Origin of the sequence: Wenxinia marina DSM 24838, assembly GCF_000379485.1 — a bacterium.
GTDB lineage: Bacteria > Pseudomonadota > Alphaproteobacteria > Rhodobacterales > Rhodobacteraceae > Wenxinia > Wenxinia marina.
In genome coordinates this window covers 1-57,671 of the sequence record NZ_KB902286.1, presented here as the reverse complement: position 1 = coordinate 57,671, position 57,671 = coordinate 1, and the positions used below count along the sequence as shown (strand labels likewise).

At 70.1% G+C, this 57,671-nt stretch carries 36 protein-coding genes and 1 pseudogene (1 of these 37 running past the window's edge); 11 read left to right on the top strand and 26 right to left on the bottom strand.

Features of this window, described 5'->3' with window-relative positions:
• Positions 1-762: the final stretch of a glycosyltransferase gene (locus A37W_RS22770; RefSeq protein WP_018302609.1), read on the top strand. It extends 3,030 nt beyond the left edge of the window; only the last 762 of its 3,792 coding nucleotides appear in the window; its start codon lies off the left edge, out of view; the stop codon is at positions 760-762.
• Between the two features lie 200 nt (positions 763-962).
• Here A37W_RS22770 and A37W_RS0108510 read toward each other — a convergent pair whose 3' ends face one another.
• Positions 963-1,352 carry a hypothetical protein gene (locus tag A37W_RS0108510; protein WP_018302608.1) on the bottom strand — a complete coding sequence of 130 codons (390 nt, stop codon included), beginning with the start codon at positions 1,350-1,352 and terminating at the stop codon, positions 963-965.
• Positions 1,353-1,652: 300 nt separating this feature from the next.
• On the opposite strand from A37W_RS0108510, the gene A37W_RS24025 reads away from it, so the two are divergent.
• The 4 genes from A37W_RS24025 to A37W_RS0108490 all read left to right on the top strand — a co-directional run bounded on the left by A37W_RS24025 (position 1,653) and on the right by A37W_RS0108490 (position 6,222).
• On the top strand, positions 1,653-3,587 hold the full coding sequence (locus A37W_RS24025) for a tetratricopeptide repeat protein (RefSeq protein ID WP_018302607.1): 1,935 nt from the start codon (positions 1,653-1,655) through the stop codon (positions 3,585-3,587).
• Between the two features lies 1 nt (position 3,588).
• Positions 3,589-5,052, top strand: coding sequence for a glycosyltransferase (locus tag A37W_RS0108500; RefSeq protein ID WP_018302606.1), 1,464 nt, complete (start codon positions 3,589-3,591; stop codon positions 5,050-5,052).
• Positions 5,049-5,438, top strand: a complete 390-nt coding sequence (locus A37W_RS0108495; protein WP_018302605.1) for a DUF6165 family protein — start codon at positions 5,049-5,051, stop codon at positions 5,436-5,438. Before A37W_RS0108500 ends, A37W_RS0108495 begins: the two co-directional genes overlap by 4 nt.
• A gap of 121 nt (positions 5,439-5,559) precedes the next feature.
• Positions 5,560-6,222 carry a glycosyltransferase family 25 protein gene (locus A37W_RS0108490; protein ID WP_018302604.1) on the top strand — a complete coding sequence of 221 codons (663 nt, stop codon included), beginning with the start codon at positions 5,560-5,562 and terminating at the stop codon, positions 6,220-6,222.
• Between the two features lie 26 nt (positions 6,223-6,248).
• Here the strand turns inward: A37W_RS0108490 and A37W_RS0108485 are convergent, their stop codons facing one another.
• Positions 6,249-7,088 (bottom strand): hypothetical protein, encoded by an 840-nt coding sequence (locus A37W_RS0108485; RefSeq protein ID WP_018302603.1) that lies wholly within the window; start codon positions 7,086-7,088, stop codon positions 6,249-6,251.
• Between the two features lie 323 nt (positions 7,089-7,411).
• On the bottom strand, positions 7,412-8,788 hold the full coding sequence (locus tag A37W_RS21320) for a calcium-binding protein (protein WP_018302602.1): 1,377 nt from the start codon (positions 8,786-8,788) through the stop codon (positions 7,412-7,414).
• Positions 8,789-9,047: 259 nt separating this feature from the next.
• Between A37W_RS21320 and A37W_RS0108475 the strand changes: the two genes are divergently transcribed.
• Entirely contained in the window at positions 9,048-10,652 is a 1,605-nt protein-coding gene (locus tag A37W_RS0108475) for a tetratricopeptide repeat protein (RefSeq protein ID WP_026198376.1), read from the top strand.
• 238 nt (positions 10,653-10,890) lie between these two features.
• Here A37W_RS0108475 and A37W_RS0108470 read toward each other — a convergent pair whose 3' ends face one another.
• From A37W_RS0108470 to A37W_RS0108460, 3 genes are read right to left on the bottom strand one after another with little or no spacing between them, the layout of a single operon-like run.
• Positions 10,891-11,577: an FkbM family methyltransferase gene (locus tag A37W_RS0108470; RefSeq protein WP_018302601.1), complete on the bottom strand. Its 687-nt coding sequence runs from the start codon at positions 11,575-11,577 to the stop codon at positions 10,891-10,893.
• Positions 11,578-11,611: 34 nt separating this feature from the next.
• Positions 11,612-12,478, bottom strand: a complete 867-nt coding sequence (locus A37W_RS0108465; protein ID WP_018302600.1) for an ABC transporter permease — start codon at positions 12,476-12,478, stop codon at positions 11,612-11,614.
• A gap of 1 nt (position 12,479) precedes the next feature.
• Entirely contained in the window at positions 12,480-13,646 is a 1,167-nt protein-coding gene (locus A37W_RS0108460; protein ID WP_018302599.1) for a nucleotide sugar dehydrogenase, read from the bottom strand.
• 308 nt (positions 13,647-13,954) lie between these two features.
• Here A37W_RS0108460 and A37W_RS22765 point away from each other — a divergent pair, with 308 nt between their 5' ends.
• Positions 13,955-17,209: a calcium-binding protein gene (locus A37W_RS22765; protein WP_018302598.1), complete on the top strand. Its 3,255-nt coding sequence runs from the start codon at positions 13,955-13,957 to the stop codon at positions 17,207-17,209.
• A gap of 119 nt (positions 17,210-17,328) precedes the next feature.
• On the opposite strand, the gene A37W_RS0108450 is transcribed toward A37W_RS22765, so the two are convergent.
• Positions 17,329-19,041: a nidogen-like domain-containing protein gene (locus tag A37W_RS0108450; RefSeq protein WP_018302597.1), complete on the bottom strand. Its 1,713-nt coding sequence runs from the start codon at positions 19,039-19,041 to the stop codon at positions 17,329-17,331.
• Between the two features lie 187 nt (positions 19,042-19,228).
• Between A37W_RS0108450 and A37W_RS21310 the strand changes: the two genes are divergently transcribed.
• A complete protein-coding gene (locus tag A37W_RS21310; RefSeq protein ID WP_018302596.1) occupies positions 19,229-20,587 on the top strand; it encodes a BNR repeat-containing protein in 1,359 nt (452 codons plus the stop codon).
• Between the two features lie 161 nt (positions 20,588-20,748).
• Here the strand turns inward: A37W_RS21310 and A37W_RS24690 are convergent, their stop codons facing one another.
• Complete coding sequence (locus A37W_RS24690) at positions 20,749-22,368, bottom strand: ABC transporter ATP-binding protein (protein WP_018302595.1); 1,620 nt, start codon at positions 22,366-22,368, stop codon at positions 20,749-20,751.
• 13 nt (positions 22,369-22,381) lie between these two features.
• On the bottom strand, positions 22,382-23,575 hold the full coding sequence (locus A37W_RS0108435) for a KpsE/RkpR family capsule polysaccharide export protein (protein ID WP_018302594.1): 1,194 nt from the start codon (positions 23,573-23,575) through the stop codon (positions 22,382-22,384).
• Between the two features lie 214 nt (positions 23,576-23,789).
• Between A37W_RS0108435 and A37W_RS21300 the strand changes: the two genes are divergently transcribed.
• Positions 23,790-24,767 (top strand): glycosyltransferase, encoded by a 978-nt coding sequence (locus A37W_RS21300; protein WP_018302593.1) that lies wholly within the window; start codon positions 23,790-23,792, stop codon positions 24,765-24,767.
• Here A37W_RS21300 and A37W_RS0108425 read toward each other — a convergent pair.
• From A37W_RS0108425 to A37W_RS0108385, 9 genes are all read right to left on the bottom strand, one after another.
• A complete protein-coding gene (locus A37W_RS0108425; protein WP_018302592.1) occupies positions 24,704-25,657 on the bottom strand; it encodes a Stf0 family sulfotransferase in 954 nt (317 codons plus the stop codon). The two genes, A37W_RS21300 and A37W_RS0108425, sit on opposite strands and share 64 nt — an antisense overlap.
• Positions 25,647-28,124, bottom strand: a complete 2,478-nt coding sequence (locus A37W_RS21295; protein WP_018302591.1) for a glycosyltransferase — start codon at positions 28,122-28,124, stop codon at positions 25,647-25,649. Before A37W_RS21295 ends, A37W_RS0108425 begins: the two co-directional genes overlap by 11 nt.
• Positions 28,125-28,231: 107 nt before the next feature.
• Positions 28,232-29,275 (bottom strand): hypothetical protein, encoded by a 1,044-nt coding sequence (locus tag A37W_RS0108415; protein ID WP_018302590.1) that lies wholly within the window; start codon positions 29,273-29,275, stop codon positions 28,232-28,234.
• 121 nt (positions 29,276-29,396) lie between these two features.
• The gene (locus A37W_RS0108410) at positions 29,397-30,599 is read right to left on the bottom strand and encodes a sulfotransferase family protein (RefSeq protein ID WP_026198373.1); all 1,203 of its coding nucleotides are present in this window, start codon (positions 30,597-30,599) and stop codon (positions 29,397-29,399) included.
• Positions 30,596-31,741, bottom strand: coding sequence for a hypothetical protein (locus tag A37W_RS0108405; RefSeq protein ID WP_018302589.1), 1,146 nt, complete (start codon positions 31,739-31,741; stop codon positions 30,596-30,598). The genes A37W_RS0108410 and A37W_RS0108405 overlap by 4 nt, the downstream gene beginning before the upstream one ends.
• Positions 31,742-31,744: 3 nt before the next feature.
• Positions 31,745-33,787: a glycosyltransferase family A protein gene (locus A37W_RS22760; RefSeq protein ID WP_018302588.1), complete on the bottom strand. Its 2,043-nt coding sequence runs from the start codon at positions 33,785-33,787 to the stop codon at positions 31,745-31,747.
• Complete coding sequence (locus A37W_RS0108395) at positions 33,784-34,608, bottom strand: glycosyltransferase family protein (protein ID WP_018302587.1); 825 nt, start codon at positions 34,606-34,608, stop codon at positions 33,784-33,786. The genes A37W_RS22760 and A37W_RS0108395 overlap by 4 nt, the downstream gene beginning before the upstream one ends.
• Positions 34,605-38,654, bottom strand: a complete 4,050-nt coding sequence (locus A37W_RS0108390; protein ID WP_156169089.1) for a glycosyltransferase — start codon at positions 38,652-38,654, stop codon at positions 34,605-34,607. Before A37W_RS0108390 ends, A37W_RS0108395 begins: the two co-directional genes overlap by 4 nt.
• A gap of 126 nt (positions 38,655-38,780) precedes the next feature.
• The gene (locus tag A37W_RS0108385) at positions 38,781-39,002 is read right to left on the bottom strand and encodes a hypothetical protein (protein ID WP_018302586.1); all 222 of its coding nucleotides are present in this window, start codon (positions 39,000-39,002) and stop codon (positions 38,781-38,783) included.
• A 139-nt stretch (positions 39,003-39,141) separates the two neighbouring features.
• Between A37W_RS0108385 and A37W_RS21285 the strand changes: the two genes are divergently transcribed.
• On the top strand, positions 39,142-45,504 hold the full coding sequence (locus A37W_RS21285; protein ID WP_018302585.1) for a hypothetical protein: 6,363 nt from the start codon (positions 39,142-39,144) through the stop codon (positions 45,502-45,504).
• 33 nt (positions 45,505-45,537) lie between these two features.
• Here the strand turns inward: A37W_RS21285 and A37W_RS24260 are convergent, their stop codons facing one another.
• From A37W_RS24260 to A37W_RS21275, 3 genes are read right to left on the bottom strand one after another with little or no spacing between them, the layout of a single operon-like run.
• Positions 45,538-47,331 (bottom strand): hypothetical protein, encoded by a 1,794-nt coding sequence (locus A37W_RS24260; RefSeq protein WP_018302584.1) that lies wholly within the window; start codon positions 47,329-47,331, stop codon positions 45,538-45,540.
• Complete coding sequence (locus tag A37W_RS0108370) at positions 47,328-48,275, bottom strand: DUF6492 family protein (protein ID WP_018302583.1); 948 nt, start codon at positions 48,273-48,275, stop codon at positions 47,328-47,330. Before A37W_RS0108370 ends, A37W_RS24260 begins: the two co-directional genes overlap by 4 nt.
• A 28-nt stretch (positions 48,276-48,303) precedes the next feature.
• Complete coding sequence (locus tag A37W_RS21275; protein ID WP_081617053.1) at positions 48,304-50,256, bottom strand: glycosyltransferase family 2 protein; 1,953 nt, start codon at positions 50,254-50,256, stop codon at positions 48,304-48,306.
• 132 nt (positions 50,257-50,388) lie between these two features.
• Here A37W_RS21275 and A37W_RS0108360 point away from each other — a divergent pair, with 132 nt between their 5' ends.
• The gene (locus tag A37W_RS0108360; protein WP_156169087.1) at positions 50,389-50,973 is read left to right on the top strand and encodes a hypothetical protein; all 585 of its coding nucleotides are present in this window, start codon (positions 50,389-50,391) and stop codon (positions 50,971-50,973) included.
• Positions 50,974-51,115: 142 nt separating this feature from the next.
• Here A37W_RS0108360 and A37W_RS24255 read toward each other — a convergent pair whose 3' ends face one another.
• The 5 genes and pseudogenes from A37W_RS24255 to A37W_RS21265 all read right to left on the bottom strand — a co-directional run.
• On the bottom strand, positions 51,116-51,403 hold the full coding sequence (locus A37W_RS24255; RefSeq protein WP_229666059.1) for an IS1096 element passenger TnpR family protein: 288 nt from the start codon (positions 51,401-51,403) through the stop codon (positions 51,116-51,118).
• Between the two features lie 229 nt (positions 51,404-51,632).
• Complete coding sequence (locus A37W_RS0108350) at positions 51,633-53,054, bottom strand: mannose-1-phosphate guanylyltransferase/mannose-6-phosphate isomerase (RefSeq protein ID WP_018302579.1); 1,422 nt, start codon at positions 53,052-53,054, stop codon at positions 51,633-51,635.
• A 335-nt stretch (positions 53,055-53,389) separates the two neighbouring features.
• Positions 53,390-55,498, bottom strand: a complete 2,109-nt coding sequence (locus tag A37W_RS0108345; protein ID WP_018302578.1) for a Calx-beta domain-containing protein — start codon at positions 55,496-55,498, stop codon at positions 53,390-53,392.
• A 120-nt stretch (positions 55,499-55,618) separates the two neighbouring features.
• The gene (locus tag A37W_RS22755; protein WP_018302577.1) at positions 55,619-57,142 is read right to left on the bottom strand and encodes a calcium-binding protein; all 1,524 of its coding nucleotides are present in this window, start codon (positions 57,140-57,142) and stop codon (positions 55,619-55,621) included.
• 197 nt (positions 57,143-57,339) lie between these two features.
• A pseudogene (locus A37W_RS21265) lies at positions 57,340-57,671 on the bottom strand (hypothetical protein); the annotation flags it as partial.

The following is a 57,671-nucleotide window of genomic DNA, read 5'->3' as shown; positions in this document are numbered from 1 at the left end:
GGGCCGGACGCGCTCGGGGACGAGCCCGCGATCTACGCCGCCACGCACGAGGGCTGGCGCTACGACCTGCTGTTCTCGCCCAAGGCCGGGGCCGACCGGCTCTTCGTGTTCTTCTCGGGCAACGCGATGCGCAAGAAATACAATCCACCGGTCTTCCAGCGCTGGAAATGGGCCCCCGCGATGCCGGGGCACTGTCTCTACATCTCCGATCCCACGATCCTGCTCGACGACGCGCTGGGGCTCGCCTGGTATTGCGGCACGCCCGATCACGACCCGCAGGACCGGATCGCCGCGCTGATCCGGGAAATCGCCATGGCGCAGGGGGTGGCGCCGGAAGGGATCACCACCTACGGCTCTTCGGGGGGCGGCTTCGCGGCGCTCAGGATCCTGCCCGCCCTGCCGGGCGCCTCGGCGATCGCGATCAATCCCCAGATCGACGTCACCCGCTACCAGACGAAGAACGTCGAGCAGTATACCGGCATCGCGATCGGCACGCGCGACCGCGCCGAGGCGCTGGCACGGATGCCGCGGCTGTCGCTCCTGAACCGGACCGAGGCGCTGGCGGGGCGGCGGATCGCCTATCTGCAGAATACGCTCGACCTGCACCACATGAGTGCCCATTACCGCCTCTTCCGGGAGGAGATGCAGCGCCTCGGCAGCCGGACCTTTCATCCGGTACTGTTCACCGCCGAGGGCGGACACGGCGCGGCCGAGACGCCCGAGGCGATGGTGAAGGCCTTCGATGCCCTATTCGGGTCCTAGGCGACGGTCGGCAGCGCATGTCGGGGCGACCCGGTTCCGCAACGATGCGGCGAGAGCGTGCCGCGGCCGGCGCGCTTCGGCCCGCACGCCGCGCGGGGATCGCGAGTGCGTTCCGGCCGGAAGAGGCCGTCCGCCATCTCGCCGGACCGGAAAGCGTCTGACCGCGGCCCCCTCCGAAGGAAGGGCGGGGGCGGCCCGGCTTAGCGCCCCGAACGCTCGCAGATCCGGGGATGCGACCATTCCCAGCGGTCGTTGTAATCGCCCCCGCGCGAGAGGTTCGTGCCGCGGCGGCCGATCTCCCACAGCCAGCCGACGGTGCCGAGGGAGACCCAGCCCGACGGACAGGGGGAGCCGTCGGTGAAGGTGTAGCGGACCGCCGCCCGTTCCTGCTCCAGATCGTATTCGAGATCGCGCACCCGCGCCTCGAGCCGGGCAAGGCGGTTGTCCTGCCGCGGCAGCACGTCGAGGACCGCGCGCAGCGCATCGGTGGCCTCGGAGATACAGGAATCGAGGCCGCCGCACCCGGTCTGGGCCGAGGCCGTGGCAGGAAGTGTCGCGGACAGGGCGAGGGCGGTAAGGGCGGCGCGCATAGGTAGGGTCTCCGGTTGGCAAGCTTTCCAAGGAACGCCTCCCGCCCGATCAGGGGTTCCCTGCGGGGGCAAGGCCACAGGCCGGACAGGGGGGCGGCCAGCTTGTCACTCCGGGACGTCTCTTTTAGGAAGGCACCGACTGATTTGTTCTGATGCCGGACCCCTTCGCTCCTGTACACGCCTCCTCCGTGCCCGGACAAACCATTGGATACCGACATGACCCTTGATGCCACTCCGGATCCGAAATCCGGGACCAGCGGCCTGCGGAAGGCTCGTGAGACGTCGGATTTCGTTGGCTGGTTGGGACCGTGGAAGACCAATCACGTCACCGGCTGGATCGTCGACAAGCGGGACGAGGACGCACCCGTCCTGGTGACGGTCGAGGCGGGGGGCGTGCCGATCGCCACTCTGGCCGCCGAGGAGCCGCGGACGCATCTGAGTCAGCGCGGGTTCTCGAACACGCATCACGGGTTCAAGGTCCGCATCCCCGACCAGGTCCTCGAGATGGCACGGGGTCAGCCGCTCCGGATGTGGCCGACCCGGAATCCCGCGCATGTCATCGTCTCGAAGGACCGGCTGAAGAAGGAGGCCCCGACACCGGCTGCGTCCGAGCCGCGGACAGTGTCGGACAGGGTTACAGAGGCGCTGAAGGAACGCAGTCGCGGCAAGGAGATCAACTGGGCGAGGCTCGCCGATCTGGGAATCGAGATCTTCGAGGACAGACGGATCCTGAAGGTACTGCTCGGGGCGGGGCGCGGATGTCTCTATGACAAGAGGTTCAAGGAAGCGGAGCGCCTGCTCACCGCCTGCTACGTGCTGTTTCCCGGCGATCACGAGACGCTGTTGTACTTCGCCGCGCTGCTGGTGGAGACGGGCAAGTTCGGGCGGGCCATCGACATGTTCGAGACGCTGCGCGGCACCGGCTGGAATTCCCAGAAGACGCTGCTCGAATATGCAAAGGCACTCACCCGTGCACTCGACAAGGAGGGCCACCAGGCGAACCGCGCGCGCGCCGATACCCTGTGCGAGGTGCTGCGCGAGCTGGCCGATATCGACAATGGCAAGGTGGTCTATTCGCCCAGCATGTGCCTCAGGCTGGCTCATGGTGGCGAGATCGATCTGGCGCTCGAGCTGTGCGACCGGCTGGCGGCGCGCCGTCCCGAGCAGCCGCATGCGCTGATCGCCAAGGCCCGGATCCTCATCGAGCAGGGACGTTACGAGGAGGCGCTCGACAATTCGCGCGAAGTGCTTCGCCGCTGGCCCGGCAACGAGGTGGCGAGCTATCATCTGCAGGTCTATTCCGATTTCACCGATACCGGGCAGGGGGAGCTGTCCTTCGGTATGGTGCTCGAGAAGACGGGCGGCCCGGCGGTGCGGCCGCTGGATCCCGGAGACGGATCCGGGGCCGGACCGGGGGCCCCCATTCCCCTGTCCGAGGCGATCTGCCATGCGGATGCCGGCCCCGACGTGCTCTTTGTCGGAAACGATCGGACCGGGGATGTGCCCGGGGATGCCCCCGGGGCCTGGATCGGGCTGCTCCGGGCCCAGCCGCAGGCAGGCTGCATCGACCTTCCGGAAGGGGGCGCGCTGTGGCGGTCCGCCGCCCTGGCCAATCTCGTCGAGAGCGGGCTGGTCGATCCCGGCCGCCCCCTCGCCGAGCAGCTCGTCCCCTGGCGGGCGCGCTATCTCGACCGCTCCGTGGCCGATGCCGCAAGGCTCGAACAGGTGTTGCTGGTCTCGCGCTACGGGCTGTCGAAATTCGGCGGCGCCGAGCACACGATGTCCTCGCTCGCGGGCTATTACCGGGAGATGGGCGCGGTCACGACGCTGGCGGGAACCGACGAGAGCAGCCCGCAGGATCTCCGACTGTCGGACACGATCCGGGGCGACCGCCTGCCGGCCACCGCCGAGGGGCTGCGCGCCTACATCCTGCGGGGCGGCTTCGACCTCGTCCACGCGATCTCGGGCATGGGCTACCAGGTCGCGCAGGCGCTGGCCTTCACCAACGTGCGGATGGTCTACGGCATCTACTACTGGCGCGACGTGATGGGCCGGGACGGGCTGGAGACCTATTTCGACGATACCGATGCCCCGATCCCGAGGGCCGAGTTCCGCTACATCCTGCGCCGGGCCAGCGCCGTCTTCGTCAATTCGAAGTACACCCAGGAGATCGTGGAGCAGGCGCATCAGGTGCGGCTGCCGATCATCTTCTCGATTCCGGGCGAGGAGGTCTGAGATGCCGCGCAGCGAGAACTTCGTCCTCCTCGTCAACACCCGGCACGAGAAGGGCTTCGACCTGATCCTGAAGGTCGCCGCGCTCCGCCCGGACATCCCCTTCGTCGCGATCGCGAACCAGTCCTCGCTCGATCTCGCCGAGGCGGATGTCCGCCAGCGCGGCCTGCAGAACATCGAAATCGTCGGCAAGGTCGAGGACATGGCGCCCCTCTACCGGGCCGCCAGGGTCGTGGCGGTGCCGAGCTACCGCTTCAAGGAGACCTTCAGCCGGGTCTGCATCGAGGCGCATCGCTTCGGCAAGCCGGTGCTGGGCGCGGATTCGGGCAATATTCCCAACCTGCTGAAGGAGGCGGGCATCGTCCTGCCCGAGGATCCGAAGGTCTGGGCCGCGGAGCTGGGCCGGCTCTACGGCGAGGAAGCGTATTACGACGGACGCGTGGCGCTCGCCCACGAGAATTCCGAGCGCTACTCGCAGGAGCGGCAACGCCACGCCTTCACCGACCTGATCGGCAGCACCGAGACGCCGATCCTGGTTGGGGTGGGGTCGGGCCTCGGCAACATCCTGCATTGCGGCCCGATGATCCGCCGGATCGCAGAGCATTTCGGCACCCGCGTCGATGTCGTGATCACGATCGCCCCTCCGGGCAGCTTGGGACTGCTGCAGAACAGCCGCCATGTCGGCGCGGTCTACATGCTCAAGGACTTCGTGCTCGAGAAGTACTACGATACTGTCCTTCTGACCCACTCGTTCGGCGGCACGAAACCCAACTTCAACGCCCGCGCCGTCCATTACAGCCGGGACTGGAACATGTTCCGGCCCGGCAGGTCCGAGCACGAGACGATCCACAACCTCCGGACCGCCGAGCATTTCCTGGGCGTGCCGTTCGAGGAGGAGGACGCCCGCGCGCATTTCGTCGGCGAGTTCGGCCATGACTGGCACGACAGCCGGATCGTGGGGATCCATGGCGGCTCCAAGCCCGGCTACTGGGATTCCAAACGGTGGAACGGGTTTCCCGCCCTCGCCGAGCGGCTCACCGGCGAGGGGTTCGACGTGCGCTCCTATGGGATGCCGGACGAATACATTCCGGGGACGCGCGACTGCACCGGCGGCTCGATCGAGGAGATGGTCGCGGCGATCGGCGAATGTTCCTATTTCATGGCCAACGACAATGGCGGGATGAACATCGCCAACGCGCTGGGGATCCCGGTCCTGTCGGTCTTCGCCCCGACCGAGGTTGCGACGCGGGCCCCGCTCGGGCGCTGGAACCGCGTGGTCAGCGTCGACAAGGACTGCGCGCCCTGCGAGGTGAAGGACATCGAGAAGTTCCGTTCGGGAACCTGCGCCTGCATCGAGGAGATCACGGTGGACGAGGTCCACCGGGCCTTTCACGAGATGCGCTATGCCCGGCGCGGCACGGCCGCCGTGGAGGGTACGGACATCGTTACAGGAGACGCTGCGGAATGATCATCCACGCCCCCATCTCGGTCGGCGAGCTGTTCGACAAGATCACGATCCTGCGGGTCAAGAACGAGAGGCTCCGCGATCCGGAGCGCCGAGCCCATGTCGCCCACGAACTCGCCCTGCTCGAGGAACTGGCAGCCGGCAAGGTCGAGGTGACGGATGAAATCCGGGGACTGGTCGATGAATTGCAGCAGGTAAATGCCGGCCTGTGGGACATTGAGGACGGCAAACGTGCGGCGGAGCGGACGAAGACCTTCGATGCGGCCTTTATCGACCTGGCACGTCAGGTCTATCTCCAGAACGACCGGAGGGCTGCTGTCAAGAAACGGATCAACCTCCTGACCGGATCGGAAGTGGTCGAGGAAAAGAGTTACGACGAGACGTCGTGACCCTGCGTGAATATTCGTCCGACCCACGGCCAAATTGGCTTACCGTAAGGGCGCCGTATGCCGCCCTTTCAGGTTGCGCTACTTTTTCGGGCACTGTCGGCAAGCTGCTTTCGGAAAGAACATGGCTCAAAATCTGATCGCCGACCTGGGGGTCTTCATTAATCTCGATGAGCGTCCCGATCGGCGGGCGCATATCGAACGGCTCCTGGCGCCCGCTCCATGGCGGATGGTCCGCCTTTCGGCCACGCGCCTGTCGGGCAAGCTTAGCGATCACGACTTGACGGTCGAGCCGGGAACGTCGGCGGCCCTGGCGGTCTGTTCGATATGGCAATCCCATCGTCGGGCGCTCCAGACCTTCCTCGACGCCGGATCGGACGGTCCTTTCGCCCTGATCGAGGACGATCTGCAGCTGCAGCCGTTCTTCTGGACCGACGGCCTCGAGTATCTGCAACGGACGCAATTGCCGGAAGATGCAGATATGGTGTTGCTGAATCCGCGTTACAGGGAACGCAAGCCGACCGATCCGACCGTCGGGAAGCGGTTCGTCGCGCCGCCCCTCGGCCGCGGTTTGACGCGCCTGTCGGAGGTGCTGGAGACGCATCACTGCACTGGCGCCCATTTCTGCATCTTTCCCGACCGGGCAGCCGTCGCGCGTGTTGCCGCGCTCATGGATGCCAAGGAGATGCTCCTGGACGTGGACGTCTTCTATGTTCGAGACACGGTCTGCTACGGGCTGGCCATGAAATCAGTCTCGGCGGGGAAATTCGGCTCCGATCACATCTGATATCCGTCCTGGTCGGCGGGCCGGACCTAGCGGGGGGCTATCCGCCCCTTGGCCAGATCCTCGAACCACTCGTGCCGCGCGAGAAGGATGCGGGCGATCGCACGCAGTTCCGCGCCGCCCGTCCTGGTGCGGTTGAACTCGATCATCAGCTCCAGCGCCAGGGGGTGCAGGCTTTCGTTGAGGTTGAGCCCGTCCACCTCGAGAGCCGCGATCCAGGCATCATCCAGCCCCGCCTTCCGTAGCAGCGCTGTTCCCAGACCGGTCGGGCTTTGCAGGTCGTCCTCGAACCGGACGACATCGACGTTTTCGCCACCTACGGCCGCACGCAGCCGCGCCAGAACGCCATCGAGATCTACCGGTTCGGCGAGCCAGTCCCGGAACTGATCCAGCGGCAGCCGGAGGCGATGCTGCTTGACCGCCTGGTTGTGCACACTCGACAGCCAGCGCTCGGTCTGGCGCTGATACAGGACGAACCGAACAGGATGCGGCGCGAACCCCTCGACGAGTGCCGCGCCGATCTGCCCGATACTGGCATAGATGCGCCGTGTGCCCTGCCGTCCGGGCATGACGCCCGCGATCTCCTCGTCCGAGATCAGCAGGGTGCGCAGCCCGGTGCCGGCGGCGTTCACCAGCGCCCGGCAGGCCGCCAGCACGGCCTCCCGCGCTGTGGCCGCTGCGGCCTCGTCCTCACCGGCGCGCAGCGCTCGGTCGTAGTTCAGGCAGGCGGCATGGAGCGGCTGGCTGGAGGCGTCGGCCTGATGGACCGCGGCGACGGATGGGGGCAGTCGGTCGCGGTTATGGGCCAGAAGGTTCTGAATGAACGTCGAACCGGTTTTGTGAAATCCGGCATGGATCAGTATCTGCAATGTCTTTCCGCCCGGACGGTCAGGTTCCCGAAGGTTTTCTGCCAGCATGGCGGCGGGGCCGCTACCCGAATACGGGCGCGGCGGACGATTTGCCCTTTCTGTGGAGGGGCCGGATCCTCCCGGGGAGCGTCCCCCGAGGGCGCCATGGCGATGACCCTGCCGATCCTGCGCCCGGTCAGGTCAGGAAGAAAAGGGAGGAATACGAACGGGGTGGGGGGCGAAGACCCCGCGCACCAGAAGGAAGAGGACGGGCGGGCCCCGAAAGGCTCCGCCCGCCAGAGGGGAGAATGGGCGGAGTCTAGGAGACCCTGCCCGGTCTCGTATCAGTAGACGTCGAAGTCCGACGCCGTCATCATGTCGCCGAAGTTCTGCAGCACCGCGATCAGCTCGCGGCCCTCGGTGGTCGACCAGTCGTCGTCGTAGGCGATGGCCGTGCGGATGCCGTCGGTGCCGACGACATAGGCTTCCGCCGCCGCGCCGGTGCCGTTGCGCATGTCCGAGAACTCGGAGTCGGTGTAGACCACCTTCTGGTCCTCCGAGGCCGAGATCATCGCGATCGTGTCGACCATGGCGAAGTCGTCCGCCGACAGGTCGCTGTCGCCGCGCGCGCTCGCGTCCTCGTTCGAATTGGCGAAGGAGATCGCACCGTCGTCGAGGAACGAGATCACGTCCTCGCCCTGCGTGAAGTCGGTGATCCGGTCGGCGCCCGTTCCGGCGTCGAAGTGGAACTCGTCGCGGCCCGATCCGCCGGTGAGCCGGTCGTCGCCGAGCAGCCCGCCGAAGATGTCGTCGCCCGAGCCGCCGAACAGCGCGTCGTCGCCGTCGCCGCCGACCAGCAGGTCGTTGCCGGACCGGCCGTAGAGCGCGTCGCGCTCGGAGCCGCCGAACAACATGTCGTTGTTCGAGCCGCCGTCGATGCGGTCGTTGTCGGCCCCGCCGTAGAGCGTGTCGGCGCCGCCGCGGCCCGAGATCGTGTCGTCGCCGTAGCCGCCGTCGAAGAAGTTGCCGGCGTCATCGAGCCGGATCTCGTCGCTGGCATCGGCCCGGAAGCCGTTGATCGCGGCGAGCGCGTCGCTGCCCGAGATCATGTCGAACTCGCCGGCCGCCGCGGGCAGGATCGGCACGAGGCCGTTCTGGGTGCCGTCGACCTCGCCGCCGGTGCCGGCGCCGATCTCCGGCGGCACGACCACGCCGTGGATGACGTATTCGCGCAGGGCGAGATCCATCACGTCCGAGAAGGTGTACTGCGCGCCGGTGACGGGGCTGAAGAAGTTCGCCGCGTCCTGGATGTCGAAGCTCTGAACGTAGAACAGGTTGCCGCTGGCATCGGCGGTCGGCTGGCTGCCGTCAGGGCCCTGCACCGGCATCAGCACGTCGCCGTAGGCTGGCACGCCCTCGAGCACCTCGACGACCCCGTCGCGGTCGGCGTCGTTGCCAAGCGTGGGCGTCTGCGCGTCTGTCGGATTGCCGTCCTCGTCGAACGTGCCGTGGATGTGCTGGACATGCGCGCCGGGCGCCAGGCCTTGCGCCGAGAGAGCCACGTTGATGTAGCCCGAGCCGTCCTCCTCGACGTAATAGCTGGCGAGCACGGAACCGCTCGCTCCCGAACTGTTCAGCGCGACAAGGTCGGTGGCGTAAAAATCCGTCGCCAGGCCGTTGAAGGCTTCGGCGGCGGTGAACGAGTTACCCAAATGGGCCATTCGACATCTCCCTGAGGTCTCGGGCGCGGCGAGGTGCGCGCCCTTGCTTCCAGCAACGGGCCGAAAAACGGATAGTTTCTGACGATCGCGAATTCGTGAGGTCGGCCGCGCCCTGTCCGCCCCTTTAAGGGCCGAAAAGGGGCGGGCGATTGCGGCAGGGCGGGCCCGCGCCTAAGGTGCGCCCCGCCCGGACCGCCCCGGACCGCCCGGGCTTCCCGGAGGGCCTTCGAGCCCCGGATTCCTAAGGAGAGCTGCACAGATGCCGAGCGACAGGACCGACGCGCTGACCGAGATCCGGCGCATTCTCGAGGCGGGAGAGGCCGGGGAGGCGCTGCGGCTGATCGAGGCCCGTGCGGAAGCGGACGCCGGGGCGAGCGGAGCGGCCGGCGCGGAGAGCGCTGGCGATGCGGAGGCGGAGACAGGCGGGAACGCCGCGCCGGAGGCGCCCGCGGCGCCGCCGGTCGATCCCGAGCTCGAGATCCTGCGCGCCCGGGCCGAGATCGCCCTCGCCGAGCCCGACGCGGCGCTGCGCAGCCTCACCCTCGCCGGCGCCGCCGGGGCGGAGGTGGCCGAGGTGCGCGCGCTCTACGCCGATCTGCGCGCCGGGGGCGGCCTGCTCGAGGCCGACGCCCATGCCCGCTTCCTGACCTGGCTGATGGAGGTGGCCCCGGAGGCGGATCTCGGGATGCAACTGGTGCGCATCCAGGTCTCTCGCGGGCGGCCCGGCAAGGCCGGCGAGGCGGCGCGGATCGTGCTCTCGCTCGATCCTTCGCGCTCGGTCGCCTACCGCTATGCCTATGTCGCGGCGCTGCGCGCCGACCAGCCGGAGGAGGCGATCGAGTTCATCCGCGGGGCGATCGACAATGCGCCGGAGGATCCGCGCTTTCCCAACCTGCGCTCGACGATGATGGGACTCGAGCCGGCCCAGGCGCGCGACCTGATGGCGGGCCTGAACGCCCGCTGGCCCGACAGCCTCTCGGCCGGCAGCAAGACCGGCGATCTCGACGCCGAGGACAGCGGCCCCGCACTGATCGCGCGGCGCGCCTATCTCGCCGCGATCGAGGGCGAGACGGAGGAGGCGCTGGCCCTCGCCGTCGAGGCGCGCGACGAGGCCGAGGCCCGCGGCCAGGCGCTCGCCGCGCGCGAGGAGGTGATGGAGGACGTGATCCGCGCGCTGCCCGGCCCCGCCGCGCGGCGCCGCCCGCTGCTGCAGGACAGGGGCGCGGAGGTGACGATGTCGGGTCCCTCGCTCACCGGGGTCACGCTGCTGGGGCTGACCAACCTCGCGCACCGGATGAACTTCGATCACGAGATCATCGACGCGGTGGCGGCCGCGACCGGGGCGGCGACGATCCTGCTGCGCGACTACACCTATCGATTGTTCATCGGCGGGGTGGCCGAACTCGGCCCCGACCGGGCCTCGACCATCGCCGCGCTGCGCGAGAAGCTGGCGGAGTTGAAGACCGAGCGGCTGATCGTCGTCGGCACCTCGGCCGGCGCCTACAGCGCGGTCAGCTACGGCCGCGAACTCGGCGCGGCGGAGACCCACGGGCTCGGCACGCCGACCTCGATCGGACGGTTCCTGACCGGCGGCGACACGCGGGTAAAGGCCCTAATCCGCAAGCTGTCGCGATCCTTCCCGCCCGAGGATCTGGACCTGCGCGAGGTGCTGCCGCGGATCGGCGGTCCCGCCACCCCGATCCATCTGTGGTTCGCCGCGAACCGGGCCACCGACCGCGACCATGCCCGCGACCTGGCCGGTCTCCCGGGGGTCGAGCTGCATCCGCTCGAGGGCCAGAGCGAGCACCAGCTGCTGCCGCGGGTGATCGCGGACGGAAGGCTGCGCGATTGGCTGGAGCCCTGAGGCGCGCGGCCGAGGGACCCGGAAGGGCGGGGCGTCGGCCCCGCCCGGCTCGACTGCAGGATCGCGCTCAGAACGGCAGCGTCGATCCGGCGCGTCGGCAGGCCGGAGATGAAATGGAGCGTCATGCGGCACGTCCTTGCGGTCGGCTTCGGGTTCAGGTTCGCAGCATGCTGCCCCACCGGCGGTCCCGCCATTTCCACGATGCGAGGCGTCCGCGCCATCCGGTGGATCAGGGCTCTCAGCCACCCCGGAATGCGGAATCGTCATCGCGCAGGAACAGTGCGTCGACATGGCGGCGCGGCTTCGGTGTGACGGGGTTCATCAGGTTGTAGAAGCGCAGCCCCCGCGCGGCGAGCGCGCCGATCACCTCGGCGAAGGCGGGGGTGTCCTCGAACCGGTCGAGCACGCTGATCTCGCAGACCAGGAAGGAGACGCGGGGGGCGTGCCGCTCCAGCCCCCGGATCACCGCCAGCTCGTGGCCCTCGACGTCGATCTTGACGCCGAGCCGCCCGGTCCCCGGCGCGCGCGCGTCGAGCAGGTCGTCGAAGGTCGTGACCTCCACCCCGTAGCGGGCCCCGGTCGGCTGCATGGACGACAGTGCGGTGCGGATGTGGAAGGTGCTGTTGGCCGCCTGCTCGAAGAGTTCCATCCGGCCCGTCCGGTCCGACAGGCCCACCGCCGCGAATTCGTAGCGCGCGGGCCGCTCCTTCAGCGCAGCCTCGCAGCCGCGCTGCGGATCGACCAGCAGGAAGGGCAGGTCCGGAAAGGCGTCGTAGAGCCACTTCGTGCCGGTATGGACGCCCACGTCCACGATCAGGTCGGCGCGCGGCGCCAGCGCCTCGATCGCCCGCCGCGGACTGGTGCGGCGCACGAAGCCACGCGCCTTGGCTTCGCGGGCGAAATCGGCGTCGCTGATCAAGGTCATCCCGTGTCCCTTCGTTCCGCCCCCGCGCGGCGTCTCACAGTTCCAGCAAATCGCGGTGGAAGCGGTGCAGCATCAGCAGCCCCCACAGTCCGAGGATCCCGGAGACGAGGAAGACGTAGCCCGGATCGACATAGGTCGCCTCGTATCCGACATAGAAGCCCGCCCGCATCGAGGCCGTGACGTGGATCAGCGGATTGTAGATGAAATAGCCGTTCCAGGGGGCCGGGATCGACTCGTAGAGGATCAGGATCCCCGAGATGAAGAACAGCGGCCGCGTCGCGATCGACCAGACCCGCTGCCAGATCTGGAAGCGGGTGAAGAGGAAGCAGTTGAGCAGCCCCATCCCCACGCCCAGGGCCACGGCCATCGTCAGCGACAGCAGGATCGGCTCGATGACGACCACCGTACGCGTCTCCCAGATCATGCGGATCCCGGTGAGCAGCAGGAAGGTGACCAGCAGGTTGGTCAGCACCGCCAGACCGGTCCGCGCCAGGATCGCGTCGATATAGGTCACGCGCGGATAGGCCAGCAGGGCCCTGGAATAGTTGATCGACTGGGCGGTCTTGTTGGACAGGTCGGTGAACATCGTGAAAGGCAACATGCCGGTCGCCATGAACATGCCGAAATTGGTCCCGAGCGCAGGCGTCCGGAGACCCACCAGCATGAAGAAGGCGGTGATGAAGAGGATGCCCAGGACCGGCTCGATGATGAGCCAGGCATAGCCGCCGGGGGAGCGTCCGTAGCTCGACACCATCTCGCGCAGGATCAGCGCCGCCACCGTGCGCGGCCCGGCGAAGCGCATCGTGCGCCGCACCGGGCGCAGCCGCCGCCGGCCCCGGGACGGGATCGGGACCGGCGGCGCGGCATCCCGGATCGTCGAGGCGGCGGCCGAGTCGGTCACGTTAGTCCGAGCCGAACAGATCGCGGGTGAAGACGCGGTCGGCCACCTCGGCGATGTCGTCGGTCATCCGGTTAGCCACGATCACCTCGGCGCGCACCTTGAAGGCCTCCAGATCCGCGATCACCGGCGAGCCGAAGAACTCCGTCTCTCCGAGCGCCGGTTCGTAGACGATCACCTCGATCCCCTTGGCCTTCAGGCGCTTCATGATCCCCTGGATCGAGCTTTGCCGCCAGTTGTCGGAGCCGGCCTTCATCACCAGGCGGAAGATGCCCACGGTCTTCGGTCCCCGGGCGAGGATCCGGTCGGCGATGAAGTCCTTGCGGGTGCGGTTGGCGTCCACGATCGCCGCGATCAGGTTCTGCGGCACCTCGGAATAGTTCGCCAGCAGCTGCTTGGTGTCCTTGGGCAGGCAATAGCCGCCGTAGCCGAAGGAAGGGTTGTTGTAGTGGCCGCCGATCCTGGGATCGAGGCCGACGCCTTCGATGATCTGCCGGCTGTCCATGCCGTGGGTCATCGCGTAGCTGTCCAGCTCGTTGAAGAAGGCGACCCGCATCGCGAGGTAGGTGTTCGAGAACAGCTTGATCGCCTCGGCCTCGGACGGGTCGGTGAAGAGCACCGGCACGTCCTTCGTCACCGCGCCCTCGAGCAGCAGATCCGCGAAGCGGCGGCCCCGGTCCGAGCGCTCGCCCACCACGATCCGGCTGGGATGCAGGTTGTCGTGCAGCGCCCGCCCCTCGCGCAGGAATTCGGGGCTGAAGATCACATTCTGATGCCCGGTCCGCGCCCGCAGACCCGACACGAAGCCCACCGGCACGGTTGATTTCACCACGACCAAGGCGGCCGGCGCGAGCGCGGCGGCCTGCTCGGCCACCGCCTCGACCGAGCGGGTGTCGAAATGGTTGGTCACGGGGTCGTAGTTGGTGGGCGTGGCCACGATGACGATCTCGGCCCCCGTCAGCGCCTCTTCCGGCCGGGCGGTGGCCCGCAGGTCGAGCGCCCCCCCGGCGAGGAAACGCTCGATGTCGGGATCGACGATCGGGCTCTGCCCGGCATTCAGCCTCTCGACGCGCCGCTGATCGAGATCGAGCGCCACGACCTCGTGGTTCTGGGCCAGCAGGACGGCGTTCGACAGGCCCACATAGCCGATGCCGGCGACGGCAATCTTCATTTCTCTCACTCCGGTCGCTTTGCTTCCGGGCAGGAAAGGCAAACGCGCTCCCGATGCAAGGCCCGAGGCGCCGCGACCGGCCTGCAGGGGCACGGGGGCGGATCGTGGTCCCGGGGTCACGCAAGCCCGTTTCTGCCGCCCGGGCGAAGATTCGTCTGACTTGGGGCCGTGGGAGATTCCACAAACGGAAAGCGCGAGGCCTTTTTCACGAAAAAGCCGCGGGACGGGGAAATTTTGTTCACATTCCGCCCAGTAAGGAAGGGCGGATCCGGGGCTTGGTTCGGCTCCGAAACAGGGACACGTACTCTATGGCCATCATCAGACTGACCCAAGGCGCGGACAGCGCCCGGGGAACCTCCGGCGACGACATCGTCGAGTTTCCGCCGAGCCTCGGCAACCTCTCGCCCGCCGACCGGATCTCGCTCGGCGCGGGCTTCGACACCGTCGTGCTCGAGCGGGAGGGCGAGCTGTCGTTCGATTCAGGCATGTTCGCCGGGTTCACGGGCCTCGACGCGATGGACCTGTCCTCGCTCAGCGACCTGAAATTCAAGTTTCTGCCCAGCCTGCTCGACCAGTCCGACGACGGCACCTTCACTTTGATCTTCGACGACGACCCGATCACCCAGCTCGACCTGCGCGAGGTGGGCAGCCGGGAAGGGGTGATCCTCGCCGGGACCGGCCGCGTGACGATCTACGACACCGACGCGGCGCTGCCGACCTCGATCCGGGTCGCGGACGGCGTGAACGGCGACGTCCTCGGCGGGCGCGGGGACGACACGATGCATGGCGGCACCGGATCGGACCGGCTGCGCGGCGGCGCGGGCGACGACACGCTGACCGGCGGCGGCGGGCGCGACCGGCTCGAGGGCGGCGACGGCGATGACGTGCTGAAATCGGGCGACGGATCGCCCACGCTGACCGGCGGGGACGGGCACGACCTCTTCGTCGTCGAGGCGGGTGCCGGCGCGGTGACGATCACCGATCTCGACACCGCCGACTACCTGGAGCGGGTGGACATCTCCGCGCTCGGCCGCATCCGCGGCATGGACGACATCGACGTCGCCACCTCGGGGCGTGACCTGCGGCTGACCGGCGACGGGCTCGACCTCACGCTCAAGGGCGCCGCGGGCGGGGATTTCGACGCCCGCGACCTGATCTTTGCGGGCCAGGACCGGGGCGTCTTCTTCGCCGATGCGGACACCGCCACGATCGAGCTGGTCGAGCTGATCGCCGGCGCCCCCGTCGGCGCCACGATCAATCTCGAGGCCGGCAGGTTCGACATCACCGAAAGCCTGCGCATCGCGCGCTCGGACATCACGATCAAGGGCGCGGGCGAGGGCGAGACGATCCTGCGCAACGCCATTCCCGACGCCGCCGCGGCGCCGGTGATCCTGGCGCTGACCGACGACGTGCTGTTCGACGCGGTGACGCCCGTCGCCGCCGACGCCGCCGCCGGGTCGCGCACGATCCGGCTGCGCGACGCCTCGGACTTCAAGGTGGGCGACCTCATCTTCATCCACCAGCCGAACGACGCCGCCTGGCTGGAGGAGACCGGCAATACCGGCTGGAACGAGCCGGTCAACGAGGCGCGCCCGTCCGATTACTGGCTGCGCGAAGTGCGCACTCGCGTCGAGGCGGTCGACGGCGACACCGTCACGCTTGCCGACCCGCTGCCCTTCACCTTCGAGGGCGGGCAGGCGCAGGCGCGCCGGTCCACCTACCTCGAGAACGTGCACCTGTCGGACTTCACCGTGCAGGGGCGCTGGGGCGAGGCCGACAGCTACGACTTCTCCAACACGATGCGGGCCTGGAACTCGATCCCCGCGATCGAGCTCGACGGGCTGGAGAACTCCACGATCTCCCGCGTCAGCGTGATCGACCCGGCGAGCCACGCCTTCCGCTTCCAGCGAACCTACGAGGTCGAGGGCAGCGATCTCTACGCCGAGGGCGCCCACAACAAGGATCCCTCGAACGGCTACCACTACTATCTCTATGAATCGTTCCGCACGACGCTGGAGGACATCACCTCGATCGACGCACGCCACGCGGTGCTGTTCTCGTCGTTCCACGCCGAGCACTACAACGACATCCATGTCGCTTTCGCCAACCGCGACATCAACTTCCACGGCAGCCCCGATGCCGACAACCGTGTCGTCGTGGACGAGATGATCCAGGACTATCCCGCGGGCGTGATGCCGCAATGGATGGCGGTGAACCCGGGCATCTTCCCCGAGCACCCCTATTCCACGATCGAGGACAACGACGTCACCTTCCGCCACCTGCAGGCGGCCGAGCGGCCTGATATCGTCACCGCCTCGGACGAGGCGACGATCGCTGTCCAGGTCGGCAAGCTGAACCTCAGGCTCGGCGGGGATCTCTCCACCGGCGAGAACAGCGACCGGCTGATCGGCGGCGACGCGATCGACTTCCTCGCCGGCGGCCGCGGCGACGACCGGATGACCGGCGGCGGCAATCTCGACGCCTTCATCTACGCCACCGGCGGCGGCAACGACGAGATCACCGACTTCAAGGCCGGCGGCCGTGGCTCCGACGTGATCGCGCTGGTCGGCACCGCCTATACCAAGTTCAATCAGCTCGAACTGGTGAGAGACGGCGACGACACGATCGTCAGCATGGGGCTGGACGCCTCGATCCGGCTCAAGGACGTCTCGCCGGGCCAGTTGTCGTCCAAGAACTTCAAGTTCTTCGCGGAAAGGCCGGGCGGCTTCGCCGACAAGTACTTCGACGACGCCGACAGCTCGATCACGGACGTGGCGCGGGCCGACGAGATGTTCATCCTCGGCAGCCAGGGCGATGACAGCTTCACGATCAGCCGCTCGCACTTCGAGAGCGACGACTTCCGGGCCATCACGGGCGCGGGCTTCGACACGATGAAGCTCGACGTGTCCTTCTATACCGGCCCGCTGGGCGAGACCGGGAACTACTCGGGCGTCGACGCCTTCGACATGACCTCCATCAACAATCTCGACCTCACGGTGTCGAGGCGGTCGATCGGCCAGTCCGATGCCAACGAGCTCACGCTGGACATCGGCAATTCCGGCACCACGACGAAAATGGGCTTCGGCGATCTCGGCGGCGGCCTGGTGCGGATCGAGGGCTCGCGCGAGATCACCGTCACCGGCGGCGCGGCCAACGTGGCCTTCACCGATGCGGTGGGCGGCCGGATCGTCGGCGCGGGCGGCGACGACACGTTCCGCGGCGGCTCCAAGTCCGACCGGTTCGAGGGCGGCCGCGGCGCCGACAGCTTCGTCTTCGAAGTGCCGGGCGACGGCTTCCGCGCCACCGACCGGATCGCCGATTTCGAGAGCGGGCGCGACCGCATCGTGCTCGACGTGCCGGAGGAGGGCTATCCCCAGGGCCGGCTGCCGGGCCAGGTCTTCGCCTACGACGAGGCGCGCGACGGCGGCGACCGGGTGGTATACGACCGCGCCACGGGCGAGCTGATCATCGACCTCAACGGCTCGGGCCGCGGCGGCGAGAACGTGATCGCCGTCCTCGAGGACGCGCCCGACCTGGCGGCCACGGACATCTTCCTGATCTGATGGTCGCGCGGGGCGGGGCGGTCGTCCCGCCCCGCCCCGCGCGTCGATCGGTCCCCCGGTTCTCTCCATGACGAAGGGTGGTCCGGACAGGATCGGGCGCGCCGGGCGCCGGGGCCGCCTCAGATCGCCTCGGCCTCGATCCGCATCACCTCGAGCGCGAGGTCGTTGAAGTCGCGGTCGCCGTCGAACAGCGTCGCCTCGAAGGCGAAGGTGATCGCACCGCCCCCGCTTTCTAGCCCGGCGACGGCATGGACCTGCAGGTCGCGGTTCAGGTCGGCGCCATCGCCATGCACGAGGCCGGCCCGGATCACCGCCCCGTCGAGGGCGGGCAGAACGTAGTTGCCGTCCTCCAGCGTCGCCGCCTCGCCCAATTGGTTGACGAACTCGAACCGATCGGCGGAGTCCCCCCCAACCGGCAGGTCCGCCTCGGTCTCCAGCAGGAAGAAGCCGAGCCGATGACCGGCCTCCACCCCGTCCACGACGGTCTCGCGCGGAGCACCGCCGCCCTCCCGCGCCTCCAGCGGCGCGAAGAGGATCCGGGCATCGATCAGCGCGCCGCCTCCGTCGATCTCGTAGACGCCGAGCGCGGGGGCGGCGCCTGCGTCGCCGAGATCGCGCTCGGTCACCCGGAAGGCCGTCGTCCCGTCGCCGGTCAGGTAGGCGCGGGCGAAGCCCGCGTTGCCGCGGCCGACATACTGCTCCACCCCCTCTTCGAGGTCCGGCAGGGCGGGAGCGAAGTTGACGATCGTGTCGTCGCCCAAGCGCGTGACCAGCAGTTCGCTGTCGCGCAGCCGCGCGTCCACCCGCATGGTGCCCTCGTCCACCCCGTCACCGTCGAGATCGAGCCCCGCGGTCTGGGTCCCCTTGTAGACGGTGATGTCCTCGCGGGTGAACGCCACGTCCTCGAAGAGGATCGTGTCGCCGCGCAGGGCGCCGAGGACGGTGTCGCCGAAATGCTCCTCGGCGGTCCCGGTCAGCACCCGCTCGCCGCCGTCATCGTCCGACCAGCCGAAGAAGCGCTCCCGCAGCTGGATCACGTCCTCCCCCAGGCCGGATCGGATCACGACCCGGCCGGACGCGCCCTGCGCCTCGATCGCGTCGGCCCCGTCGGTGCCGAGGATCGTGCCGTCGCCGTCCTCGTCGCGGATCGGCCGGGTCAGGTCGAAGCCGACGAGGCCGCTGCCGTCGGAGGTGAAGCTGATCGGCCCGGCCTGCGGCAGCAGGCGCAGCGCCGCATCCGAGCCCGAGGCGCCGAGCGTGCCGTAGGCGCCCGACCCGTCCCCGGCGATGAACCCGATCCGGGCGTCGTCGGTCCACTCGATCGCCTCGTAGCGCAGGTCGACGCGGAAATCGCCCGGCGCCTGGCCCGCCTCGCCGCCGATATCGGTGATCGTCATCTGGAAGGCGTTGACCGGCACCTCCTCGCCCAGCTGGCCGTAATAGCCGAAGGGGACGACATCGTCCCAGGTGACGGTGAAGGTGCCGGCCCCGGCATCGAGATCCCACCAGACGCTGTTGGTTCCCTGGGAAGTTCCGCCGGGGCTGGCGGTGACGGGTATCCTGTCCGAGGGGTCGATATCCGTCCAGAACGGAAAGATGCCCGCCACCTCCAGCGTCGATAGCCCCTGCGGCCAGAACTGGCTGAATCCGCGCTCGAAGGTGACGTTGCCGTTGGCGTTGATCCAGAGGCCGTCATGGACCGCGCCGAAGAAGTTCAGCCCGTCCGGAAACACCTCCGACAGGTCGATCCGCCCCGAATTGCCGTCATCGGTGGGCTCCATCCGGTTCTCGCCGAAGCCGACCTCGCCGCCGAGGGTGTTGATAAGATCCATGCCGGCGCCTCCTTGCCTGACCTTCGGGAAGGCTAGGCGGGATCGGGCCGGGGAACAACCTTCGGTGACTGGACGGCGACCGGCGGGGGGCCATCTACCGGAAGGGTCATCGGTCCGGGACGCGGGCGATCCGATCCGCGGCCGGTCCTCCCCGCCCGCCAACCGAAAACAGGGACCCGTCCGTCCGATGATCCATGTCTGCCTGCGCCGCGCGCGCGCCCTTCTCGTCCTCGCCGGGCTCCTCTTCGCGGCGGCCGCGCCGGTGGCGGCGCAGGACGATCCGCTGCGGATCGGCGGCTACGAGGTCGCGGCGCTCGACCTCGTCTGGGCCGGACATGATGTGGGGTTCGAGATCCTCGAAGGCGGAACCCGCGTCTATGTCGCCTATTACGACGCGACCCGGCAGCTCACCCTCGCCTCGGCGCGGATCGGCGCCCAGGACTGGGACTTCTGCAAGCTCGACAGCATGGTGGGCTGGGACAGTCATAACCAGATCGCGCTCGGCCTCGACGCGGCGGGCAATCTGCACGTCGCGGCCAACATGCATGGCAGCGACCTGAGCTACTGGCGCACCACCGAGCCGGGCGACGTCTGCAGCGCCGAGCCGCTGGCGGTGCTGACCGATGCCGCGGCCGAGCAGGCGATGAGCTATCCGCGCTTCCTGCGCGATGCGGCGGGGGAGCTGATCTACGCCTATCGCGACGGCACGTCCGGGCGGGGCGACCAGATCTACCTCGCCTACGACACGCGGCGCGAGCGGTTCACGCGCATCTCGGACGCGCCGCTGATCGACGGCGAGGGGCTCTACAACGCCTATCTGCGCGGCCCGGTCCAGGGGCCGGACGGCTGGTTCCACATCGCCTTCGTCTGGCGCGACACGCCCGATGCGCGCACCAACCACGATCTCGGCTACGCCCGCTCGCGCGACCTGCGCGACTGGGAGACGTCGCGCGGCCGGCCGCTGCCTCTGCCGATCACCTACGGCACCGCCGAGATCGTCGACCCGGTGCCGGTCGAGGCGGGGATGATCAACAACAATACCCCCGTGGGCTTCGACCCCGACGGCCGCCCGGTCATCGCCTATCACAAGTTCGACGCCGCCGGGGACACGCAGGTCTTCCTTGCCCGCGATACCGGGACCGGCTGGGAGATCGTGCAGGCGACCCGGTGGCGGGATTTCCGCTGGGAATTCGGCGGCACCGGCACGCTCGACTTCCGACTGGTGCTGGATGCGCCCCGGTCCGAGGGGGACTGGCTGATCGTGCCGATCCGCCGCGACGGGCGCTCGCTCGAACTGGTCGTCGATCCCTACGATCTGCGCGTGGTGGAGGAGCGCGAGGTGCGGACCTTCGCCGACCGCGTCGCGCCCTACATCGACCGCGAGGAAGGTCTCAGGATCCGCACCACGACCGAGACCTTCTCGGGCGATCCCGATCCCTACAGGCTGATCTGGACGACCCTGCCCAGCAACCGCGACGCGCCGCGCTTCGACATCCCCGACCCTACCGTGCTTCGGGTGCTGACGCCGCTGTCGCGGGTGGAGTGAGGCCCCGGAAATCGGTTGGATGTAGCCGGAGAGCTGTCATTACATCCTGTAGATCAGCTTCATGTCGGAGACGTGGCAATCGGAGGTCCTGGCCCATCGCGTTGTAGGCCGGGCCGTGCGCGTTGCGGTCGACCAGCAGCCCGTTCCCGGTGCGGCGGGCGTCAGGCGGCGAGGGCCGCCGATTCCTGCCAGGCCTTCGGAAGATCGCCGCCCAGGCGGCGATGGACGGCGGCGTATTGCGGGGCGAGCAGCGCGGCGAGGGCGGCGGCGTTGCGCCGGGCGAGCGGGGGGATGTCGGGCGCGTCGGGAAGGTCGGGCTCGCGCTCCTCGGGCAGGGGCGGGATCTCGAGTGCCTCGGTCAGGCGCATCACCTCGGCCCGGGCAGTGGCGGGATCGTCCAGCCGCTCGTGCAGCAGGATGGTGAGCCGGTCCTCGGGCAGCACGGCGGACAGCGTGTCGAGGATGCGGGCGTAATCGGCAAAGGGAAAGCGGGCCAGCGCCTTGCGGGTGCCGCTGCGGACCAGCGACTGCACCACCTCGCCGAGGCCGCGCGGCGTGCGCTTCGACGGCGGGGTGTCGAGGCAGATCTCTTCCCAGAGGCGGGCGACCGGGTCGCGCAGCACGATGGCGTAGTGCGCCGGGCCGATCGCGTCCATCTCGCCCAGGGTATCGGCGTTGGCACGCGCGTAATCGGGGGTGAGGTCGCAGATCACCGGCTGCGCACGCCAGCCGGTCAGCAGGTAGTCGACATAGGCGTCGTGCTTCTCGGCGCCTGACCGGTCGGCCGCATGCATCCGCACCAGGGCGCCCATCTCCTCGAGCTTGCGCAGCTTGTCGCGCCGCGCGGCACCCTCTGTCCGGCCCGCCTCGGCCGCGAGCTTGCGCAGGGTGCGCTCGCGGTGCGACACGATCTCCTCGCCGCGCTCGCCCTCGGTATCGAAGTAATGCGGCTCGCGGGTCAGCGTGGTGAAGCAGCCCTTGTGGCGGCGCAGGCAATCGCCCAGCCAGTCGAACCGCGTCGCGGGCAGGCCGAGCCCGTAGAGCAGCCGCGCCTTGGCCGGGAAGGCGGCGTGGCGCTCGGTCTCGCCAGCCTTGTCCTCGAAGCTCGCAGCCGCGTGGTGGCTGTCGGGATCGAGGGTGGCGGTGTAGCGGTCGATCGCCTCCTCGATGTCCTCGTAGTAATGCAGCCGGCCGTTCTCGAGCATCGCCCCCGCGGTGCACAAATCCCGCAGCTGCCCCATCGAGTGGCTGACATAGATCGCGCCGGCCTTCTCCATCCGGGCATGGAACACCTCGGCGGACTTCTTGCGGAACGAGGCATCGCCGACGGCGGTGATCTCGTCCACCAGATAGGTGTCGAAGGCCAGCCCCATGTTCAGCCCGAACGACAACCGCCCCCGCATGCCCGAGGAATAGGATCGCACCGGCAGGTGGAAATGGGGTCCGAGCTCGGCGAAATCCTCGACCCAGTCCATCAGACTCTGCGTGTCGGCGCCGTAGATCCGCGCCACGAACAGCGTGTTCTGCGCCCCCGTGAGATCGGCATGGAGCGACGAGACGAGGCCCACGGGAAACGAGATCGACCCGGTCGAGAGCACCCGCCCCGAGGTCGGCGAGGAGGTGCCCGCGATCAGCCGCAGCAGGGTGGACTTGCCGGCGCCGTTGCGGCCCACGAGCCCGACGGAGGTGCCGGTCGGGAAGGTGACGTTGAGATTGTCGGCGACCGTCTTGCGGATGCCGTTCATCACGAAGGTCTTGGTCAGGTTCTCGAGCACGATCACGCGAACCGTTCCCCTATCGCCGATCCCGGATCGCGTAGGCCGCAAGCACCAGGATCGCCCAGGCCAGGAAGGCGAAGAGCGCGGTCAGCAATGTCAGTTCCAGCCGCCGGGGCAGCGTCGGCGCCTCGGCCAGCGTCGGGCGGACATGGGCCGCGAGATAGCGGCTCTGCCGTCGCGCCTCGGCCACCGAGCTGTCGAAGGTCGCGAGCGCGGCGGTGTAGGATTGCTCGGCAAATTGCAGATCGACGATGAGCCGCTCGTATTCGCCCACGAGATCGGCGAAGGCGGTTCCGTCGTTCACCGCTCCCTCGGCCGTGCCGAAGCCGAGCTTGTTGCGCTCCTCCGCGATCCGCGACTCGATCGCGGCGATCCGGTTCTCGGTCTGGGCGATCCGCGGATCGCCCTCGTTGGTGGTGTCGCGCAGCAGGTCGAGATCGACCAGCGTCTGGGCGAGCTGGGCCTGCAGCGAGGACAGGATGCCCATCTGGCTCTGGATCGAGGCGGCGGGATCGACGATCTGGGTGCGGTTGCGGAACTGGGTGATCGCCTCGCGCGCGGTCTTCAACCGCTCGACCGCGGTGTCGAGCTCCTCGCGGGCATAGCCCGTCGCGTCGGCCCGCGCGATGGCCGAGAGCTCGTTGATCATCTGCGCGCTCATGTCGTAGATCATCTGCGCGATGGCCTGCGCGTCCTCGGGCGTGAAGGCCTGCACGCGCAGCTCCAGCAAACCCGTCGTGCCGTCGTTGTAGACCCGCACCATGTCGCGCCAGTACTCGGTCAGATCCTCGATCGTGCCGGGGGGATCGTAGGCGAAGACCGGATCGACCGAGGCCGGGACCCGGCTCCAGATCGCGCGCAGGTCGAGCGCGTCGTCGATCCGGCGCACCAGCTCCTGGCTCTGGATGTAGTCGTAGAGGATGTCGGTGTCCGAGGAGGAGGAGCCCGACATCTGCGCGATCCCGCCCAGCAGTTCGATCGCCGAGCCGACCTCCTCGGTCCGGACCGAGAAGCCGGCGGTCGAGACGTAGCGGTCCGCGGCGCGGAACCACATGTACCAGCCGGCGACGAGGGTGGGGCCGACCACCAGGAGCACGAAACTGAGCAGCACCATGAAATGCCGCTTGCGCGGCCGCGCCCGGGCGGCCTGCCCTATGGTGGGAGCCTGCGTGTCCGCCTCGGCGCCAGACGAAGGGGTGGTGTCGGTCATGGCGGTAACGGCTCCGGGACAGGTGTGAAGGGCGGTGGCGCCGAAACACGGGGGGAAGGAGGAGGAGGAGAGGGAAGGGAGGGGTCCGAACCGGCCCGAAACGATTGTAATCCGAAGCGAACTTATACATGCAGGACGCTCCTGTGGCCAGAACCGGCCATGTATCGGATCCGCGCCTTACCCCGTGCCTTCCCCCTCCCATGTCCGGATCGTGATGGCGACCCTCGACGGGGCGCAGTTCGTGCAGGACCAGATCGACAGCCTTCTGGCTCAGGAGCACGCGGACTGGTCGCTTCTCGTCAGCGACGACGGCTCGCGCGATGCCACGGCCGGAATCGTCGCCGAGGCCGCCCGCCGCCATCCCGGACACGGAATCGTGCTGCGGCAGGGGCCTGGGCGGAGCGCGGCGGCGAACTTCCTCGACGCGATCATGACCTCGCCCGAGGAGGGCGCCTTCCTGGCGCTGTCGGACCAGGACGACATCTGGCTGCCGCACCGGCTCGGCCGGGCGGTGGCGGCGCTCGCCGCCCGACCGGGGCCGGCGATCTATGCCAGCCGCACGCTGCTCTGCGACGCGCACGGACGCGTGCGGGGCCTGTCGCGACGGCATCCAAGGGGGCCGAGCTTCGGCAACGCCCTGGTGCAGAACATCCTGCCCGGCAACACGATCGTCCTGTCGCCCGAGGCGGCGGCGCTGGCGCGGGCGACCGCGCCCGCCGCATTGGCCGCAAGGGGCGGCCGGGGCGTCGCGCATCACGACTGGTGGTTCTACGCGCTGGCGACCGGGGCCGGGGCGCGGGTGATCCTCGACGACCGGCCGGGGCTGCTCTACCGCCAGCACGACCGCAACGTGATGGGCGCCCATCGCGGCCTGCGCCAGGCCGCCGACCGCATGACGATGCTGCGCGACGGTCGCTACGGCGACTGGGTGGCGGGCAATGTCGAGGCGCTCGGCGCGGTGCGGGACCGCCTGACGCCCGGCGCGGCGGCGCTGCGCGACACCGTCGCCGACTGGCTCGCCGGGCGGGGGCCGCGCTTCGCCGACCTGCGCCGCGCCGGGATCCGGCGGCAGACCCTGGTGGGCGACGCGCTGCTGGCCGCGCTGGTGCGGCAGGGCAGTTTCGGGCCTCAGCCGGAGGGCGGGGCGGGCGGATCCTCCGCCCCTCCATCCGGCTCCCCCCCGGGCGGATAGGTCTCGATCCGCGCCAGCATCGGCGCGCGGGCGGCCTCGATCGCGGCGAGCCAGCCCGCTTCCTCGTCCCGGAACCGCTTGGCGAAGTCCCGGTTCTGCCCGGTGCCGACCCTGTTGTGGGGGCTGGCCTTCAGCGCCTCCCCGGGCACCCGGATGCGCCCGAGCCCGACATGACGGGCGATGCGCTTGACCACGCGATGCGGCGGGACGCCGGTATTGTCCTCGTAGGCCAGGCGCAGCGGCGCGATCCCGGCGGCGGCGAAGAGCGCCTCGCTGCCGGTCTCGGCGGCGCGGATATGGGCGATCCAGTGCCGGATCGCGGCGGCGTCGTAGGCGAAGCCGCGCTCGGCGCGGGCCACGTCCCGCGCGCCGATCGAAGGCGCATGGCTGATCCCCACGGCCGCCATCTTGGCCAGCGACACGCCCTGGGCGACGATGTCGCGCCGCACCAGCCAGATCGCGGACAGCTCGCCGAAGCGGTCCAGGAAGGCCGCGTCGCTCCCGAAGACGGCGCGGATCTGGTGATGCGTCACCTCGAAGCCCCAGACCCCGCCCCGGGCCCGGCGCCGGGCCAGCATGGAGACGTATTCGTCCATGTCGCGGGCATTCAGACTCTGCGCGATGCGGGGCATGAAGTTGGGGTTGAAGTACTCGCCCGGAATGCCCAGCCGCCCGGTCCGCGCCGCGATGTCGGTCAGCCAGGAGCTGCCGGAGCGCGGCGTGAAGTGGATCGCGTAGCCAGTGCCGGCGGCCGGGCCGGCCATCTCGGCGGCGAAGCGCTCTCGGTCCGGCGCCTCGGGCGCCGGGAAGCGGAACGGGCGGGCAGGCGGCGCGTGGCCGCTCAGCCCCTGCCACAGCCGCCCCAGGATGCGGCGGGGATCAGTCGCCATCGCCGCTCTCCGCACCGGCTTCCCCGTCCTGCGCCGGATCCTCCTCCGGCCTTGCGGGAGCGGGCGCCAGAGCGGCCAGGATCTCCGCCACAGGATCGGTGCCGGGGCCGAAGGGCAGGGGATGCCCGTTAGGCGCGTCCCGCACCGCCAGCCCCTGCGCGCCGAGATCGAAGGCCAGCACCGGCAGCCCGGTCGCCAGCGCCTCGTGCACCGCGTAGGAGAAGGTCTCGGGCCAGATGGCGGGCAGCAGCCAGTGGGTGATGCCGTGGCGGCGCACCAGATCCGGCAGCTCCTCCACCCGGTAGCCGCCATGGACGCGCACGGCGCGGGGCATCGGGCAGGCCGGATCCACCTGGCCCAGCACCACGACCCGCCCGGGTCCGGAGCGGGCGCGCGATCCCAGCGCCGCCACCACGGCCGCGCCCTTGTGCGCGTTGAGGTTGCCGATCACGCCCAGCACCGGCGGTGCCTCCGCGCCCGGCAGCGGATCCACCCGCAGGGCCGCCAGCAGGCCCGCGTCGATCGGATGGGGCCGCACCTCCACCCGGTCGGAATCGAGTCCGGGAAAGGCGGTCGCCAGCACGCCGCGCCCGGACTCGGAGAACAGCCGCACCCGGTCCGCGGCGGAGAGAAGCCGTCCCCAGGCGGCCTGCCATTCGGACAGGGACACACGGCTGCCGTCCGGCCGCCGTGCCCGGTGGGCAAGGTCGGTGCGTCCCGCGTCCACGGGCCCGCGCCAGGTCCCGTCCCGGTCCAGCAGCGTGTAGGACGGCGAGACCGGCAGCCAGTCGTGCAACAGCACCTCGAGCCCGTCGCCGGGACGGCGCAGGTCCAGCAGGATGTCCGGAAGGGCAAGCGGGTCGGCATCGCCCACCCCGCAGGAATAGACGATGCGTCTGCGCGGCAGGGCGTCCAGCATCCGCGCCACCGGCTCGATGCCGTCGGCCGTGCCGCCGGTCACGCCTCGGGCCGTGTGCAGTTCCAGCTGCCAGCGCGCCTCGCCGCCGACGCGCAGAACGGTGGAGGGCAGGCCGTCCTCCAGATCCTCGGCGATGCGCCGCTCCAGCCAGTGCTCCGCCCCGCCGCCCAGAGAATGAGCGAGGTAAAGCGGCACGGGACGATCCCCCGCGACCGCGCCCGCCCAGGCCATCCCGAGCGCCAGCCGCGGCGCGCGCAGCGGGTCGGTGCGGATGAACCGCTGCACCTCGGTGTCGTAGGCGGGGTAGCGTTCGGCGATCCGGGCGTTGTTCGCGCGGATCAGGCGGGTCTTCTCCTCCGAGCCGAAGCTGGCGCCGCCCCGGTGCTCGACGAAGAGCGCGGCGGTGCCGAGGTGCCGCCCGCCGAGCGCGCGGGTCTTCTGGCACCAGTCCACCTCCTCGCCGTAGCCGCGGCCGAAGGCGGTGTCGAGCTGCGGCACCCGGGCCAGGAAGACGGGCGCGAGCGCCATGCAGAAGCCCACGCCCGTGGGCATCGGCGCGACGGCCGCCAGGGCGTCGAGGTGGCGCGCTTCGGCGTCAATCGCCTCCGCCGCGCCCTCGGGCAGGTCGGCGCGGGTGCAGATCAGCGGCACGGTCGTGATCTCGGAATCATTCGACATCGGCGTGACGCTGGCCACGCCGGGATCGGCGAGCGGGGCGAGCAGGCGCGAGGTCCATCCGGCGGGTACCAGCGCGTCGGAATTGAGCAGGATCACCGGATCGTCCGGCGCCGCGGCGCGGGCGGCGGCGAGGCCGAGATTGACCGCGCCCACGAAGCCGAGATTGGTCGCGGGCTCGATCAGGTCCACCGTCCAACCCGCCGTCCGCAGCGCCTCGGCCCGGTCGCGCAGCCAGGGCCGGACGCGCGGATCGCGCGAGCCGTCCTCGATCAGGACGAGCCGAGCCGCGACGTCGGTCCCGCGCTCCACCCGGTCCAGGCAGTCGGGCAGCAGGTCGAAGCCGTCATGGACCGGCAGCACGATCGTGGCCGCGCCGGGGCCAGGGCAGGGGCCAGTGCCGGGGCCAGTGCCGGGATCGGGGCCAGTGCCGGGATCGCGAACCTGATCGAGCGGGCCGAAGGGACTGCGCGGCACCAGGCCCAGCACGCGCTTGACCGTGGCCCGGTGCCGGTCGTCCCCGGTCCGCGCCCAGCCGGCCAGCGCCGGAACCAGCCGGACCAGTCCGCCGGCGAAGGCCAGCGCCTGGCCGGCCACGATCCCGGCGGGGGAGGGCAGGCGCAGGGCATGGTCCGGCGCCCCTGCCACACGCAGCCGCGCCCCCCTTCGGGACCCGGCCCGTCCTTCGTCCCCTGCGCCCGGCGCGGCGCGCGGCAGGACAAGGTCGAAGACCATCGGCCCGTCCCGGCCTTCGGGCCGGTCGGCCGCGATCCGTCCCCCGCTTGTCTCGAGCGCGATCTGCGGCGCGTCGATCTCGCCCCGCACCCGCAGCCGCGTCTCGTCGAGTTCGATCCGTGAGACGCGCCCGATCATCCGTCCGTCCGCGCCTCGGATCGGCCCGCCCGGACGCTCCACCGCGCCGTGGGCGTCGCGGTAGCGGCGCCAGAGACCGGCGATGCGGCGCAGCTGCAGCAGCGGGTTCAGCGCGGCTCCTCCGGCAGCGGCGCGGCGGCGGCGAGCCGCCCGAGCGCGTCGAGAAAGGGCGGCTGGAGCTTGTCTCCGTAGAGGATGCCGCCCGGTCCGTCATCTGGCGGAAAGAGCGGCGCGTCCGGCGGGCAGTTCGCCGCGAGCCCACCCAGCACCCGGTTGTCCGCCATGAAACCGTCGAGGAACTCCGCCTGCCGGGCCGCGCTCTCGAACAACGATCGTCGCAGGAGCGCGGCACGATCCTCAGGACCGAACCGGCGGGCGATCTCGAGGACATGCCGGCGCAGCGGGTCTTCGTCCTCGTCCTCGGGGTCGGGGACGAAACCGTGCAGCAGGCGCTTCATCACGACGAGGTCGAGCGGCAGGGATTCGTTCTGGACCGCCGGACGGGGCAGGTCGTCCGCCGCGATCCCGAGCGCCGCGCAGAAGCTGCCGATCACGTCGCCGGTCTCGCGCAGGCGCTCGAATCCCAGCACGCGGACGGGGCCGAAGACCTCCTCCCAGGCGCGGACCTGGTCGAGGAAGGCGAAATGGTACCAGTAATCCTTGAGGAAGGTCTTGAAGCCCCGCCGGATGCGCGTGACCTTCACGTGTTCCTGGTAGAGCGATTGCGCGTAATCGTCCTGGCGGCGGAACACGACCGTGATCTCGGCCGGACCGATGAGGTCGTGCACCTGGGCGATGTAGCACCGGCGCGCGTCCCAGTAGGCCTCGACCCCCTCGGGCATCTTGCCGTTCCGGGGCAGGACGACGTGCCGGTAGAAGGATTCGGCGCTCAGGATCGTGACGTCGTGGTCGGCCATGCCCGCGCGCACCGCGGCGAGAAAGGCGCGCGCCTGGTCGGGATCCGAGGCGGACCGGCCCGACAGCGCGTTGGCGATCTCGAGATGGGCGTAATGGTTCGGCGCACCGACCAGATCGTATCCGGGATACCAGACGCCCCGCCCCGCGAGCGTCTCCGCGTTCCTGCGCAGGAACCGCTGGATCGAGGTCGTGGCCGTCTTGTGGGTTCCGATATGGAGGACGAGACGGCTCATGCGGGGGACTTCGGGCAGGATCGGGGGTTCGCGCAGCACCTATCACCAGCTCCGGAGCGGGGCAAACCGCGCGTTCCGGCGGGGCGCCGGGAAGGAAGTGCCGTATTCCGGCCCGGTCCGCTCAGGACGCCGGGCCGGGCCCGTCATCGCGTCCGTCCTCCTGCGACGGGTCGGCCGGGTTCCCCGCGCCGCCGCTCTCCTCGGTCCCCGGACCGCTGTCCCTGCCCGGCCCCTCCCCGGCCGCTGCGGGCGACTCCTTGGTGCGCCGACGCTTGCCGGCCTTGCGGCCCCCGGTCTCCGTCAGCTCGCGGATCGCCAGATTGAGAAGACGGGTCCGGCGCTCGGGATCGACGGGACAGATCTCCTCGACCGAGATCGGCCGAAGCTCCCATTCCGCTCCTTCGTCCCCGCTGCCGACCCGGTCGTAGTCGATCCCCGCGAAGGTCACGCCATGCACCTGCCGCAGCCAGCCCAGATCGGGCGAGTCATGGTCCAGCCGGTCGGCGATGCCGGGATACAGGTGGGGGCGGCGTTCGCCGCCCACCGCCTCCTCCGCCATCTCGATCGCCCGGCGGTAGCGCGAGGTATCCGGCGTGAAGCGATTGTTCGAACGGGGCAGCACCTGCCGCCGGTAGTCCTGCAGCAGCGCCATGCCCTCGGCGCTCAGCGTGGCGTTGACCTCCTGACGGCCCTCGGCCAGCGCCTCGGGGGGAACCTGCGGCAGTGCCTCCCGGCGGAAATGCTCGAGGATATCGCCGCCGGGAAAGGCGCCGCGGTCGAAGGCGAAGACCCGCATCGCGCCGGGATCGGCGACATGGGCGGCCATCGTCTCGATCGGGGCGCGGTAGGGGATCGCCCGCACCCGGCGCACCTTGTGCGAGGCGCGCAGGATCTGCTGCGCCGCCGAGAGGTACCAGTCCGAGGGACGACGCACATAGGCAACCACCTCGATCCGGCTCGCGCCCAGATCCTCCAGCAGCGCGCGCAGGCGGCGGGCGGGATCGGGGCTGGTGATCTCCCACAGGTTCTCGGCCGAGAGCGCGAGGGTGTCGATGCCGCCCCGCGCGAGCCGGGCGCGGATCTTGGCCAGCCAGTCGTCGAACAGCGCCGCCCCGTCCCGGCCCTTCAGCGAATGGACTAGGTAGCGCGGCCGGTCCTCGGCCGCGACGAGCCCCTGCATCAGGAAGTTGGCGTTATGGCTGATCACCGGCGAGAGCGGGTAGAGGATGCCCGCCGCCTCGAGCGCGGGGCGCCCGGCGGCCAGCCTTTCCTGCAGGGCGCTGGTGCCGGTCTTGGGCATCCCGCAATGGAGCACGACCTTCATTTCGCCTCGGTGTCCTTCCTTTGTCCGGCCCCCGCCCGGTCCCTTTCCCGGACCGGGTCGGGCTCCGCCGGTGCGCCGGGCCGGGGCGGGGGCGGCATCCGGCGGGCCATCCCGGCCAGCGCCCCGAGCATCAGCCGCTCGCACAGGGCGGGATCGACGGGGCAGATGTCGGCAACGCGCCGCACGGTGTCGAAGGTTCCCGCCGGCGCGATCCGGGCATAGTCGATGCCCGCGAAGACGATGCCCCAGCGTTCGCGCAGCCAGGACAGGTCGTGCGATCCGTGGTCGATCCGATCGGCGAGATCCGGCAGCAGCCGCGGCGGGGCCGGCGCGTCCTCGCCCCGCGCCTCGGCCTCGGCGCGCAGCACCGCCTCGGCCTCGGACAGCGCCTGCAGGAGGGCGGCGCTGTCGGGCTTGTGGCGACGGTTCGCACGGGGATGGAAGCGGGCCCGGTAATCCTGCAGGATCGCCATGCCCTCGGCGCCGAGCGAGACGTTCGCTTCCGCTCCGTCGTCCCCGGGCGGCGGCAGGGCACCCGGATCCTCCCCGGCCTCGGCAAGGAAGGCGCGCGCGATGTCGCCCTCCGGAAAGGCCGCGCGGTCGTAGAGCCGCACGGCGAGGGAATCGGCCACGCCCTCCCAGGTCTCGAGCGCGGCGCGATAGGCCGTCGGGCGCGGCTGGATCAGCACGTGGCCCGCCTTCAGCCGCTGCTGGACGAGGCCCACATATTGCTCGGAGGGCCGGCGCAGATAGGCCACCAGATCGAGCCGCCCCCCGGCCTGCCGCAGCATCTCGGCCACCGCGCGCGCCGAGGGCGCGTCCTCGATCCGGAACAGCGTCTCGGCCGAGAGCACGATCCGCCGCGCCCCCGCCGCCCGCGCATCGGCGCGCACGCCGTCCCACCAGGCCTGCATGTCGGCGATCGCCCGCTCCACGTCGCGGCCGTAGACCCGTTCGTGATGCCGCGGGAGCCGCTTGTCGCGCGAGGCGAGGGCGACCAGCAGGCTCTGGTTGTGCGGCGTGATCAGGCCCTGCGGATAGTGCAGCCCGCGCGCCGCCAGCCAGTCCCGCGCGGCGGCGAACCGGGTCTGGATCGCGGTCGATCCCGACTTCTGCATCCCGATATGGAGCAGCACGTCCATGGTTCAGGCCCCGCCCGGACCGGCGGCGGGGGCCGCGACCAGCGCCTCGGGCACCGCGAAGGGCCGGGGCGCGCCCTCCGCCGGGTCGAGCCGGGGCGGCGCGCCACGGCGCAGCGCGTCGAGATGCCAGGCGTTCCACGCCTCCCAGTAGGCCAGCCGCACCGCCGAGCGCCCCTGCGGGTCGATCGCGCCCGGCCCCGACATGGTGAGCGAGGCGTCGTGGCGCCGGCCCAGCGTCAGGATCCGGTCCAGCACGATCCGCGCGCCGGGCCCGGCATGATAGGCGAGGCGGGTTTCGAACTCGCGGTCGGCGCCGAAGCGGACCGGATCGTAGAGCCCGGCCATGTCGAAGGCCTCGGCCCGGAACAGCTGCGAATGGGGGCAGATGTCGGCGTAGACCCCGGTCGGGCCGCATTCGACGCGGCCACCGGGATCGACCCGGAGCCAGCGCGAGACGCTCCACAGCGCGTCCGGCCGCTCCGCCATCGCCGCGAGATGACAGGCGAGGTGATCACGGAGCCAGAGATCGTCGGCGTCGCAGAAGCCCACGAAGGCTACGCCCTCCTCCAGCGCGGCCCGGATGCCGTGGTTGCGGGCGCCGTAGGCGCCGCGATTGCCGTCCAGTGCATGGACCCGGATCCGGGGATCGCGGACGCGGCGGGCGATGTCGGCCGTGCCGTCGTCCGAGCCGTCGTCGACGACATGCAGCGTCAGGCCGGGATGGCTCTGTCCCAGCACGCCCGCGATCGCCCGTCCGATCCAGCGCGCGGCACGGAAGGCGGGCATGACGATCCCCACCGGCGGCGTATCGGCGCCAGAAGGAAAGGTAGCGAGCCGGGGGGTGGGGAGCCTCTCACGCAATGTGTCGAGGCCGAAGGCGCAGGCCGGATCGAGGATCGTCCCCTGCCGTGCCAGGACCTGCGCCAGCGCCCGGTTCGGCCGCCCCCGCGCGAGGCCGAGATTGTGCAGCGCCACGAGGCAGGCGTCGGGCGGCGCGGCGCCGTCCCGCTCCGCCGCGGCGAGTGCCCGGCGCAGCGCCCGCTCGGCGCGGCGGGTCCGGCCCTGCGCCAGCGCCGCCTCGACGAAGAGCGCGTGGCCCTGCGGCGTCGAGATCCCGTCCTCGGCACCGCCATCGGCGAGGATCTCCAGCCCCTCGGCGGGATCCTCCTCCATCTCGAACACCGCGCGGGCGATGATCTGGCGCGGATCGAGCGGATCCTCCGCCTCCCACAGGTCGAGGACGGGGCGGGCCTCCTCGCGCGGCGCGCTTCGCGAGGCGGCGTGCCAGAGCGCGCCGAACAGCTCGGGGCCGGGGCCGAACAGCGCCAGGTGCCGCTCGCCGAGATCCCGTGCGAGGCCGTAGGCGCGGCTGCGGGCGAAATGCCGGCAGCCCGCCCGCAGGAGCGGCGCCGTCCAGGGGGCGGGGGCGGATTCGTCCGCGGCCGGCCCATCCGCTTCCGGCCCCGCCCCGCCCCGCGCGATCAGGTCGAGCGCGCGGGCGGGCTGCGCGGCGAAGAGGAGGTCGGCGACATGGTCGCCCCGCATCCGGGTCTCGGCAAAGGTCTCGGGCGCCAGATAGAGCCCGAGCACGGCATCGATATCCGGCCCCGCGCCCCGCGCCGCGGCGGCGAGCGCGGCCTCCAGCGCGGCGGCGATCTGCCGCTCGGCCTCGGCGCGCGGCGGCAGCGGCGGCACCAGCGCGCGCAGCCGCGGCACGCGGATTCCGTCCGGCTGGGCCCCGGCATGGGCGTCGAAGGCGGGAGAGCTGTGCACGAGGCGGACGAGCGCGCGGGCGAGGCCCGCCAGCCCCGGCGCGGGCTCGGGCAGGAGCGGGCCGGCGGGATCGGCGTCGAGCCGCGCCCGCGCCGCCGCCAGCCCCGCCAGGGTGCGGGCCTCGTCCAGCAGCCGCACGCCCCGCCGCACCGGCCCGTCCGGGCCGGGATCGAAGCCGGTGCGGCGCAGGAAGCCCGCGAAGTCCGCCGCGGCCGCCATCGCCCCCGCCAGATGGGGCGGCAGCACCGGCCCCTCCGGCAGGGCGGCGGTCACGGTCGCTCCTCGCGGGCGAGATCGGCCATCCGCCAGCCCGTGCTGCGCGCGAAATGCGCCTCGAGCGCGGCCACCGCCGCGTCGTTGCCCCCCGAGAGGTTGTAGGTGAGGTAGAGGCTGTCGGCATAGCCCGCCTCCTCGAAGGTCGAGGCGGTGTAGTCGGTGCTGATCAGATGCACCGGCACCCCGTTCGAGGCGAGGTGCCAGCGGAACCACAGATCGTCCATCGTCGGCGTCAGCCGCAGCGCGGTGTCGATGTCGAGCACGCCGACCGGGAAATGGGCGGTGTTGTAGAGCACCCCGTCCTTGCCGGTCGGCAGGAGCAGCCGCCCCGGCGTCTGGGTGGCGCGGGCCCGCATCCAGCCGCGGTAATCGGTGGGGCGGCCGGCGGCGTCGAAGCTCATCCGGTGGCCGCGCTGCGCGATGGTGCAGCCATAGACCCCGTAGGCCGCCGCGAGGCCCGACAGCCACCCTTCGGGATAGATCGTGTCATCGTCGGCGGTGGCGACGAGCTGCGAGCGGCCCCAATGCTCGAACAGGCAGGGGAGCAGCTTGCGGTAGGGACCCCAGTTCGGGACGTAGCGCAGATCCAGCCGCCCCTCCGATTCCTCGGCCAGGCGTCGCACCGCATCGGGCGGCTCGGGGACGCCGCGATCGAGCAGATGCGGTTCGCGCGACAGGTGCAGCAGGACCCGGAAATCGGGATAGTCCTGCGCCAGCAGCGAGGACAGGACCTGCGCCAGCCCCTCCATCCGCGACGAGATCGCGGTGAGCGAGACGTCGATCCGCCCGAACGGGGCGCGGGAGACGGGGGCGCTCATGGCGATACCTCCTCGACGCCGATCCCGGCCGGATCGGGCGCGCGCAGGGCGGCCGGGACCGCGATTCCGGCGGGATCGAAGCGCTGGCCGTCGCGGCGCATCGCAGCCAGCGACGGGCGGCGGTCGATATGGCTGCGCCAGAGCTGCAGATGCTCGCGCAGGTCGCGGACCGTCCGCTGCGACAGCGTGGTGCCCGCCGCCCGGCACAGCATCATCGGCAGGCCGAGATCGTGCAGCGCGCGGCCCCCGTGATAGTGCCGAATCCGCTCGCGCATCTCGATATCCCCGCGCGAGCGCACCGGGGCGAAACCGCCCACCTCATCGAAGACCGTCCGGCGGAACATCGAGCTCATCGGCCCGTCGCCCTCGATCCGGAACTGCGCCTCGAGCTGGACATGGCCGTTGTCGTCGATGCGGACATGCCTCGCGGTGACGAGCTGCCGGGCGGGATCGGCCTGCAGCGCCGCGACCTGCCGCGCCAGCCGGTCGGGATGGGACCAGTCGTCGGCATCCTGGATCGCGACGTAATCGCCCCGCGCCCGCCCGATCGCGATGTTGCGCCCGATATAGGGCCCGGCATTGCGGTCCAGCCGCAGCAGCCGCAGGTCCGGGTCGGCGGCCTGCGCCGCATCAATCGCGGCCCGCCCGGCGGGTCCAGAGGCGTCGTCCACCAGCAAGATCTCGACCCGCACGCCGCCCTGCGCCCTGAGGCTCGCGAGCGAGAGATCCAGCAGGTCCGGCTCGGGGTCGAAGGCCGAGACGATCACGCTGACGAGCGGCCCCTCTCCCGGCGCCGCGGCGGGGCGCGCCGTCGCGGCGGCATGGGCGAAGACCGCCGCCGCGCTGTCGCCCGCGATGCGGATCGGCGCCGACTCCGATGCCGCGAAACGGGCCGCGAGATGGGCGTCGAGCGGCCCGCTCTCGCCGAGCACCGCCAGCCCCGCCAGGGCGGGCTCGGAGAGATCGTCCAGGAACCCCGCGGCCCGGAGCCGTTCGAGCGCCGCGCGGTCGCGCAGCAGCGTCGCGGCCAGCACGCGCCGCCGCGTGCCGCCGCCGGGCGGCACCACCAGGTCCGAGGGCAGGGCGAGCGCGGCCAGCTCGTTCGACCAGCCGCGCAGCCCGTCCATCCAGGTGTCGTGGTCGAGCGCCGCGATCCGGTCGGGCGCCGCCTCCAGCAGGGCCACCAGGGCGGCGCGGTCGTTCGCCACGAGGGCGGCGCGCATATCCGCGCGCAGATCGCCCGCGGCGCGGATCGCCGGGCCGAGGGCGCGCCCCGCCGCGGTCTCGAGCGGGGCGAGGAAGGCGCTGCCGTCCAGCGCGGCCATCCGTCCCAGCAGCCTCGGCTCGTTCAGCGTACCGGGATCGCTCGCCACGAAGAGCGTCGCGAGCCGGCCGGCATGGGCCGCGCCGCCGAACCGCTGCACTGCGGCGGCGAGGCGGCTGCGCATCGTGGGAACCGGGGCCCGCCCCTCGGCCTCGACGAGGGCGGCGAGGGCGGCGGCCAGAGCTTCGGACGGCAGACCCGCGGCGAGCAGTTCGGCCAGCGGCAGGACGAGCTCCGCCCGTCCGGCCACGATTCCCGGCCCGGCCAGCGCGACCCCCGCCGCGATCCGCTCCACCGCCGGCAGGTGCCGCGCGAGGTCGAGGAAGGTGGCGAGGGCGGGCGCCTCGAGCGCGGCGAGGATCCGCGGCCGCTCCGCGAGCGCGACCGCGAAGCCGTCGAGCGCGGGCCAGAGCGCGCGCAGGTCGGGCGCGTCGAACGCAGCTGCACCGAGGTCCCGCCCGGCGCCCCACCCGGCTTCGGCGGCAAGGGCCAGCAACGCCTCGGCAGTCGCGGCGGTGGGGGCGTCGGCGAAACCGCGCGCCGTTGCCGCGGCCCGCGCGGTCCGCCCGGCGGCCCGGTCGAGCAGGGCCTCGGCCGCCCAGTGGCGGGCGGGGTCGGCGGCCCCGGCCAGGGCGGCGCTGACCGGCCCCGCGGCAAGGCCCGCGGCAGCGAGATCCGCGCCGACCCGGTCGGGCGCGAGGGTCCGGGCCAGCGACAGGAAGATCCCGGGCCGGATCGCGCCGGCGGGCGGCTCCGTTTCCGCCCTCGTCTCCGCACCCGCGTCCACCTCCGCGCCGACATCCGCCGCCGGCACGGCGTCGGCGCGGAACGGCGAGACGATGCCGAAGGCCAGGCCCGGTCCGGCCGGATCGGCGGTGAAGAGAAGCAGCCCGCGCTCCACCCAGTCCAGCCAGCGGGGCAGCCCGTCCCGGCCCGCCACCTGCGGTGCCGCCGCGCTCCCGTTCGATCCGGCCTCCGGTCCCGGCGGCGTCCCGCGCGGCGTCTCCGCCGAGGTCTCGACCGGTGTCTCGGCCAACGCCCCGAGCGGCAGGCTCGCGGCGGCCGCGACCATCATCCGGGTCAGCACCGGGCGAACGGGCGGCGGCGGCGCGGCGGGCGCCGGACCTGCAGGCGGGGCCGGCGGCAGGATCTTGAAGCCGCCCGTCACCGCGTCGAAGCGCAGCCCCACGGGACTCGTCGGAAGCGCCCCGCCATAGCGCCAGTGCCGGGCCAGCGCGTCGCCGATCCAGTCCGGATGCGTCGGGGTGTCCCTGCCGACGAGCAGGAGCGGTGTCTTGAGGACGGCCGCGTCGAACGCGCCCGCCCGCACCCGCGCGGCGAGCGCGGCGAGCGCGGCGCGGCCCGTCCCCTCGACCAGGTGACAGCTGTCGAGCCCGGTCCAGCCCGCCGCGGGCGCGCCGTCGTCGAGCCGCAGCACGAAGGCCGCCGCCGTTTCGGGCGCGGTCTCGCGCGCGGCCTGCCAGAAGGCCTCTCCCGCGCGGCGCAGCTCGATCCGGCGCGGCGCGCCGGGGGTGCCGGCGTCGCGGGGCGCACCCGGCGGGACCACCCGGCCGACGGGGCGGCGCGGGCGCGGCTCGGGCAGGAAGGGGGCCTGCTGCTTCCAGGACGGCGCGTCCGCCGCCTCGAGCGGGGCCGCCTCCCCGTCGCGCCAGGACAGGGCGGCCGCGGCGAGCGTCAGCGGCGAGGGCACGGCGTCGCCGGGCAGGTGGAGGAGCAGCGCCCCGGTCTCCCCGCCGCCGTCGCCGTCATCCTTGTCTGTCCCGGCCTCGTCCCCGTGCCGGACGGAGGCGACGAGGCCGGCCTCGCGGAAGGCGGCCCACCGGGCGGCGAGGCTCGGCGGCGGCGGCGCATCGAGTCTGACCCGGACCGGAACCGGCGGCGCGAGCGCCAGCGCGGAGGCCGACCCGTCCGCGCCGAGGGCGCCGTCCTGCGGCGCGAGCGTCGCCGCAAGACTCCGAAGATCGAACCCGCCCAGCTGCGGCAGCCCGCTTTCGGCCCGGCGGATCGCGGCGTAGCGATGCAGGATGTCGGGCGCCTCGACCGCCTCCGCTCCGCCGCGGCCGAGCCGCATCGGCGCGCCGAGTTCGACCGCCATCGCATCCGCGACGAGAGCCGCGCCGGGCTCCGCCGTCCGCGCCGCCTCCAGCAGCGCTTGCGCGAGCGACAGCGCCGGGTCGGCGGCGGGCGACAGGGCCGCATGGAGCCGGGCCAGCGCGATCAGCGCGCGCGCCTGCCAGGGCGTCAGCCGCCCCGGACCGGGCGCCGCCGAAGCGGCGGCCATCTCGCCGAGCTTGGACAGATAGGGCGCTGCGGGATCGGAGAGCGGGGCGATCAGCGTACGCGCCTCGCGTGCGATCAACGCGCCGGAGGCGAGATCCGGCGCGATTTCCGACCCGGTCCCGGCCTCCGGCTCGGTCTCCGCCCGGGCGACGGCAGTCGTGCCGCTGCGCAGCGCGTCGAAGAGATGGCCCACCCGCTCGGCGAACCGGGCGGAGGCGAGGAGGCGGGCGATGAAGCTGTCGGCGAGGACGGGCTTTTCCATCAGCGCCGCGATCCGCGCTTCGGGCAGGTCGGTCTCGCCGTGCAGCACGGCGAGGTGGCGGGCGATCACGCCCGGGTCGATCTCGCGCGACAGCGCGTCCTGGACCGGGGCGGGATAGGCGGCGATCCGGGTAAGGAAACTCTGCGGAAGCTGGGTCATCGCGTCGTCCGTCGCTCCGATCTGCCGCGCCGGCACCGCGGTCCCGGAAGGTCGCGACTGAACATCACATCCGGCTTGGGAACTCAACATCCGGCCGGCCCTGCGCGGCGCGGCCGCGGGGAGCCCTCAGGGATCGAGGGCGCGACAGATCGCCAGATCGGGAGCGGCCGAGACCTTGTCGGCGAGGGAGGCATAGATCACCCGGATCGCGGCCAGATCCTCGGTCGCGATCGTGTCGAGCCCGGTCGTGCGGGCCCGGCGGGGCGGCAGGGTCGGGAAGGTCCGATCGAGGAAGCGTTCGATCGTTGGGATGGGATCGTCCAGCGTTTCGCAGCGCAGGCACAGCACGTCGAACCCGGCAACCGAGACTGAACCGGACGGCCGGGGCCGCGATCCTGCACTTGACGCATCGTCAGGGGCCACCGACGATGGGAACAATTAGACGACCCCCGATTCCACACCCTTTTCAACCTGGGATTTAAAGCTCATGGCAAAGGATATTGCATTCGGCGATTCGCCGGTTCCGGTTTTCGACACCGCCTTCACCGATCTCAACCCCGCCTGCGGCTGCTGCATCCCGGCCCGCGCGCTGACCCTCGCGGCGGACGGTGCCGGCGCTTCGGGTGCCGGCGATCTGGCCGACGTGCCCGAAGGGTTCGAGTGGCTCGGCGAGATGTCGGGATCGCCGCAGGGCGGGGAGGGGGGCGACACCGTCAGCGCCAATCCGGTGGCCGGCAATCCGCTCGTCGCCTGGCTGACCGGCACCGACAAGTACGACGACGGTACCGACCCGCAGAACATCTCCTACGCCTACGCGGAGGACAGTTCGGACTTCAGCTACGCGCTCAGCAACGCGGCGACGGTCTTCGACAGCATCAACTTCAACGGCAGCAATTCCGACCCGGTCTATTTTGACGTCAGCAACCCCGCCGCGATGCTGCAGCGCGTGGAGGATCTCTACGACGATCTCGAATGGTCGATGACCAGCCTCGAGAAGGTGGCGGACCTCGACTTCGTCAACACCACGAACAGCTTCCAGTCGACCGCGACGGACTTCAAGTTCCTGGCCTTCGACAACCTGGTGCGCGACGACGGCTTCGGCGGCCTGGCCGGGCTGAACGGGCGCGCGACCTTCCCCGGCACCGACACGACTTCGGGCTCGTCCACCAACAACGAAGCCTACATCATCTACAACACCAACTCCTCGAGCATGAACACCACGCCCGAGGTCAACGGCTCGTCGAACCGGCTGCACACCTCGATCCACGAGATCATGCATTCGCTGGGCGTGGGCCACCCGCACGACACCGGCAACGGGTCGAACTCGGTCGGCGGATCGGGTGCGACGGCAGCGGGCGACGACGAACTCGACAACGACCGCTACACGGTGATGAGCTACGAGCGCGGCGGGCTCAACACCAACAGCCAAGGCCTGAACTTCGGCTACGCGGTGACGCCGATGGCGCTCGACATCGCGGCGCTGCAGTATCTCTACGGCGCCGCGACCAACCACACGGGCAACACTGTCTACACCCTGTCGGACCGGCAGACCGGGATCCGCGATCTCGACGGCGACAACGGCACGGTCAACATCGGGCGCGCCTTCTACGGCATCTGGGATACCGGCGGCACCGACACGATCCAGTACAACGGCGCATCCAGCGTTGTGATCAACCTCAACGAAGCGACGCTGAATCAGAGCGTCACCCCCACCAACATTGCCGAGATCATCTCGATCCTGAACGGCTCCGGGGCGTCGCTCTACAATTCCATCGTGCCGTCCACGACGGCGGGCGAGATGCGGGACGACCTCACCGATCCGGATTATTTCGCCGGCGGCTTCTTCAGCCGGATCATCCGCAACGGCACGCCCGAACTGGGCGGCTACTCGATCGCCAACGACATCTATGCCGGCAGCCTGACTACCGTGATCGAGCGCGCGACCGGCGGGTCGGGCGCCGACCTGCTGATCGGCAACGAGCAGGGCAACGTGGTCACCGGCAACGGCGGCAACGACCTGTTGATCGCCTCGGACGGCAACGACACGGTCTATGGCGGCAGCGGAAGCGACGGGGTCTATGGCGGAGACGGCGCCGACCGTCTTGAGGGTGGCTCATCCGCCGACGATCTCTACGGGGGGTCGGGCAACGACAGATTCTACGGCGGCTCCGGCACTGACACGTTCTACGGCGGCGACAACGACGACCGCTTTTACTACACCGCCAGCGATGGGGTCATCGGGACCGAAAGCCTCGCCGGTGGGAACGGATACGACCAGATCCTGGTCTCCACCGCGGGCATGGTCGATCTGAGGGACATCAACGTCTCCTCGATCGAGGAGATCGTATTCAATTCCCCCTCGTCCCAGACGATCCTTCTGTCGAATAAGGAATTGGACACCACCAGCGAATTCGCGTCCGACCTCGTCATCGACGGCGCGCTCGCCGGGGTCGATGTCCTGACCATCCAAATGTCGTCGAGCTACGGGCGCACCATCGACCTGTCGAACTTCGTCTTCGAGGACTGGACCGACAGCCAGGACACCACCTCGGTCCTGGGCTCCACGGGCAACGACACGATCACCGGCTCGGCCTTCGGCGACATCCTGGCCGGGGCCGGCGACGCGGACGAGATCTATGGCGGCGACGGCGGCGACACGCTCCAGGGCGGGGCGGGCGACGACAGCGTCTACGGGGGCCTGGGCGACGACATCATCCGTCAGAACAACCAGAACACGGCCGAGACGATCGACGGCGGCAGCGGCACCGACACGCTCGACCTCGCGGCCTCCACCGTGGGCTGGGACGTGGGCTATACCAGTGATCTGGTCGTGGCCAGCCGCGACGGCGGCAGCACCACGCTTGCCTTGAGCGGGATCGAGATCCTCCTCGGCAGCGATCACGACGACCTGATCTCGGAATTCCCCCAGGTTCTCAACCTCAACCGGATCGAGGCCGGGGCCGGCGACGACATCGTCCGGGGCGGCGCCGATGCGGGCAGCGACACGCTCTACGGAGGGGCCGGCACCGATACCTACGAGAACACGTTCTCCGGCTACGTCACCGATCTGGCCACCGGGACATGGTACTACACCGGCAATCCCGTTCCGGCCGAGCAGAGTCTGTTCGAGTTCGAGAACGCGACCGGCACCACGGGCAACGACACGCTGATCGGCGACGGCGGCGCCAACGTCCTGACCGGGGGCGGCGGCTCGGACAGCGTCTCGGGCGGCGGCGGCGCCGACACGCTGGTTCAGTCCATGAGCGGCACCAGCACGTTCAACGGCGGCGGCGGCACCGACACGCTCGACGTATCGAGCTTCACCCAAGGCATCAGCCTGCTGGCCGGCGGAAGCGACGGAAACGGCAACCTGACAGCGGGCTCGACCACCATCGTGGAGGCCAACGAAAGTTCGATCGAGCGTCTGATCGCGACCGAGTACGACGACTACATCGAGGAATACTTCATCGACCGGATCGAAGCCGGGGGGGGCGACGACTATGTCAGCACCTACCTCACCAACTCGGCGGGCGAGTATTTCGACGGCGGCGGCGGCACCGACACGCTGAACTTCTTCCGCCTGTTCTCGAACCTTACGGCCACGCTCGATCTGCAGACGGGCGAATTCACCGGCTCCAGCGGTGTCACCAATTTCGAGAACGCCATCGGCCACAGCGGCGACAGCACGATCCTCGGCACGGACGGCGTGAACACGCTTTCAGGCAATGGCGGCGCGGACCTGCTCTTCGGCCGCGGCGGCAACGACGTGCTCAACGGCAACACGGGCCAGGACGTGCTCGACGGCGGGGCGGGCGACGACACCCTGGACGGCGGGGCCGGGGCCGACTGGTTCGTCCAGAGCAGCGGCAGCGACACGATCACCGATTTCGGCGACGGGGCCGACCGGCTGGTCTACGACTGGGACGGCGGCGAGGTGTCCGTCTCGGGCGGCACCGTCACCGGCAACGGCGGCACGACCAGCCTGGGCGGCCCGGTGTCGCGCAAGGACGTCTTCTACAAGATGGCCGAGACCGGGACGATCGCCGTCGACCAGATCGGAGCGACGATCACACTGGACCGCAGCTTCGTCAATCCGGTGGTCTTCGCCAAGACCACGACGACCCTGGGGTCCGAGCCCGTCACGGTGCGCCTCAGCGACATCCAGAGCGACAGCTTCCGGCTGAACCTGCAGGAGCCGAATTACGAGGACGGCTCCCACGCGGGCGAGGAGGTCACCTGGATGGTGTTCGAGGCCGGAACCTGGGAGCTGGAGGACGGCACCCGGTTCGAGGTCGGCAGCACCACCTCGGACAAGCTGTCCAGCGCCGGCACCGAGGCGATCTCCTTCACCGAGGACTTCTTCGACGCCACGCCCACGATCCAGAGCCAGGTCCAGACCAAGGCGGGCTCGGACTGGGTGATCACCCGGCAGACCGACGCCTCGGCCGAAAGGTTCGAGCTGACGATGCAGGAAGAGGAGGCGCTGAACGCCGGCGCCCACGCGACCGAGAGCATCGGCTGGATCGCCTTCGAGGCGAACAGCGGCACTTGGGACGGCCGCAGCTACGAGGCCGGCACCACCGGCGACACCGTCGGCGAGACGGCGACCTCGCAGGGCTTCTCCGGCGCCTTCTCCGCCGCGCCGCAGCTGCTGACCAGCCTGGCCAGCCTCGACGGGGACGATCCGTCCTTTGCCCGGGCCGGTGCCGTCACCGCCAGCGGCTTCGACGTGGCCGCGCAGGAGGAGCAGAGCGCCGATCCCGAGACCGCCCACACCAACGAGACGGTGGACTTCTTCGCCCTCGCCGACGATGGCGGGGTCTTCGGCGACGGGGTGCTGACGGCACGGGTCGCCACCACGGCCTTCGCCGAATACGGCCGGGTCTCGTTCGACGACGGCGGCACCACGGTGTCCTTCGACGAGAGCTACCTCAACCCGGTGGTCTTCGCCGTGTCGAACACCACGAACGGCGACGCGCCGGTCAATGTGCGCATCACCGACATCACCTCGACCGGGTTCAGCGCCTACCTGCAGGAGCCCAACTACGAGGACGGTGCCCATGCCACCGAAAGCGTCAGCTGGATGGTAATCGAGGCCGGCACCTACGAGATGGCCGACGGCACGGTGTTCAGCGCCGGCACGCTGCAGAGCGACCTGCTTTCCTCGGCCGGGTTCGAGAGCGTCGCCTTCGACACCGGGGCCTTCACCGCCACGCCCAGCATCATCAGCCAGGTCCAGACCGACAACGGCGCGGACTGGGTGACGACGCGCCAGAGGAACGCCGACCGCAGCGGCTTCGACCTCACGATGCAGGAGGAAGAGGCCGAAAACGGCGGGGTCCACGCCTCCGAGACCCTGGGCTGGCTCGCGGTCGAGCGGGGCGTGGCCATGGCGGGCGACGATCTGATCGAGGCGGGCGCGACGCCCGACGGGGTCACCGACGCCTTCTTCTCGCAGGCCTTCACCGCGGGCTTCGGCTCCGCCCCCGTGCTGCTGACCCAGCTGTCGAGCTTCGACGGCGACGACAGCACCACGGCGCGGACCCAGGCGGTCGGTGCCAACGGCTTCCAGGTTCGTTCGCAGGAGGATCGCAGCGCCGACAACGAGACCAACCACACCTCCGAGACGGTGGATTTCCTGGCCCTGGCCGGGGACGGCGTGCTGCGGGGCGAGGACATCTCGGGCCGCGAGATCATGGCCGAGGTGGGCAGCGTCACGCTCTCTTCGGCGCAGAGCGTGATCCAGCTCGACCACGATTTCGACAACCCGGTGGTCTTCGCGATGCCGCCCTCGTCCGTGGGCGGCGATCCCGTTGCGGTCCGGATCCGGGACGTCACCTCGAACAGCGTGACGCTGTCCCTGCAGGAGCCGAACTACGAGGATGGCGCCCACGGCAACGAGACCGTGACCTACATGGTGGTCGAGGCCGGCGCCTGGGAGCTGGCCGACGGCACCCGGATCGACGTCGGCATGCGCTCGACCGACCTTCTGTCCTCCAGCGGCTTCGAATCCGTCGATTTCGGCGAGGACTTCGACGACATGCCGGCAGTGTTCACCCAGGTGCAGACCGATAACGGGGCCGACTGGGTCATCACCCGGCAGCGGGATGCCAGCGAGACCGGGTTCGCGTTCACGATGCAGGAGGAAGAATCCGGGAACGGCGGCAACCATACCACCGAACAGGTCGGCTGGATGGCGATCGAGGCCGGGCAGGGGACCTGGAGCGGCCTCGACTATCAGGTCGGCGTGACCGGGCAGAACGTGACCGATGCCTTCACCCGGATCGACTTCGCCCCGGCCTTCGGCGACGCGCCCAACATGCTCGGCTCCATCGCCACCTTCGCGGGCAAGGATCCCTCCGGGCTGCGGTTCCGCGATCTCGATGCCACGGGCGTCGATCTGCAGATCATGGAGGAGCAGAGCAAGGATGCCGAGGTCTCCCACGGCTCCGAAGCGGTCAGCCTTCTCGCGATCGCGGGATCAGGGCTGCTGACCGGGTTCGCCCGCGAGACCGGTTCGGTCACGCTGGACCTTGCCGCAGACGGCGATGCTGCGGGTGTCGCCGCGCCCGTCGACGAGACTGGCACGCACCATGTCCTCGCACTGGGGGCCGACGTGCTGGAGATCGACAGCTTCGGGGCCGAGGACGGGCTGGTGATCGACGGTGGCTATTTCGGCCTTGCACCGGACGGGCTGCAGGCGGCCGGGACCGGCAAGGTCCGCGAGGCGCTCGAGGACGGGATCGCCACGTTCGACCGCCAGACGGGCGAGGGCCGGATCGACGGCACGCTGGTGGTGCGGATCGTCGACGCGTCCGAACTCGGCTACGACGACGTGTTCCTGTTCTGACGTCGGCGGGGGGTGCCGCGGCGCCCCCCGGCCTTAGCCGTAGGACGTACGCGTGCCGTCGTCGTAGGTCGCCTGCGCGTAGAGACCGAGGACGAAGGACAGATCCTCGGGCAGCCGCGCCAGGCCCGGCTGCAGGTGGAACTCGGCCATCCGTCCGACGAACCGCACGGGTTCGGCGAGCCGCTCGACGTCCTGATAGACTGGGCGGGTGGTATAATCGTCGAACAGCAGCCGCACCGGGCGGGTGATCCGAAGGCAGATCGTGGCGAAACAGGCGGCGCGAAAGCGGCCGTCGATCAGCACCAGGTCGGGATGGCGGAAGAACGGCTCGTCCCAGATCCTGTTGGGGTAGTGGTGGAACCGGTGCCAGGCCCGGTCCGATTTCGGCCGCCCCCAATCCCCGGTCTCGCCGATATCGACATGGTAGACCACGGCCGGGGACGGGGGGGCTTCGGCGTCGATCCGCGCCTGCAGGCGCATCGCCCAGTCCCGGTCGGATTCGACGCTGAACACCAGCTTGTCCGGCAGCCGCGAGGCCATCACGGTCGAATGGCCCGAGCCGTATTCCAGGATCACTCCGGCGTCCCGATAGGCCTCGACCAGGCAATCGTATTCGGCCGCCGGCATGGTCACCGTATCGGCCGCCTCGTGCATCGGGCGCGGCGGCACCGTCTCGACCCTGTCGGTCTCGAACGGCCGGGCCGCGATCCCGGCCCCGTCCTCGTCCGCATTCCGGGCCCCGGTCGCGTCCCAGGCCGCGTCCACATCCCCGTCCCCGGTCCCATGCCCGGTCCCATGCGCGGTCCCGGCCCGTTCCATCGGTCCGTCCTGCGCGGCTCCAGGCCTTTCCCCGGCGGGCCGGACGGGGCCGCCGGTGGCCTCGTCCAGGATCCGTTCCATCCCGGCGCGGATGCCGGGATCGAAGAAGGCGTGGTTGAACGGCCGGGCCCCGAATTTCGAGACCGGCGCCGCCTCCGGGCCGAGGTCCAGCAGCTCGAGATAGATCGGCAGCAGGAGCCGGTCGATCTGCCGCATCTGCCCCCGGCTGCACAGCCGCCCCTCGCCGACATCGTCGGGTAGCGCGGGGGCGAGCTCCTCGAGCCGGTGGCGGTCGAGGGCGGGCGCGGCCGCGGCGGCGCGGCGGTTGTTCAGCAGATGCGCCAGGATCAGCCGGTCGGACACGCTTTCGTTCGCACCGCCGCCGCCCTCCAGGTGTGCCGCGATCAGCGATCCGGCCTCCTCGGCGGAAAGTCCGAGGAATCCGGTCAGCAGATCGCCGATGATCCCCCCCGGCTGCCCGGTCGATGCTTCGTATGAGCGGACCGAGACCCCGTCCTCCCCAACCAGCGCGACATGCTGGGCGTGCGCCCGGTCATAGCGGGCGAACTGCACATGGTCGTCGAAGACCTGGTCCAGATCCCGCCATTCGCCCCGACGGCGCACCTGCTCGCGCCAGAGGGATTCGACGAAATCGAGCGGGTGGCGGATATACACCAGGATATCCACCTCGAAATGCGGACGCAGACGGGCGACGATGCGGTCGAGCGAGCGTCCCCGATAAACGCCTTCGAAGGAGAGCAGGACATGCCGGGCCCCGGCCAGTTCCGTCTCTGTCACCATGTCCTTCAACATCTCGGCGCCGTCCTCGGCGGCGAGGGCCTTGCAAAGCGCGATATGCCGCGCGCCGACCGCGCCGGGCGAGACACCGGTCGCGGGATAGAGGAAGCCGTGGCGCTCGTTCAGGTCCGCGCGCATCTCATGCAGGAAATTCTGCAGGGCCGACGTTCCCGCCTTGGGCGTACCGACATGCAGGGTCAGACGCGTCACTGCGGGACGCCCGGCCGGTCGCTATGCGCGTCCGCGGGCGGGCCGAGAATCTCCAGCGCATCCTCCCGCCCCGCCAGGCCCTTGTCCTGCCAGAGCCTGACGATGCGGGCGTGATCGGCCGGCAGCAGGCGGCCCTTGCGACCGTGATGGAACGAGAAGACCTTGACCCCGCCGCTCTCCACCCGCTCCAACAGAGCCTGCATGAGTTCGGGCGTCTCGGGGAAGCGGTTGAAGATCGTCGCGAGCTTGACGAGACCCTTGGCATAGTAGCGCTGCGGATCATCGTAGGTGCGGATCACGAAGGCATAGATCAGGAAGAACTCCGAGGACTGGTTGTCCTTGGATTCGAAGTAAGTCTCGACGAGACCGTTCTCGGCATCGAGATGTTCGGTCAGGCGGACCAGCAGATCGCGCGTGACCGGATAGGGCGTGATCGTCGGCGGGGCCGGCTGGTCGGCCCACGACGGGTCGAGCCCCAGATCGGCGAAGCTGTGCCGCAGCCATTTGTGCTGGCTATGATCGGGACTACGCTTGCGCCAGTTGGTCCGCGGACGATCGTCGGAGGCGAAGAAATCGAGCTCGTCGATGGTCTCGATGAAATGGTTCTTGGAATCGAGGATGACTATCCGGGGCGTCTCGACCACCCGGTGGGCGAGCATCTTGACGATCTGCTGCACCCGCCAGCCGCGCATCGACACCGGGGCGCGCAGGATGTCCTGCGAGACATGGACCCGGACATTCGCCTGCAACGCGCCGTAGGCGCCGAGGTTGTCCCGCACGTAGTCCAGCACCCGCGCCCGGTCAGCCTCCGCCTCCTCGTTGACGACGACGTGGACCGGCGCGGCAGCGTCCCCCCTCCAGTAGCGCGCGAGGGACCGGGCCTGCAGGCGCCACTGCTCGAAATCCTTCGCGCAGACGATGGTGAAAAAGGACAGGCTCGTCATGATGTCTCCGGGCCGCTTCGCGGCAGTCCTATACGATGGTCCCCCGGAGGGATATGTCCTCGCCTGCGGTGATCTCCGGCAGGTAGCGGTTCGCCGGGTTCTCGACCTTGTGGTGCAGGATCTCGCCGCCGCGGATCCGCTCGCCGAAGACCGCGACGACGACGCGGGTTCCGTCCACCAGGTCCCGCAGCGGCGCACAGAGCGGGGCGAAGTCCTGCTCGTCCTCGTCGAAGGCCTCGACCAGGGCGACCCGCCCGCCGGTTCCGACGAGCGCCGCGATCCGGTCGCGCAGGGCCAGCGTTTCGGGATCTTCGCGCGACAGGTCGCCGATCGCGATCAGGTCGAACGCCTCCTCGCCCCAGTCGGGCTTGGCCAGGCGCATCACGCCGGGCGCGGCGAAGGGGCGGGCCGCCGGATCGCCGCCGTAGCGCAGCGAAGCCCCCCGTGCATGGTGATGCTCCTGCGCCTGCTTGTAGGCGCGCCGCGCGCCGTAGGGCGTGTCGCCGAGGCCGGTCACGCTGTCCGTCGTAGCCGAGCCGCCGCTCTCGCGCTGGAACGACAGCGGCCCGGTCTCCAGCCGCGACACCGCCTCGTCGCCGAACCGGATCTGCATCCGCCGGATCAGCTCGCTGTCGGCGCCGAACCGCACCGTGTCCCAGTAACCCAGATGCTCGCGCATCGGCGCGCGGCGGAACAGGAAGGACGAGGTGTTGAAGATCACGAAACCGCCGGTATGGCGCAGCCAGTAGAAACCCAGATCCTCGGTCGCGCGCGCCTGTTCGGACGTGCAGCCCATGGTTTCGGGATGTGCCAGCATGTGGCGCATCTGGATCTCGATCTTCTGCGGATGCGACCAGTCGTCGGCATCGTGGATCGTCACGAACTCGCCCGTGGCCTCGTCCAGACCACGATTGCGCGCGATGTAGGCGCCCCCGTTCCGCTCCATCTGTATGAGGCGGATCCGCGGATCGTCCCGCCCGATGCGCCGCGCCGCCTCGGCCATGCGGCCCTCGTCGGGGCTGCAATCGTCGAGCACCAGGATCTCGAGGTTGCGCCAGGTCTGCGCCTGCAGGGACCGCAGAGCGGTCGGCAGTGTCGCGGCCGCGTCGTAGGCGGCGACGAGGACGGTGACCTTCGGGCCGTCGGCAACGGTCGCAAGTCCCGAGGTATCGGCATCGAGCCGGTCATAGGAGGTCGCCGCATCGGGATCGTCGCGCAGCTTCAGCCCGGACAGGCCATGGCTTTGCAGCACACCGCTGATCCAGTGGCAGCGTCGCTCGGCCGTGGTCTCGAGATTGGATCGCGCGAGGATCGTGTCGACGCCCGCCAGACCCGCGGCGGCGAGCCGCTCGTAGATGGCGAGCCCGGCCACCCGATCGCCTGCGCCATGGCAGGCGAGCAGTTCGATCACGCCGAACCGGATGCGCAGCGCGACGCTCATGTCGTCCCTGCCCGCCGGGCCGACACGGTCGATCACGGCCCGGCAGGCGGCCCAATCGCCCTGCCGGTAGTACCAGCGGGCCAGCTCGCGCAGCGCCAGACCACGCATATCGGCCTCCTCCGCCTCCGCCGCGATCGTCTCGAGCGCGTCGAGGATCGGCCCGGGGCGGGAGGCGTTGAGAAGCTGCCGGCGCAACGTCATGATCCGGCGTTTCCCCGAGGCGCTCGGCCGGCGCCCGATGCCGGCTCCGAGATCCGTCTCGGGCCGGTCGGGATCGGTCGCGTAGTGCAGAAGCGGGTTGAGTCCGGCCGCCCGGATGTCCGGGTGGGCGTCGAGATAGAGCTCGGCGGAGAACCGGGTGCCGGGATCGCGGCCCATCGGCCCGCCATAGAGCAGGTAATGCTCCGCCGCGCTCATCCCGCTCGCCGCAGCGTCGGGATTGTTCCTCAGATACCAGTTGCTATGTAGGTGACCCGTCTGCTGCAGAACCCGGCACAGCCTCCGGATCTCGGACGGGTCCGTCGGGGGCCATGCATTCATCCGCTCGCCTTCGTCAGCCGGTCTCGCTCCGATCGGTCACGATCCTCTACCTGCAACCGTCCTTCAACTCCAGACCCGCTTGAGCTACCTTGAATCCGTTCATCACAAGTGATCTCGACCCGGCTGGCCGTCATGCCCAACAATCATACCATTGATCTGGCGCGCCATGCGGCGTCGACCGATCCGGCCAGTCCCGACCGGGATTCCAGGATCGAGGAGATCTGGACCTTCTACGAGGCCCAGCAGCGCCAGACCGCGCAGTTGCGCAGCGAGAATTTCGAACTTCGCAAGCGTCTGGAGGCTGCGGAAGAGGCGCTCGGAACGGGCAGGGCGGACCCTCGGGATGATGTTCCGGAAGAGCAGGAGCGGAAGCGCATCGTCGACCTGGTGCAACGCGACCTCCGGTTGTCCAGCCTCACCGCCCGGCTGGAGGAGGCGCAGCTGACCGCCGGGGCGAGCACCGCTCTCGCCGAGCGCCGAAGCCGCGAGGTGGAGATCCTGACCGGCATCGCCGAGGCCCTCCGCGCGAAGGCCGCCGGGACGGATATGGCCCAGCGAAGTCCCGAGCAGGCCGAACAAGATCTGATGCTCGCAAAGGAGCGGATCATCCAGCACCACAAGAACAACCATGCCCGCCTCCTGGAGCTGAAGCAGTTGCGCGATCAGATCTCGGTGCTCGAAGCGAAGCTCGCGAAGGCCCCGGCCGCCTCGAAATAGGCGAAAGCGTTCTCAGGTGGCACGAAGCGCAGCTGCCTCAGCCCAGCTGGTGGCATCGTCGATGAAGACAGGCAGGGCGGGGCATTCGCCATCGTGCTCGAACCGATGGCGACCCATCCGGGTCGGGCAGGCCCACCCGGCATCACCGACGCGGAACTCGGAGATGGGTGCCCGCCCAGCCCATGGCCGCCTGGATGACCTCGTGCAGCCGGCCGAGCCTGATCTTCAGCGGCACCTCGATGTGGCGCATCGGCATTGGGTCGATGTCGTTCAGGATGATCCGGAGGCGGGCATCAGGGTCATGCGGCCATCCTTTGTGGTGTCGGGGACCAATTCCAAGGCAATAGATGCAGGGCGTTGCGTCCAGCGTGGATTTGCGCCAGTCGATTCCTTCGAGGAGATAGCCGAGCTGGGCCGCAGAGATCTGCACTGCCTCGCCGCTCCCGCTCGTCTCCACCAGCGCTACACGCCGTCATCCGATAAGGTATGTTATGGTAAGACGGCCATTGCTCCCGATGGGCCTCGGATGCCGGACCGTGCGCAGAACCGATACGACTTGCGCAGACAATCCAGCGGTTCCGCACAAGGGCGACGGGACGCCTTGAGCGACACTCCTTTTGGTCATGGGAGACATTTATCGAATACGGCTGGCCTATTCCTCAACCCCGCGCATAGACGTCCTCGAGCCGTACGATGTCGTCCTCTCCCAGATAGGACCCGGTCTGGACCTCGATCAGAACCATCGGCACCTTGCCGGGATTCTCCATCCGGTGCACCGCCCCGAGCGGGATGTAGACCGATTGGTTCTCCGTCACGAGTTTCACCTCGTCGTCCACCGTGACCTTTGCGGTGCCTTCGACCACGATCCAATGCTCAGAGCGGTGATGATGCGATTGCAGGCTCAGCGCCGCGCCGGGGCGGACATGGATCCGCTTCACCTGGAAGCGGTTGCCGACGATCAAGCTCTCGAACCAGCCCCAGGGCCGATGATCGATCGGCAGCGTGGTGGCCTGAGCCGCTCCATCGGCCTTCAACCGTTCCACCGCCGCCTTCACGTCCTGGGCCCGTCCGCGCGGCGCGACCAGCACCGCGTCGGGCATCGCCACCGCGATCATGTCGTCGAGTCCGATCGCGACCAGCGACTGCCGGGGGGATTCGGCGCGCAGCAGGCTACGATGGCAATCGATCGCCATCACCGGCCCTTCCGAGGCCACGTCGTCCGAATCGCGATCGGACTCGCTCCAGACTGCCTCCCACCCGCCGAGATCGCTCCAGGCACCTGCGAAGGGCATGACCGACAGGTTGTCCGCACTCTCCATCACCGCGTAGTCGAGCGAAACCTTGCGGAGCTCCGCCCAAGGGCCCGGATCGAGCCGCAGGAATCCCAGGTCGGGCTGCGCGGCCGAGACCGCGGCCCGGACGGGCGCGACGAGATCGGCGGCATGGGCTTCGAAAGCGGCGATCAGCACGTCGGCCCGAGCCAGGAAAATCCCCGCATTCCACAGGAAATGTCCCTCCGCCAGCATTTCGGCAGCGCGTGCCGCATCCGGCTTCTCGACGAAACGGCGCAGCGGAACCGGTTCGCCGTCCGCCGGGGTGTCCGCCTCCAGCCAGCCATAGCCGGTCTCGGCGCGGGTCGGCCGGATGCCGAAGGTGACGATCCGCCCTGATCGGGCCGTGGGAAGGGCGGCGCGGACCAGCCCCCGGAATGCGTCCGGATCTGCGATGCGATGGTCCGAGGGCGTGATCAGGACGATCGCCTCCGGATCATCGGCGGCGATTCCCAGCGTGGCCGCCAGCACTGCCGGTCCGGTATCCCGCCCCTCGGGCTCGATCAGGACCGCGCCGGGATCGATGCCAGCGGACATCAGCTGCTGGGTCGCGACAAAGCGGAAATCGGATCCGGTGACAATCACGGGCGGTGCGAAATCCGCCTCCGACACCCGGCGCGCCGACGCCTGAAACAGGGTCTCATCCCCGAGAAGCGGAACGAACTGCTTGGGATAGCTCTGCCTCGATAGAGGCCACAGCCGGGTGCCGGAACCGCCGCACAGGATGACGGGATGAATATCGTGTGTCATGAAACGTCCTGATTGCCATTGCGACGAGAAATGCCCGCAAGTCGGCTTGAGCGCGAGAATGAATCCGGCCGCGGGACCGGATTTCGGGGATCGCGGGGGTGGTTCCGGCCGGGAGCCGCCCCGACGATCTCGGCCGTGCTCTTTCGATCCCTCGGACCAGCCGGACCGCCCGCCGTATGCTCCTGGGATCCTCCCCGGAGCGGTGTGACGCGCGCCGACAGGTCACCCCGAAATGCGGTCCTTCGCCCGGCCGTTTCGCTCCATCGCTTCCGGCGCGTCCGCGCGCCGCCGGGCGATGCGCCAGGCCCCGTCCTGAAACCGCTACGGGACCCGCGTCAGAACAGGAACACGTCCTCGTAGCCAAGCCCCGCGCTCTCGCCGAGCAGGGCCACCACCTCGCCGTCGATGGAAAGCGCCCCCGATCCCGCATCGAAGAAGACCTTGCCCGATTCTCGGGCCTGCCTGGCCTGGTCCTGGGTGACCCCGCGGGGGTCGATGGAATTTCCGGCGAAGCGCCCGAAGAACCGGTCGTCGAGGGCGAGGATGTCACCGTCCTCGAAATCCTCGATCATGTCGATCCCGGCGTCACGGGATCTCACGATGGCGAAGACGTCCCGACCGTCGCCGCCGATCAACCGATCGTCGCCGTCGGCGCCCACCAGGGTGTCGCCCCGGCCGAGCCCCGCGATGATGTCGTCCTCCGGCGTGCCGCGCAGATCGTCGGCCCCGTCCGTGCCCTCGATGTAGCGGCCGAAGACGTAATCGTCGGCATAGAAGTCGAATTCCGGGCCGGTGCGGCTGTCTCCGGCGGTGCCGCCGCCGTCGTTGTCGCGGATCAGCACCGAGGCCGTGGCCGAGATGCCGCCCCCCGCGAAGATCGCGCCGGTGGGGTTGGTGAAGACCACGTCGAAGCCCTCGTCGCCCTCGATCGCGGTATCACCGTAGATCTGGGTCTGCACCCGGGCGCTCTGGTCGCCCGCGGGGATCCGCAGGGTGCCGCTGAAGATGTAGAAGTCTTCGCGGTCCTCGGCACTGCCCGCATAGGCCTGGTAGCGCACCGTCACCTCGGTCGGGGCCGGTTCGGACAGCACGACATGGATGTAGGCCTCGTCCGAGGATCCGTCGCCCTCTGAGATGCTGGCGCCGAAGACCTGCATCGTCACCGCGCCGCCCGGGCCGGGATCGGGCGCGCGCACGCCCCGGGCCGCGTCCCCGATTCCCGCCGGACCGGACAGCGCGCCGCCGTCGTCGTCGAGGATGGTGCCGGTGGCCACCAGCGCCGGGGCGCCGTATTCGAAGCGGGCATTGGCGATGCCGGTGAGCACTAGGTAAAAATCCTCGTCCCCCTCGATCGCCGTATCGCCGTAGACATTGGTCGACAGCCACAGGCTCTGCTGGCCGGCCTCGATGCGGGCCGTGCCGGCCACGCTGTCGAAATCGCCCAGAGCCTCGGTCGCGACGCCGTTCTCGAAGGCGTAGTCGAAGGTCACCGTGGCCGGGGCCGGGCGGTCCAGCGTGACCAGGAACCGGGCCGGATCCGAAGAACCGTTGCCCTCGATCACCGCGGAATCGTGCACCCGCAAGGTAGGCATCGAGGCCGAGACCGGCACCGGGCCGCCGATCCCCTCGGACGCAGCGCCGATCCCGCCGGGGCCGGACGGCGCGCCGCCGTCGTCATCCAAGATCGTGCCCGTGGCCCGCAGCGCTGCGGCGCCGTCCCTGAACACCGCGTTGGTCAGGTCGGTCAGCACCAGCTCGAAGGTCTCGTCCCCCTCGATCGCGGTGTCGCCGTAGACATTGGTGGAGAGCCAGGTGCTTTGCTGGCCGGCTTGGATCGTGAAACTGCTGGAATAGTCGTCGAAATCGCCCTTGCTCTCGGCGGCCGTGACGCCGCCAAAATAGTAGCTGCCGGTCACCTGCGCGGTGGCGGGCCGGTCGAGCGTCAGCAAGAAGCGTGCCGGATCGGAGGACCCCGACCCCTCGATCAGCGACACGCCCTGCACGTCCAGCGTCGGGCGCAGACCCGGCTCGGACACGGGGCCGAAGATCGGGGTGGCCGGATCGCCCAGCCCGGGGACCGGGTCCGGCAGCCCATCGTCATCGTCCAGGATCGTCGCCCGCGCCCGCAGCGCCGCGGCGCCGTCCGCGAATTCCGCGTTCTGGCGCGCCGTCAGGTAGAGGTCGAAGAACTCCGCTCCCTCGACGGCCAGGTCGCCGTAGACTTGCGTGCTGATCGTGCCCGAACTGCTGCCGACCGGAATCGTCAGGGTGCTGGAATACTCGTTGAAATCCCCCTTGGATTCCGCCGCGCTGCCCCCTTGCAGGAAATAGTCCAATTGGACGGGCGCCGTCGCCACCCGGTCCAAGGTGACGGTGAAGATGGCATTGGAGGAAGACGCGTTGCCTTCCAGAATGCTGATGTTGCGGACGCTGACGACGGCCATGACGGTTCCCCTACCCTGATGCTGGTCTCACTCTTGACCCTGCGGCACACAACCGCAACCGGAGGACGGGCATTTTCTTCCCCGGCGGCACCTTCTGTTACGGAGGCGGCCGCTGCCTTTTCAGACCAGCCAGACATCCCCGATCATCGGCGCGTCGCCCCCCTCGTCGAAGGTGATCAGCGCCACCGGGGCGATCCCGCCCGCCCCGTCGATATCGACAAAGCCGGTGCGTGTCTCCGCGTCCCACAGCAGCCGGTCGCCCGCATCCAGAGCCTGCGCCCCCAGCCGGACGATCTCGGGCACCGCGGTCAGGCGCAGCTTGTCTGCGTCGCCGAGGTCCACCCCCAGCGCCGCGGCGGAGAGCCAGATCTCGTCCGTCCCCGTCTCGAAATCGGTGATCCGGTCGGGTCCGTCCGCGCCGGGGCGCTCGGCAAAGCGGAACACGTCCGCCCCCGCCCCGCCGGTCAGGATGTCGGTGCCGCCGCCGCCGATCAGCTCGTCGTCGCCGCCCATCCCGCTGAGGATGTTGCGCTGGTCGTTGCCGATGATCCGGTTGGCGAACTCGTTGCCGGTGGCCGAGATGTCCTGCACGACATTGCCGTCGGCGTCGCGCACCCGCCGCAGCTCCAGCTGCTCGATCCTCTGCGCCTCGGGTAGGGTGTAGTCGGTATAGGCGCGCACCACGTCGTGGGCGCCGGCGACGTCGGTCACCCTGTCGCCCGCGCTGTCGACGATGAAGAGGTCGTTCAGCGCGCCGCCCTGCAGGATGTCGTCGCCGCCCTTGCCGTCGAGCGTCGCCGATGTGCCGAAGATCGAGCGCAGCGTGTTGGACAGGTCGTTGCCGACGATGACACCGGCCGCCGAGAGGTTCTCGACGTTGGCATGGCCCTCGAGCGAGAAGGAGGTCGTCACGACGATCGTGTCGATGCCGCCACCCGCCGCCTCGACGAGGACGTCCTCTCCCTTCACGCCGTGATAGGTGTCGTTGCCGGCGCCGCCCTCCAGCGTGTTGCCCGCGACGCCGGTGCTGAAGATCTCGTCGTCGCCCGCCCCGGCCAGGACGGTGTCGCCGCCGGTATCGGGCGTGCCCGCGGGCTTCGTGGGATTGCTCGTGCGGATCACTTCGCCCGCGTCCGTCCCGACGAGTTCGTCCGGCCCGCCGGTCCCCCAGATGTCGAAGACCTGCCGGAATTCCTGGCGATCGATCAGGGCCACCGCCTCGGTATCGGCGAAGACCGCCGAGACGGCCAGTTTCTGCTCGTCCTCCGACGCGGCGATGCCGAGGCCGACGAAGTCCATGTCCGCGTTCGCCGCCGCCGCCGCATAGTCGGGCACGTTGTTGAGCAGGTAATTGTGCAGGGTCGGGCCGCCATTCGCGTAGAAGCTCGCGTCAAACCCCTCGAAATAGACTGCGATCTCCACGACCTCGCCGGTCACGGCGAGGCCGGCCTCCTCGACCCGCGTCTCGGCCGGACCGGCCGGAGCGTCCGGATCCTGCGCCGCCAGAACCCGGGCCGCGGTGGCGTCGGCCACGGCGTTCAGGTGCCCTTCGAGGGCGATGCGGGGCAGGCCCGCATCGTCCCGCAGGAATCGGATGAAGGAAAAGGTTCTCGCCTCGCTGGCATTCGAGAACGCGGTGGCCATGTGTGTGATCCTCCCGGGAACCGGCTCCGGTCGATCCGATCCGATGCGCCGGACCCTAAGCGGCCCGCCGGCCGCGACAAGATGTCATCGGCCGGATTGGCGGCGATCCGCGCTGCCCCGGAGGATCCCGGACCGGCCGGGCGCCCCGATCCGGGGCGGGCCGCCGTCCCGGATTTCCTGGCGGGTTCTGGTGGCGGTCAGACCAGCCAGACATCCCCGATCATCGGCGTGTCGCCGCCCTCGTCAAAGGCGATCAGCGCCACCGCCGGCAGGCGGCCGGTGCCGTCGATGTCGACGAAGGCGGTGCGGCTGTCCGCGTTCCAGAGCAGGCGCGTCTGCGCCTCCGTCGCCTCGGTGCCGAGCTCCAGGATGTCCGTCGCTCCCAGGCGCAGCCTGTCCGCGCCGCCCAGATCGACGCCAAGCGCGCCCGCGTCGAGCCAGATCTCGTCCGTCCCCGTCTCGAAATCGGTGATCCGGTCGGGTCCGTCCGCGCCGGGGCGCTCGGCAAAGCGGAACACGTCCGCCCCCG

Coding starts and splice junctions, on each gene's coding strand:
- A37W_RS21300 (WP_018302593.1), top strand. CDS start 23,790: ATGGCGACCCTCGACGGGGCGCAGTTCGTGCAGGACCAGATCGACAGC.
- A37W_RS0108460 (WP_018302599.1), bottom strand. CDS start 13,646: ATGAAGATTGCCGTCGCCGGCATCGGCTATGTGGGCCTGTCGAACGCC.
- A37W_RS0108370 (WP_018302583.1), bottom strand. CDS start 48,275: ATGACGAGCCTGTCCTTTTTCACCATCGTCTGCGCGAAGGATTTCGAG.
- A37W_RS0108405 (WP_018302589.1), bottom strand. CDS start 31,741: ATGGACGTGCTGCTCCATATCGGGATGCAGAAGTCGGGATCGACCGCG.
- A37W_RS21285 (WP_018302585.1), top strand. CDS start 39,142: ATGGCAAAGGATATTGCATTCGGCGATTCGCCGGTTCCGGTTTTCGAC.
- A37W_RS0108410 (WP_026198373.1), bottom strand. CDS start 30,599: ATGAAGGTCGTGCTCCATTGCGGGATGCCCAAGACCGGCACCAGCGCC.
- A37W_RS0108435 (WP_018302594.1), bottom strand. CDS start 23,575: ATGACCGACACCACCCCTTCGTCTGGCGCCGAGGCGGACACGCAGGCT.
- A37W_RS0108470 (WP_018302601.1), bottom strand. CDS start 11,577: ATGACCTTGATCAGCGACGCCGATTTCGCCCGCGAAGCCAAGGCGCGT.
- A37W_RS0108390 (WP_156169089.1), bottom strand. CDS start 38,654: ATGACCCAGCTTCCGCAGAGTTTCCTTACCCGGATCGCCGCCTATCCC.
- A37W_RS0108395 (WP_018302587.1), bottom strand. CDS start 34,608: ATGAGCGCCCCCGTCTCCCGCGCCCCGTTCGGGCGGATCGACGTCTCG.
- A37W_RS22755 (WP_018302577.1), bottom strand. CDS start 57,142: ATGGCCACCGCGTTCTCGAATGCCAGCGAGGCGAGAACCTTTTCCTTC.
- A37W_RS0108450 (WP_018302597.1), bottom strand. CDS start 19,041: ATGGATCTTATCAACACCCTCGGCGGCGAGGTCGGCTTCGGCGAGAAC.
- A37W_RS0108495 (WP_018302605.1), top strand. CDS start 5,049: ATGATCATCCACGCCCCCATCTCGGTCGGCGAGCTGTTCGACAAGATC.
- A37W_RS0108350 (WP_018302579.1), bottom strand. CDS start 53,054: ATGACACACGATATTCATCCCGTCATCCTGTGCGGCGGTTCCGGCACC.
- A37W_RS0108510 (WP_018302608.1), bottom strand. CDS start 1,352: ATGCGCGCCGCCCTTACCGCCCTCGCCCTGTCCGCGACACTTCCTGCC.
- A37W_RS21275 (WP_081617053.1), bottom strand. CDS start 50,256: ATGAATGCATGGCCCCCGACGGACCCGTCCGAGATCCGGAGGCTGTGC.
- A37W_RS0108345 (WP_018302578.1), bottom strand. CDS start 55,498: ATGGCCGTCGTCAGCGTCCGCAACATCAGCATTCTGGAAGGCAACGCG.
- A37W_RS0108425 (WP_018302592.1), bottom strand. CDS start 25,657: ATGGCGACTGATCCCCGCCGCATCCTGGGGCGGCTGTGGCAGGGGCTG.
- A37W_RS21310 (WP_018302596.1), top strand. CDS start 19,229: ATGATCCATGTCTGCCTGCGCCGCGCGCGCGCCCTTCTCGTCCTCGCC.
- A37W_RS0108415 (WP_018302590.1), bottom strand. CDS start 29,275: ATGAGCCGTCTCGTCCTCCATATCGGAACCCACAAGACGGCCACGACC.
- A37W_RS21295 (WP_018302591.1), bottom strand. CDS start 28,124: ATGATCGGGCGCGTCTCACGGATCGAACTCGACGAGACGCGGCTGCGG.
- A37W_RS0108500 (WP_018302606.1), top strand. CDS start 3,589: ATGCCGCGCAGCGAGAACTTCGTCCTCCTCGTCAACACCCGGCACGAG.
- A37W_RS0108360 (WP_156169087.1), top strand. CDS start 50,389: ATGCCCAACAATCATACCATTGATCTGGCGCGCCATGCGGCGTCGACC.
- A37W_RS0108490 (WP_018302604.1), top strand. CDS start 5,560: ATGGCTCAAAATCTGATCGCCGACCTGGGGGTCTTCATTAATCTCGAT.
- A37W_RS22765 (WP_018302598.1), top strand. CDS start 13,955: ATGGCCATCATCAGACTGACCCAAGGCGCGGACAGCGCCCGGGGAACC.
- A37W_RS0108475 (WP_026198376.1), top strand. CDS start 9,048: ATGCCGAGCGACAGGACCGACGCGCTGACCGAGATCCGGCGCATTCTC.
- A37W_RS21320 (WP_018302602.1), bottom strand. CDS start 8,788: ATGGCCCATTTGGGTAACTCGTTCACCGCCGCCGAAGCCTTCAACGGC.